Here is a 57277-nt window from a genome sequence, read left to right as displayed (position 1 = left end):
ACGGATAGCTTCTTCCATGGAATCGTCAGTTGTAGGTGGGTAAGAAGGGCCTGTGCAATGCCTTTTCGGAAATGATCTGGGTGTACGACCAATCGGCAAATCTCTATCAGTCCATTTTCACTTTTATAGGAAATGGCCCCGGCAACCGTATCGTCAACAAAAAAACCGATAAATGTTTCTTTGCAGCGTAAGAATTGATTAAACGTTTCTACCAATGGGGGTATTTCGTCAAATCTAACTAATTCCGCTTCCACTGCATAGGCTTTTTTTTGAAGGGAAAACAGTTGTTGTCCATGGATGGAGCGTAATTCTGGAATATTCATCATCATGCGTAAATCATCTCCTTAAAATCCATTATAATAGAAGTAGGTAAACAGAATGATGGTTTCTTGTGTTATAATCGACAAACAAGATGAACTAATGAAATGAGGAAGAAATTTGTTAACATTTGAAGAAAAATTAAGTATCATTGAAACTTTCCCGGAATTAGAACGGAAAGATGTTTCACTAGGACGCGTCAATTTCCATTTTCCCGGCAGTGTTCAGGAGAAGAAAATTGTCGTACAGCACCTGCATCCGAATGGCAATGGCTTCGTATACGCAGGGCATTTGAAAAAGAAGGAAACAGACCGCAAAGGATTCATCAATATACGTGACTATTCCGAAGAGGAATTAAAAGCATTGATCAAAACTGCCCTATCCTATTTATCCGAACCTCCTGTTATGCAAGAAGAGGAGGCGGACGATGAGTTCGCTAGGTTGGAGGGAACTTGGATTGGCCGTGAAAAGCAGGAGCTTTCGCTTGTTAGAGAAGATCAGCTTTGGAACGTATACTCAGGACCGAACTTAGAGGAGTGTTTCGAAAGTCCAATCGAAGCGGAGCGCTACTTATTGGATGAAGGATTCCGTCAAAGCAAAAAAAGAAAAATGTAGAATTTTAGGATAATTTGTCGGCAAAATTACTCCCATTAATATTGTTTTCAGTTAATTACCCATGATATAATATGGGTAATTATTTTTGTTCGGAATAAGTTGTTTGATAGAAGGATTTACCGTTTTAGGGTTCCTCTTGAGACATTATCCAGAACCAAAAATAGTATAAAAATGGATTTTTTCCAAACACAGGAGGAACTAACATGGTACAAGGTAAAGTAAAATGGTTCAACGCAGAAAAAGGTTTCGGTTTCATCGAAGTTGAAGGACAAGACGACGTATTCGTACATTTCTCAGCTATTCAAGGTGAAGGTTTCAAAACACTTGAAGAAGGCCAAGAAGTTTCTTTCGAAATCGAGCAAGGCGCTCGTGGACCACAAGCTGCTAACGTTCAAAAATAATTGAATGTTAATAAAGACCCCAATTTGGGGTCTTTTTATTTTGTATTTACAAGCTTGGGAGTTTGTTAGTTTGTAAATAGAGAGGCGAACTTTTTTATCCTGGGTAGGTCCACTTCTTGATACATTTGTTCGATTTTCAATGTAGCGACCAATTGGCTCTTGGCAAATAGCATGTCCCGAAATTGGTCGACGGCTCCGCAAAAATGATTGTAATTGGTTTCACCCGTTCCGAAGACTCCTGTTTTCAGGTGGGAAATCGGCATTTGCTCTAGCTCCGAATAGAAGGCGGACATTCTGGCAGGAAGCTCGCCATTTCCCCAAGTATAAGTACCGACAATCAACGAATCATACTCATGCACTGTACGTATATCAAATTCAAGAACCCGAAATAGCTCTGCTTCGGGCAAAAGGGATGCAAGGACTTCAGCAAGCGCCTTTGTATTGCCGCCTGCCGAATGATAGACGATGGCGGCTTTAAAGCTCATCGAACCCGTTGCTTGCATTTACTTGGCTATAGGTCCTTGATTTTTGCTCGAAGAAGTCGGTCTTCGTCAGCCCGATGGATTCATCGTCGAACGTTTTGATCCAGGGCATCGGGTTCTCGCTATACTCTTGATACAAGTTTTCAAGTCCAAGCATGCGTAATCGTTTGTTGGCGATATATTCAATATACTCGTTGAACTCGTCCAAATCGAGATCTGCTTTTGTTTGGATATCCTCAAGCATATATTCGGACCATTCTTTTTCAAGCTCGACGGCCTTTTCAATCGTCGTATAGATGAACTTCGTATTGTCTTCATTATTCAGTTCCGGATATTCATACATTAAAATTTGTACAAGCATGCCAATGAAATCGAAGTGGACCATTTCATCGCGATGAATATAGGAAATCATCGTTGCCGAACCGGTCATCAGATTTTGCCGGCCCAGATTGTAGTAGAAGGCGAAAGCCAGGTAAAAATAGATCCCTTCAAGGTTCGTGGAATGGATGAGCGCCTCGAATAAGTGCTGAGGGCTAGGGTCGTCCACAAATGTTTGGTAGGCATCCACGATCGGATGGTTCCGCTTGATTACTTCCGGGTGTTCTTTGATCCGGTCAAAAAGCTGTTTTTGCTTGCCGACAGGAATCAAGGAAGCAAGGATGTAAGAATACGATTCATTATGAATGGATTCCTGCTGGGCCATGTTGGCGAGGATCGCCTTTGCTGCCGGATCCTTGATGTATCGAAGGATCTCCACTAATGTTGGTGTTTGCAGGCTGTCCATCCCGGCAATCATCGTGAGGATGTCGAGGAAAGCGTCCTGGATATCCTCATCCAATTCACCCCACTGCTTTTTATCCTGGATCATGTTCACGCTCGATGGCTTCCAAAAATTGTTGATGAGCTGTGTATAGGTATCATAGAATTTTTCATACTGAATGTCGTTCCAAAGGAGAAAGCCTGATGCTTCTCCTTTGAAAACGCCGGTTGCCTTGGTAGGATGGGTTGGTTCGAGCATCCTGATTTTCTTGATATGGTTTGTCATCTGTAAAATCTCCTTCAATAAAGTAAATTCCATTCCCACTCGTTAACTGGAGCAGCTCTCACAGGCATTGTCGTATTCGGATGAAGTGGAACGAAGATAATAAGTCGATTTCAATCCGCTTTCCCATGCTGTTAGGTGTATGTCCAATAACACTTTAGCCTTGATCGTGTTTTGTACATACAGGTTGAAGCTGATGGCTTGGTCGATATGACGTTGACGTGCTGCATTTTGCTTGATGCTTTCCTTTTGGTCCAAATGGAAGCGCGTTTTTTTATAGTATTCATACGTAGTGGGCGTCAATCCAGGCGCTGTCACTTTAAATTTGAAGTTTTTCTTTTCTTCATAAAACTCGATTTCATATAACGGGTCGATGCCATCCGTGGAATGACCGATTTTGGCAGTCGATGAATTGGGGGCGATTGCCATTAAATAGCCGTTTCGTGTACCATACTGCTGCACTTCTTCTTTTAATTCCAACCATTTTGGATCTCTATAGTCACGAAGGTCGAAATACTCCCCCGTTTGCCAATCGGACCCTTCGAAGTATGGGTAGGTTCCTTTTTCCTTGGCCAATTCATTGGATGTTTTAATGGTTAAATAAGCGATTTTCTCATATAAGGTATCGGCGTACTGAACGGCTTCATCGGACTCCCAGTAGATATTTTGCTTCGCCAGTAAATGATGCCACCCGAAAGTTCCTAAGCCGATTGAGCGGTAGCGCTTATTCGAAATGGAAGCTTGCTTGACCGGTAAGGTATTCACGTCAATGACGTTATCGAGCATGCGGATCTGAATCGGGATCAGTCTCTCCAATACATCGCTGTTCACCGCGCGAGGCAGGTTGATGGAAGAAAGGTTGCAGACAACGAAATCCCCGCTTTTGCGAACTACGACGACATCGCCATCTTCCGTTTCATATTCGTCGGTGATCGTTGAAGGGCTTAAGTTCTGGGCGATTTCCGTACAAAGGTTAGAACAATAGATCATCCCTTTATGCTTGTTCGGGTTCTTTCTGTTCACTTCGTCCCGGTAGAACATATAGGGTACGCCTTCTTCTAATTGTGAAATCATGATGCCTTTCATAATGTCCATCGCTTTGATTTTCTCGAAACTATAGCCTGGAAGTATGCCATTCTCCGCCGCCTCTACAGCAAGGGCGTAATGGTCCCTGAAACTGCCATCCCCTTTTTTCTCGTCATAAAAATCCTCGAGGGAGAACCCAAGGGTTTGCTTCACGGTATGCGGGTCGAAGAGATACCAATCTTTCCGGTCACGCACGGCTTCCATGAATAAATCGGGGATGCAGACGCCCGTGAAGATGTCATGCGCCTTTAAGCGGTCGTCGCCGTTTTGCGTCTTCAAGTCAAGGAAGCTCATGATGTCCTTATGCCACGCATCCAGATAGATGGCGATTGCGCCTTTACGTTGCCCCAATTGATCGACACTGACGGCCGTTTGGTTAAAGAGGCGAATCCAGGGAGTCGTGCCTGAACTGTTACCGGAAAAACCGCGGATATCAGAACCAAGCGAACGGATTTTCCCGACATATAGACCAACGCCGCCCCCGAACTTGGAAACTTTTGCGGCATCATAGTTTGATTGATAAATTCCGTCGATGGAATCCTCGATTGCATCGATGAAGCATGAGCTCAATTGCCCGTGTGTCTTTCCGGCATTTGAGAGGGTAGGGGTCGCTACCGTCATATATAGGTTCGACATTGCCCAGTAGGCTTCTTTAACAAGCTGCAGGCGGTGTTCCGTTTTTTCCAGTCTCATGATTTCCATGGCAATGATCATGAAACGCTCCTGGGGAAGTTCATAGACCTTGTCTTTTTTTGGCCGGGCCAAGTAGCGATCATTCAAAAGATAGATTCCGATATATGAAAATAGTTTATCTTTTTCCGGATCGATGACCGAACCCAATTCTTCGATTTCCGTTTTTGTGTAGGAGTCGAGAAGCTCTGCTTTATAAACAGGGTAACGTTGGCCTTCATGCTGCTGAGAGAGTTCTTGAATCAATTCATAGAAAGGTCCATAGTTCCGGCCTTCATAGCCCCGGTTCTTTTGGGCATTACGATACATGGTATTCAATAGTTCCCTTGCGGCGACGAATGTCCAGTCTGGGGCATCGATATCGACACTTTCAAGTGCAAGCTGGATCAACTTTTTCGATGTTTGTTCTTCTGAAGCATCACCTTTGCGATCGAGCCATTTAGTAAAACGCTTTTTGAACTTTTCCATATCAAGACTGCCTTCGAAATCCTTGGATAACATGTCCAGCTGGATTGAATTTGTTTCTGTGTCATTTTTTATGGTAGGGTTATATGTTTGAGTCATAAATGTTCCTCCTCTTAAATGTACGCGAATAAAAAAAAACCGCCCAATAAATTGAGCGGATCAAACGATAGGATAAAAGAGCCATGAAAAAATAGCCGTTACACTATCGTTTCATCATCTCAATCCCCGAAGAATAAGAAACTTGAAAAAACCAGGCAGGTCTCCTGACTCATGATCATCCTACTTTGAGTCCTTCCCGTATAGAGAGCTATACAGTGGTTTTCTCATTTCGTCACATTTACAGTTGCGGGGACAGTTCCGGGTTCACACCGGATTCCCTTTTCAGCCATCTCTGGCACCTTGGTTAATAATTCTATATATAGTTATTTATGTTGTTGGAAAAGTCAATATCTAGTATGTATGCTTATATTATCGTAAGCCATCCATGCTGATAATTCAACATATATATTTGTGAAAACTGATTCATATCTATTGACAAGGTCGGATAAAGGAAGAGGATGATGAAAGAATATAGGGAGGAATACAAAATTCCATCGCGGAATGTCAGGGTTTTTGTGTTAAAATAAATTGCATAGCAAAACTAGGGATTCTGGTTATGAAAAGAAAAATCCCTGCCAAATCATTTAGGAAAAAGGAGAAAAAATCGTGGAAAAAATATTAGTTTTTGGACATAAGAATCCGGATACCGACACTATCTGTTCAGCAATCGCTTATGCTGACCTAAAAAAGCAGCTGGGCATCCAAGCTGAACCTGTTCGTCTTGGTGAAGTGAATGGTGAAACACAATATGCGTTGGACCAATTTAAATTCGAAGCACCCCGCCTTGTTGAAAAAGTGGCTGGGGAAGCGGATGGCGTGATTTTAGTCGATCACAACGAACGTCAGCAGAGTGCCGAAGACATTGACCAGGTACGCGTATTGGAAGTCATCGACCATCATCGTATCGCTAATTTCGAAACAAGTGATCCTTTATATTACCGCGCAGAACCAGTTGGCTGCACGGCTACTATTTTAAATAAGATTTATAAAGAAAACGGAATTGAAGTGCCTAAAGCCATTGCAGGACTTATGCTTTCAGCCATCATTTCCGACTCTTTATTATTCAAATCGCCTACTTGCACGGAGCAAGACGTCGCAGCTGCTATGGAATTAGCGGAAATTGCTGGCGTGAATGCTGAAACATATGGCTTGGAGATGCTAAAAGCGGGTGCTGACCTGAGTGACAAAACCATCGATCAGCTCATCACACTTGATGCAAAAGAATTTTCAATGGGAACGGCAAAAGTTGAGATTGCTCAAGTGAATGCTGTTGACCCGAATGAAGTGCTTGCAAAGCAATCAGAAATTGAAGCAGCGATTCATGCAGTTATTGCCGCGAAAGAATTGGATTTATTCTTATTCGTCGTAACGGATATCTTAACGAATGATTCCGTTGCCTTGGCTCTAGGAGCATCAGCGGATGCAGTGGAGAAAGCGTATAACGTAACATTGAATAAGAACATTGCTGTATTGGAAGGCGTCGTGTCACGTAAAAAACAAATTGTACCAGTTTTAACCGACATCTTCGCTAAGTAATAAAAAAAGGACTCGAAGCCACTTTGAAAGTGGCTTCGAGTCCTTTTTTCAATTCAACGCTTCTTTCTCTTTTTCATACGCAATCACGATAAGTTCTTTGTTTGATTCCTCACGTATTTTTCCTTCAAAGAGTTTTAACTCATTGAGAAGGTCAGGTGATAAATCTGCTGCAGTATAATCCTGTTCGGATGACATGATTTTCCCTCCAATCCAGAGTATCATTCACTCTAGTTTGGCGGTTCATCAAGAATTTATGCAGGGGAGCCATGCATCCTTTTACTTTTCATATGAGGCGAGGTTCTTTAGTAGCTGAGAACTTTCCTGATCAAGGCCAAGCACTTGAACCGTTTTCCCCTGTACTCTGTATTTTAAGATGACTCTCTCGACGGCTCCTACAGCCGAGGCATCCCATATTTTCGAATTGGAAAAATCAATGATGATGGACTCTGCTTTTTCCTTCGTATCAAACTTCGAAATGAAGTCTTGGACCGATGCAAAAAACACCTGGCCTTTTATTCGATAAGTGATTTGCCGATCCTGGTTGTCCGCTGTTTTCTCGACAGACACTTTTGAAATTTTAGCCGAGAAGAAAATCATACTCAAGAGTACCCCGGCGAATACGCCTTTGGATAAATCATGCGTATAAAGAACAACGATAACCGTTACGATCATGACTATCGCCTCGGTTTTAGGAGTGATCCGAAGCCTCTTCAAGGAGGACCAATCAAACGTCCCGATGGAAACCATGATCATGACCGCAACAAGGGCGGCCATCGGAATTTTAATGAGGACATCATTCAATAACACGATCAAGATTAACAAAAAGGCCCCGGCGACGAAAGTGGACAGCCGACCTCGTCCCCCGGATTTGATATTGATACCGGATTGTCCAATCATTGCACATCCGGCCATCCCGCCGAAGAAACCGGCCACGATGTTCGCTATTCCCTGACCTTTGGCCTCCCGGTTTTTATTGCTATCCGTATCGGTCATTTCGTCAACGATTTGAGCCGTTAGTAAGGATTCAAGCAATCCGACAAACGCTAGGGCAATGGAATAAGGAAAAATGATGGCCAATGTCTCGAATGACAAAGGGATATCCGGAATCAAGAACATGGGAAGAGCCTCGCTCAATTGCCCCATGTCGCCTACGGTCCGTACAGTAGCCCCTGTTGCAACGGCCACGATGGTCATGAAGATGATTGCGACCAGCGGGGAAGGAACGACCTTGGTTATCCGTGGGAATAGGTAGATGATGGCGAGTGAACCAGCTGTCATGACATACATGACCCACGTTTCCCCTTTGAAATGAGTGAGCTGAGCCATGAAAATCATAATGGCCAAAGAATTCACAAAGCCAGTCATAACCGGCTTCGGTATAAACTTCATGAGCTTCCCAATTTTAAAGACGCCCAGTAGAATTTGAAGGATCCCAGTTAATATAGTTGCGGCAAGTAAATAGTTCAAGCCATGATCCTTTACAAGGTCAACCATCACGAGTGCCATCGCCCCGGTCGCCGCTGAAATCATGCCTGGTCTTCCACCAACAAAGGAGATGACGATGGCGATGCAGAAGGAAGCATACAATCCCACCATCGGGTCGACCCCGGCAATGATGGAGAAAGCTATTGCCTCAGGAATTAAGGCCAGGGCAACGACGATTCCGGAAAGTACGTCTCCGCGAACGTTGCAAAACCACTCCTGTTTTAATGTAGATATATTCAAAACGACACTTCCTTTTTCTCTATATAAGTATGGATTGGCTATTGTAACGTACTAGATTATAGCATGACTTCATTATTCTATCTATGGATTCATAATTGAATGGAAATTTCCTTATTTATATCAATTAGGCCAAATAGAAAGATCCAAGTGGGCCACCTTCAACAAAAAAAGACCCGAGATGGTCTTTTTTTGTTGAACTTACGAGTCATAAGTAAATTCCGGTTCCTTACACTGTGGGATGAATGAAATAATACTAAGAAAGGGGTGGACTTGATTGCATGAGTATGTAGAAGCATTAGAGAGAGGAGGGGGATATGTCCTGCTTATTCTTCTTTATGTATAATGCTAGATTTACATGCTGTACAGGTTACTTCTTTGTAATGCTTGAAGATGATCTTTCTAAGGTCTCTTCTGGTTAACATAGCGAATACGTTGTATCTCGTACCACATACACAGGTATGTTTGTCTTTTACGATGTGTCTTTCATCCGTTTTGATAGTAGGAAAAAGCATTTTAACCCTCTTTTAAACTAATTTTAGGCGAAAAAAACCAAGAAAAAAGTAAATCTTGGAAATCTACCCACCACGACAAAAGCTTGATATGTCTGGTTTGTGGATTTTCACCTTAAATAATCTTAACATAAAAAAGAATCAAATCTATAAATATACAGAAAAACACGATAATGTTTAAAAAAACAGAAGGAGGAAGACGAGGAAATGAATAGATATCCCTAGGACTTAGGTTTTTCGTTTAAGAACTTTTCCCGACAAGATCTGCAGGTGATATCGGAAACCGATTTAAACTTAACCTTCTTCAGGTCTTTTTTCTCGAATATTCCCCGGTAGTTATGAATAATTCCACATTCACAATAACGCTGATCCTTGATGATGTGAACTTTTGCATAATATGTGAAGGTCGGATACATGTTGACACCCCTTAATAGGTATATATTACTAGGTATATAATACTATTTTATCGTGAATATGTAAAAAAATAAATCTTTAGAAATCAGGCGAAGAAGAGTTCTGTTACAGAGAGGGTTCAACCATCTTGTTGGGTAAGTTTGAATGAAAAAGAAGACACCCGTTAGAAGGATCATCTAACGGGTGTCTTCTTTTTACTAAAGGTCTTCTAATCAATGTGAATGCCGGGCCAACTCCGGGTTGCGATGCAACGCCAAATACAGGATCAGTCCTGCTATCAGCAGCAGGAAGCTGGTCGTTATAAAAACGGCTGAAAATCCATAAAATCCTGCAACCATCCCTCCCATTGCCGGGCCGATGATATTGCCTAAAAAACGGAGACTAGTATTATATCCAAGCACTTCCCCCTGCATGGCAACGGGAGCCTCTTGGCGGATATAGGCAATCCTTACAGGGATAATTCCTCCTATGACTATACCTAATGCAAACCGTACAAATACAAGTTGCCAAAAGTGATTGATGAAAGCTCCAGGCAAATATACGAGTGCTGTGAGGAAAAGAAGGAGCACCAGAATCTTTATATGCCCATGGTGGTCGCCTATCCTGCCCCAGTACCTGGCCATCAATAAGTTTCCGAGACCAGCTGCGGAAAAGGCGATGCCTGAGTAAAAGGCCAGATTAGTAGTTCCGTGCAGTTCCCCGACATATAAAGATAGAATGGGTTGGATGCTGAAATGAGCCACCTGGACAATCGTTGATATGAGCATGACATTCACTAGAATGGGGTTCCGTAAAATGTGCGAGAGGACCTCCCGGCTCGAATAACTGGCTTTTGTTCCTTTTTGTCGCTGAACTTGATATTCCTTGGTTGCGAATACAAGAAGTCCAGAGACGAAAATTGTGATGGAAGTGAACTTAAACGCTGTTGAGTAGCCGAGAGTATCCGCAAGTACGCCGCCAATCAATGGTCCGAAAAGGGAGCCGGTTATATTCCCCGTTTGAAGAGTACCCAAGACCCTTCCGGCAATCTCTTTAGGTGTCTGTGTGGAAATGAAAGCTTGTGACATGGAGATGAATCCAGTGAATATGCCCATGAACATTCTTAATAAGAACAACTGCAGGACATTTTCTACAAATCCCATCAAGAAAATCGATAGGCCCATACCGAAGGCGCAGGCAATCAGGATTTTCTTTCTACCATAACGGTCCCCGATTCGTCCCCAAATGGGGGAAAATAAAAAGGCGGTCACAAAGGTAATTCCGAATGTCCACCCCGACCAATGCTGGACATATTGTGCCGAATAATTGCCAAATGTACCGATGTATAACGAGATGAAGGGAAGAACCATCGTCATGCTACCACCGATGAAGAAGTTGGCAAACCACATGATGAAAAGATTCCTTTTGGCCAATTTATGAACATCCATATACATGTAACACTTCTTTCTACCTGATATTTACTATTCAGTATACAGATTTACCAATTTCTATTAAATGTATTTGATTCAGACATGCTTCAGGGCAAGAAAAAAATCTAGTTTGAAAAAGTTGTTTTTTAATGAAATACCCAGTGTTATACTAACTAAATACTAATTTTTCAGAAAATATAAAATATTTGATGAAAGTTAATATTTCAAATAGTAAGGGGAGAGTCTACATGTTATCGATTCTTGGATTTTGCATGATTTTCACATTTCTTATTTTGGTCATTTCAAAGCGACTTTCTGTAGTGGTTGCCTTCATTTTCACTGCCATCCTTTTTGCATTGATCGGTGGGTTTGCGTCGGAAATGGGAGAAATGATGATGGCAGGGATTATAAAGGTAACGCCAACGGCCGTTATGATTGTATTTGCTATTTTATATTTTGGTTTGATGCTAGACGTTGGTTTATTTGAACCTATGATTGCCAAGATACTAAGCCTTGTGAAGGGGGACCCACTAAAGGTTGTGATGGCCACTGCCATCATCACGATGCTAGTAGGGTTAGATGGTGACGGGTCTTCCACCTTTATGATCACCGTAACAGCCATGTTGCCGCTCTATATAAGGTTAGGGATGAATAGGCTTATATTGGCGTGTGTGGTTGCTTTAGCTGCAGGCGTCATGAATATCATCCCTTGGGGCGGCCCGTTGGTAAGAGCAGCAGCCAGTCTACAAGTGGAAGTATCAGACTTATTCATTCCGCTCGTTCCGGTCATGATTGCAGGGCTGATATGGACGCTGTTTTCCGCCTATATCCTTGGGAAGAAGGAAAGAGCCAGATTGGGCATCACTACATTGCAGACACCAATGCCTTCAGGGTTAGGTGAACAGGCCGCTGCGGTTGAAGCTACTAATGGTACAACCATGAAGTTTTGGTTTAATTGGTTATTGACGATCGCGTTAATGGTATTTTTGGTAATGGAAGTGTTGCCTCTGCAAATCTTATTCGCTTCTGCTTTTGCCATAGCATTATTCGTTAACTTTCCAAATCCAAAAGAACAGCAGGAAAGGATATTAAGCCATGCCAATAGTTTTGTTATGATCTGTACACTTATCTTTGCAGCGGGTATTTTCACGGGCGTCTTCACGGAAACGAAGATGATGGATTCGATGGCCTCTTCCATCGTGACCGTTATTCCAGATTGGCTTGGTGCACATCTACCTGTTGTTGTGGCACTTACTAGCATTCCGATGGGCTTCATTTTTTCACCTGACGCATATTACTTTGGAATTATTCCCATCATTAGCGAGGCTGCGGCGAACTTTGGAATTGCCCCAGTTGAAATCGGGAGGGCCGCTTTATTAGGTCACTCCACAACAGGTTTTCCCTTATCACCCTTGGTTCCTGCCACATTCATTCTGATTGGGCTGGTTGGTGTGGACTTTGGTGATCATCAAAAGTTTCTATTTAAATGGGCTTGTGGGACAACGATTGTTATGACGATCGTGGCTATCATTCTTGGGGTGATTCCATTATAAGAGGTGAGTCTAATAAACTAGTATGGAAAATCTTTTACTGTGAGATTAGTTAGATTTTTTATCATGCTCATAGAATCTATTTTCCCATTTATCCCTCTCTCTGTTTATCCTTTCAAAATAGTGGAAATGATTAAGAAGACTATACATAAATGAAAGAGAGAGAGAGGGTACTGATGATGAACTATAAGCAAAAGCTGCTGTTGCCAGCATGTGCCGCCTTTTTGTTGTATGGATGCAATTCAGAGGATAACTCAACGAATGCAGACAAAACCGTGGAAGATTCAAAACCGGTACAGGGAACCCAAACGGAAGTGGACCCACAAGCACAGGCGGAAGTTAAGGATACTGCGGGTAAAACTTTAGGTACTGTCAATTTTTCCGCGGAAGAGAATTCCGTCTTGATCGAAGCGGCACTGGAAGGGTTAGAACCCGGTTATCATGGGTTTCATATTCATGAAAATGCAGCATGTGAAGCGGATGCAAAGGAAGGGCCTTTTACTACAGCCGGGGGGCACTTCAATCCAACAGATGAAAAGCATTCCAATCATGCTGGGGATATGCTTCCTCTTTTTGCTAAAGAAGATGGAACGGCCAAATATACAGCCACGTTGGATAACATGACAGTGGAACAACTGAAGCAAGAAGAGCTTTCGGTCATCGTTCATGCAAATCCGGACAACTTTGCCAATATTCCTGACCATTATGAAGCGGATGGAGAAAAGGGCCCGAATGAGGACACGTTAAAAACAGGTGATGCCGGTGACAGGCAAGCATGCGGGATTGTAGTAAGCACAGATAAGTAAGGGCATGAGCGATTCTTCTATGGAGGAATCGCTTTTTACATACTATTTGTAGCTTAGCTTGGCCTAAATCAACCACGAACGGCGATAATTCGACCGCAATCCGAATTATTTCAACCATACCAAGCAATATTTCAACCACGCAACATATTAATTCAACCATAGACAAAAAAGCTGAAAAAAAAGGATTTTTCTATCGTGATATAGAAGTAAGAGAAAAGCATGAAAAAAAACCGAATCAGGACAAGGAGTCGATTGATTCGGGTTTCATGGCTTATTCTGCTGTAGCCGTTTCTTTAATAAGTTGTAGTCGTTCTGCGACTTCTTCTTCAGACAAGTTATGCTCTACTACATAGCGATTACGTGGGTGCACCCGACATTCGTGGGAACAGCTGCGTAAGTGTTTGTGCTCGTTTTCTTCACTGCAAAGGATTTTCTTGTTGCATTCCGGGTTCGCGCAGTTCACATAACGCTCACATGGTTCTCCGGAGAAGATATCCCTGCCGACGATGACATGTTCCTTTTGATTGATCGGAACGGCAATTCTTTGATCGAATACATACATTTGACCATCCCAAAGATCGCCTTGCACTTCAGGGTCTTTTCCGTACGTTGCGATGCCTCCGTGAAGCTGGCTGACATCTTCAAAGCCTTCTTTGACAAGCCATCCGGAGAATTTCTCGCAACGGATTCCGCCTGTGCAATACGTAAGGATTTTTTTACCTTCAAACATCTCTTTATTCTCACGTACCCATTCCGGAAGTTCACGGAAATTCGTGATATCTGGCTTGATTGCGCCGCGGAAGTGACCCAAATCAAATTCATAGTCATTTCTCGCATCAAGTACGACTGTATTTTCATCTTGCATTTGCTCGTAAAATTCTTTTGGGCTTAAGTAATTCCCTGTCGTCTGGTTTGGATCGACGTCATCTTCCAATCGAAGCGTAACCAGTTCATTTTTTGGACGGACATGCATTTTTTTGAAGGCATGGCCATCGGCTTCATCGATTTTATAGACCATATCAGCAAAGCGGGGATCGCTTTTCATCATGTCCATGTATTTTTCGGTTTGTTCGATTGTACCGGATACCGTACCGTTGATCCCTTCCTGGGCAACTAAAATCCGGCCTTTCAATTCAAGTTCTTTACATGCCGCAAGATGTTCGGCAGCGAACTCTACGTGATTCTCGATTGGTGTATACAAGTAATACAATAAAACTCTATATGGTTTTGTTTCCATTTTTTAATTACCACCTATGATTTATATTTGCAAGATATAAAGGGTGATCAGTTAAGACACTTTTCTCTTACAGACAATCATTATACCAAGAAAACATAACTTTGATAAGTGAATCATGAAAAATGGAAAGGGGCCTGTTATAAATGCTTCAAGATTTAATGAAATATCCCATCATTCAAGCCCCAATGGCTGGAGGCGCATCCACACCGAAACTGGCCGCAACGGTTTCTGCTGCAGGAGGATTGGGGTTTCTCGCAGCTGGATATAAAACTGCAGAGGAAATGAGAAACGAAATGGAAGAGGTGCGCCGATTGACTGGGCGGCCTTTTGGCGTGAATGTGTTCGTGCCAAGTAAAGAGGTTGTGGATGAATCCAGACTCACCGCCTACCGGGAAAAAATACAAAAAGAGGCGGAAAGTGTAGGGGCTTCAATAGGGGAACCCATGAGCGACGATGATGACTGGGTCAATAAAATAGCCGTGTTAAAAGAACTCCGGGTCGCCGTTGTGAGTTTCACATTTGGGTGTCCAGAATCCGGTATCATCAAGGAACTCCAACATGCCGGTACGCTTGTTACGGTATCGGTGACGAACCCTACAGAGGCACAAATTGCAGTTACGGCGGGAGCGGATATCCTTTGTGTACAAGGGATTGAGGCAGGCGGCCATCGTGCCAGTTTTGATAACGAGTCAGAAAGTGACCAAGCGCTTTTGGAATTGATCAAGATCGTAAAAAAAGAAACGAACGTGCCGATAATTGCCGCAGGCGGATTGATGGATGGAAAAGACATTGCCGGTGTTCTTGCAGCAGGGGCAGTAGCGGCACAGTTGGGAACCGCTTTTCTATGTTGCCCGGAAAGTGGCGCAAGCCCAGCTCATAAGGCAGCGCTCCATAATCCACGGTTTACCGAAACGGCGATCACCCGGGCATTTAGCGGCCGCCGTGCTCGGGGGTTGGTGAATTGCTTCTTAATGGAATATGACAGGGTCGCCCCGGCAGCCTATCCTTATGTTCATCACATGACGAAACAGATGCGAAAGGTGGCGGGACAAAAAGGCGAACCTGAATTGATGGCTCTATGGGCAGGAGAAGGATACAAACGGAGTCGAACGCTTCCCGCCTCGGTATTGATGGGAGAGTTGGTTGAAGAAATGAATATAGAATCTAGGAGAGTATGTCATGAAAATTAGACCCTTGAATCCAGGCGAGGCACCACCGATGGAGTTACTGTTGCTTGCTGATCCTTCAAAAGAATTGGTTGAGACCTATTTGGAGAGGGGCACGTGTTTTGTCGCTGAATCGGATGGGCTGATAACCGGCGTGTATGTCTTGAAGGAATTGTCCGATGACACGATAGAAATCGTCAACGTTGCTGTAGCGGAACAATACCAAGGTGAAGGCCAGGGGAAAAGACTGGTCAATCATGCGGTTCATCATGCGAAGTCACTGGGGTATCACTCCATCGAAATCGGCACGGGTAATTCAGGGATGGGGCAGCTGGCCCTTTATCAAAAATGTGGATTTAGAATAACCGAAATCGATCGCGATTTTTTCACGAGGAATTATCCAGAGCCCATTTATGAAAATGGGATACAGTGCAGGGACATGATTCGTTTATCTCAAACCATCGGGAGCACCTAATGCCGTTAGGGAAATCAATCCAATGTAGGCATCCCATCTTACTGGATAGAGCATAGGAGGAAAAATCATGCTTTTCGGCGATTCCATTTATCTATTGTTTGCGTTGCTCATGCCACTTTTTTTCGCTATTGTCGTATTCATATTCATTCGTTCTATTAAAAAGCAGAATGAATCTTTACAGCAAAAGGAGAAGGAAAGTACAGCTCATAAACAATCATCCGAAAATTAATCCATGGTCAAGAGAGTGTCCAAATGAATGGGCACTCTCTTGATTCATTTCCCCAAAAACCCTTCCAACTTCTGCTTCACATTCGGCCACTCTTCTTTGAGGATGCTGAACACCATGGTGTTTCTGACTCTCCCATCTTTCAGTACTTTTTCTTTTCGTAACATCCCCTCTTCAACAGCTCCAAGCCTAGCAATGGCCGCACGTGAAGCTCTGTTCAGCTCATCTGTCCTGAATTCTACACGATTCATGTGCCACGTTTCAAAGGCATGCTGTAAAAGTAAATATTTGCATTCGGTGTTGACGGCTGTCCTCCACTTTGAAGGGTGATACCAGGTCGAGCCGATTTCCACTGTTTGATTATCGAATCGTATATCCCTTAGGCTTGTGCTGCCGATAACCGATTGAGTCGAAGAATCGATTACCGCAAAGGGATGGTGCTGATTCTTTTCCCTTGATAAGATGCCTTGCTGTACAAATTCCACAGCGTCTTGATGAGACAAAATCTTCGTCGCACTCCACACCCAGATTTCTTTGGGGAGGGAGGCTGTGTAAATCGGTTCGATATGATTTTCCATCAGGGGTACCAGTGAAACGTATTTCCCGGTTAATTCAAACGGCTTCATGTTCATTCCTCCAATCAAGTAATATCCTGATTATAAAAAAAATCTGGTACTATAATAAGAACCAGAACTGTTATAATTTATGGAACCAGTAAAGGGGTGGGCGCCATGTACGAAATCACTTTTCAACTCGAAAAAACAAAGGATCGACCATTATATGTTCAACTGTATCACTATTTGAAAAGGGAAATTCAGAATGGGCAAATAAAGGCTGGAATGAAGTTACCCTCAAAACGAAAGCTAGCCGTTCATTTAGGTATTGGCTTGAATACGGTGGATTCAGCTTATCAGCAGCTAATCGCGGAAGGGTATGTGGAGAGCCGGGTGAGAAAAGGATATTTCGCAGCGGAAATCGATCGGATTTCTTCCATTATGGAGCAAGTAACCACGACTAGTAATCCAGAGACCATTTTGCCAATTGTAACCAACATGATAGATTTTCATTATGGCCATGTGGATATCGACTCCTTCCCACATACCGTGTGGAAAAAGTGCATGAATAATACGCTGTACCTTCAGGAAAGGGACATGTTCATCAGCGGGGACCCTCAAGGGGAGCATGGTCTTAGGAACGAAATTGCGGACTACCTTTTTCAGTCAAGAGGGGTGCGGTGTGTCCCTAATCAAATCATCATCGGAGCGGGTACACAGTATTTCATTCATCTTTTGCGGCTTCTTCTTGGCAAGGAGAGAGTATTTGGGTTGGAAGACCCCGGGTTTCATCGGGTGAGAGAAGTATTGAAAGTGGAGGGAGCTGAGATGAGGTTCATTCCTTGTGATGAAAGCGGGTTGTGTGTGGAATCATTAAAGGAAAGCCAAGCTGATATCGCCTATGTTACCCCTTCTCACCAATTCCCGTTAGGAATGATCATGCCCATATCACGAAGGGTGGAATTATTGAAATGGGCAGGTAGAAAGAATGGCTATATTATTGAAGATGACTATGATGGAGAATTCCGACATACAGGCAAACCTATACCGTCTCTGCAAGGTCTGGATACAGGTGGAAGGGTAATCTATTTAGGCACGTTTTCTAAATCATTGATTCCCACGATTAGAGCGGGATATATGGTACTACCTCCTGAGTTAGCCGATCTTTACCAAAGAAAATTACAAGGATACAAACAGACCATTTCCAAAATGATCCAAGAAACGGTCTGTCTTTTTATAAAAGATGGCCATTGGGAACGGCATCTGAATAGAATGAGAATCTTGTATCGAAAAAAGAATCAAGTGTTGCTTGCTGAACTAGAAGAAACCTTCCATGATCAAATAACGGTAATAGGAGAGAAGTCCGGACTACATATTCTAGTGCAAGTCCATAGTGATAAATCCGAAGCCGAGCTTATTCAAACCGCTGAAAGAAAGGGAGTGAAGGTGTACCCCACTTCAGTTTATCATTCAAAGAAAGACAACCATCCAACCATTTTGATGGGATATGGCGGTTTATCTGAATCAGATATCAAAGAAGGGATTCGCCTGTTAAAAAAGGCGTGGCTCTAGCTTTTGAATCGCTTATATAAAAGGGATTTAAAAGAATGATGGCAATTAATCTCTAATATTATTTAGAATTTTAAGCAGTGTTTGGAAAAATAAGTCCTGCTCCTCTTCGGAAATGCCATCTAAGGCTTTTCCTTCGATCTTATCCGCAATCTTCATGCATTTCATATGTACTTCTTTTCCTCTGGGCGTGAGTTCAATTCGCTTTTCCTCTTCATCCTTCCCAGGGACTTGTTTGATCATATGGTTCTCTTCCATGCTATTCACGGAACGGGTAATGATCACGCTATCAACGTCTAGATAATTGGATATGTCATTGATGGTAGAATAACCACAGTTCTTTAAATAATTCAAGATTGTCCATTGGTTATGATAAATATTCAGGCTTGTGATCTGTTCGTTCATATTTTTTACGATAGTTCTGGATAATTGTAAATGTTGATGGAATAGCTGATTTTGTTTGTTTTTCATATAATTCTCCTTCATAATGAGCGGCCACTTCATTATAATTTATAAATTGAAAAAGTCTAAGATAAAGAAAGATTCATATGATTCATTTTACTCATAACCGATTTTATCTTCAAGACATGTAAGGGGTATCATTTGTCGTACTTTGTGAGTAGTTGAACATAAACAAGTGCCAAAAAGAGAATGACCCTTTGTATTATACGACAAACATACAGAAATTTTAAGTAGCGTCTTGAAAATCATGGGGAACTATCTTTTTCCAATTTGCCCCTTACAAAAATATCAACTAAAAAAACCAGCATGGAAGCTGGTTTTTTGTCGTTAAATTCTTTCGCTTGCGGAGCGGTGTTTGGTTTCTTCTTTATTTCGTTCTTCTTCTTTTTCGTATTTAATGTCTTCTAGTGGCAAATCGTCGATGGGCATGACAAGCTGATCACGTTCTAGTTGTTTCTCTTGATTTTCTTTGAAAGCCTTGGATTTATCATTACGTTCCTGCAGAGTTTTATCTTTTTTTAAGTTATCCATAATCGATCCCTCCATCTCTTTCCTTATCTTTTCCCTTGAAATGAGAAAATAAAACGTATAACCGAAATATATGGGAGATTCTTTCATAAATATAGGAGAAATAGGAAAGGGCAAGGGGGTGTAGTAATTGAATTTCGCTATGTTTTTTCGCTGGTTTTGGAAGGCGGCTATCCTTTTAGGGATTATATTCTTGATTCCTTACTCGTGGGCGCTGATTTTTGCTCTAGTAACCGCCATCATATTGGATGGATTAGTGAACTTTATAAGCAAAATGTTAAACGTACATCGCCTCTGGGGCGTGTTGGTTTCCTTCATTATCTATGTAGGTGGCTTTATCGGCTTGATTTATTTCTCGCTTTCCGTTCTAATCAAACGGATTATCGTCCATTCTGAAAAGCTACCGATTTTAATTCGAGAAATTTATCTCACGGCAATTTTGCCGGTCATCAGGCAATGGGAGCAATATTCCCAAACGTTGCCGCCTAATCTCATTCAGTCAATCGAACTTACGATGGAAAAAGGGGTCATGGCTCTTGAGGGGTTTACGAAGGACTTTGTCCAGGACATGGTTCAGCTTGTTACGCTCGTACCCGCCTTTTTTATAGATTTCTTAATCTATTTAATTGCTTTATTCTTAATCAGTCTTGAGCTTCCGATGTTGAAGAGAAAGCTAGTTTCTTTTTTAAGGGAGTCAACCTACCAAAAAATCACCATGGTTTATCAAGATCTTAGTATGGCGGCTGTCGGGTTCTTTAGGGCGCAGATTGTATTGAGTTTATTCACGTTCTTGATGGCCTATGCGGGACTATGGATCCTAGATGTGAAATACACCTTGATCTTGGCTCTTTTAATCGTCATCGTCGATATTCTCCCGATATTGGGAACAGGGTCAGTGCTCGTTCCTTGGGCTGTCATTGTATGGACGCAAGGAAATCATCACCTTGGCATTGGTCTAATCATCTTGTTCCTGGTCATAACCGTTGTCAGGAGGACCATTGAGCCAAAAATCTATTCAGCAAATATGGGTTTAACCCCGCTAGCGTCGCTTGTCAGTCTTTATTTAGGATTTAAAGTGCTGGGGGTAATCGGACTTTTCCTAGGGCCGGCTATTCTCATCGTTTATAATACATTGAAGAGGGCTGGTGTCATCAAGCTTCATCATTTTAAAATATGAGCCATTGTTAGAAATTCTTAATGGAGTTTACTGAATTGGACATATCTTTAACCGTTTTACCTTTTCCTTTACAATGATTGCAGTTCCGTGAAAAGAACTGTAGATAGCGAGTTTTGCCTTTCCCTTTGCATTGCTGGCAAATGGTTATAACTTTCATCAGTCTTCACTCCTTAATTATGATGATGTTTCTTTAACAGTATGAAACAAGAAAGGTAGAACTATACCTCAATCACTATAAATAGAGGGGGATTTCTTACTATAATATGAAAGTTTTTTGTCTCATGTACCATAATGAAAGTGAAATCATGGAAGATGCCATGATGTAGGGTAGAAAAAACCCCGTCCTAATAAACTAGGGCGGGGTTTTCCATTAAGAAACGATTTCAGTCTGCGACATTAAAGGAAATTCCTTTACTTCGCTAACTGCTTTTGCAGGTTTATAAATCTCGATATAGCTGATATGGTGGTCTTCCATTTCTTTTATTTTAAAATGGTAAGGTCCATAATTCAGAATATCGCCTTGTTTGGCTTCGTAGTTCTCGGTAAGAATCCAGCCACCCATCGTATCGATATCTTCATCGTTGATATCGATGCCAAGTAAATCATTTATTTCACTGACCAATACCTTTGCATCGATAATATAATGATTTTCTTTCACTTTACGAACGTCAGGGACTTCATCTAAGTCGAACTCATCCCGAATATCACCGACAATCTCTTCCAGGATATCTTCAACGGTCACTAATCCCGATGTGCCGCCATATTCATCCATGAGGATTGCCATGTGTACACGTTCTTTTTGCATCTTTAAAAGTAAATCGTGGATGGGGATGCTATCGATGACACGAATGATCGGACGAACATAACGATTGATCGTAGATGTTGCCTGATTTTTCTTGTCTATCATTTCCGTGAAAAGTTCCTTGATATTGACCAGTCCGATGATATGGTCTTTATCACCATCGATAACTGGGTATCGAGTGAAGTTTTCTTCAGCCATGATGGAAAAAAACTGCTGTATGGTATCATCTTTGGAAATCGTGGCGATTTCGGTACGAGGAACCATGATTTCCTTTGCTATGCGATCATCGAATTCAAAAATTTTATTCACATATTTAAACTCAGATTGGTTAATTTCGCCGCTTTTATAGCTTTCTGAAACAATGATGCGAAGCTCTTCTTCCGTATGAGCCAAGTCATGCTCAGAAACTGCTTTTAATCCAAACATTTTTGTTAGCACTCTTGCAGAGCCATTAAGTACCCAGATGAAAGGATACATGACTTTGTTAAATCCAATTAGCGGTTTGGCAATGAATAATGTTACTTGCTCTGCTTTTTGAATGGCCATCGTCTTTGGTGCCAGTTCTCCCACCACCACATGAATGAAGGTGATCAAAGAAAAGGCAATCGCGATTGAAAGGATATGTGAAGCAGATTCAGGGATATTTAATTGAGTGAGAAGCGGGCCCAAAATACTTTCAACTGTCGGTTCTCCCAGCCACCCAAGTCCTAATGCCGTAACTGTAATTCCCAGTTGGCATGTTGACAGGTATTCGTCGAGATTGGATGTGACCTTCTTTGCTGCTAGGGCATTCGGCTTACCTTCTTCAATTAATTGATCGATCTTCGTGCTCCTCACTTTAACAATCGCAAACTCCGAAGCTACAAAAAATGCTGTTAAAGCAATTAAAATGGCAATAAGTACCAAGTTTATTATGTCCAAAAAGTCTCCCTTACATCGCCTATGAGACGAATAAGGAGTCCACCTCCTACATTTTTAAAATATACAAGTATATTTTTTTTGTCGTGCTAAATAGCTAAAACGTACTGGAGTCGTGCATGAAGGCTGCAAGTTTACACTCCGTTTTTAAATGAATAGAGTACTAGTATATGTGTATTAGCGATACGTAGACGGGAAATAGAAGAATTTTGCAAGGAAAATGCAAGCAAGATTATTTAATACCGTGCACTTTTTCGCCAGGCAAAGCAGCGTCCGTCCGTCACAACGAACGTTCTTTAATGTCCCATCCAATCACCTCAGTTTAATTGATTTAAATACTTTCATTATAGAAAGAGTTAGTCATCCAGTCAAATTGCCTAATACTCGCAAAATGGTGGAAATGGCTTGTAAAAGGTTCATTTGTTTCACTATTTGACGGTTTTTGACCAATTCCTTTCCTATAACCATTATATAATGGAATATTCAGAAAACTAAAGGTCTATGCCTATAAAAAATAAAAAAGGCCTTTTATTAATTTTTAGCTTCTCTGTACATAGGATATAGGATTGGGACAAGGTTATCCATTATAAAGGATGTGGGAGTCATGATGATCATCGAAAAGATGGCAGCCATACTGGCCGGAAGTTTGCTTGTGGGTGTAGGAATTAATTTTTTTCTCATTCCTTATCACTTGTTGGATGGTGGCATGATTGGGATTGGTTTAATCATTCATTATTTTCTAGGGCTTCCAACTGGGTTAGGCGTTATTCTGAGCAGTATTCCCCTATATATATATGCTTGGTATTACGAAAAAAAACTATTCCTCAACAGTTTGCATGGCCTACTTTTCTCTTCGTTATGTATCGATATTTTTTCCGAGGCTGTCATCGATTGGAAACTTCCCATCTATATAAGTGCCATAATCGGAGGGGGACTAATCGGGCTGGGAATCGGGCTCATGCTCCGGTATGGAACATCAACAGGCGGGACCGACATGCTTGCACAGATCATTTCCAGGAAAAGCGGGCTTAATGCCGGCATGTTAATATTCTTCATAGATGGATGTGTCCTCATTGTGGGCCTGAGCGTGGTGGACCTGACTGTGTTTTTCTATTCATTTTTGACCATCATCGCGGTGGCGATGCTGACTTCGGTAACCGTGATGCGGACCGCAACTTAATAGAATGTATATATTTCAGTTATCTGGGAAGGATGGTGTATAAAACGACCGTCTTATCGGTTAATTATGAAAAAGAAGGAAGTTTTCGATGAAGAAATTTTATTTGTCAGCCATATTATTGTTTGCGTTAGCAGGATGTCAGGAAACCGAAAAGCCAGAAGATAAAGAAGTGAGCAATGCCATACCTGAAACCATGGAGGCCACTATATCCGTTAAAGGGACATTAGTCTCCGGAAAAGAGGTCATCCTTGAAACCACAGTGAAGGAAGGAAGCCAACTTGTAAATGAAGCTGGTGAGGTTCTTTTTGAAGTGAGGAAATCCGGACAGGATAAACGGGAAATGTTAGATGCAAAGAATACGGGAAGCGGGACATATCAAGTGATGCACACCTTCAAGGAACAAGGGAAGTATCATGTAATTGCCCATGTAACAGCTAAAAATCAACATGTGATGCCGGAAAAAGAAGTGGTCATTACTGATAATGAAAGTGAAAACACCTCGGTACACCCAAGGTCGAATGTCTTGATCGAGTTTCATAACAATCCTGTGACGGCGGGGAACAGTTCCACCTTTGAAGCCAATGTGCATTTGGATGGGAAGCCTTTGACTGATGCAGATGTAAATTTTGAGGTGTGGAAAGAAGGCAGTGAAGAAAGTTCTTTCACCAAGGCGAAAGAAGAGGGAAAAGGGACTTATCTAAATAAAGTGTCCTTTGACGAGGCGGGAACTTATAAGATTCAGGTGCATGTGGAAAAAGAAGAAGTGCATGAACATCAGTTACAAACGATACAGGTTAATTGATGAGAATATCTACCCTTTTTGGCGAGTATTTATCCAGATAGGTTTTAGCCTTACTTTTAATGGGAACGTAAAGGATAACGAATACAGCAGGAAGGGAGGGTAAGCATGAAAAATGAAATAATCAACAAGTACAAAAATCTCGGGGTCCATATTCAAAAAACGAAATCACGTCAGGAGATTTTCACGAATATTTCTCACACTGATTCATCCTTACTCACCTTAGAGTTCGCAACTGCTTTTTCAAACGATGTACAAAAACAGGAAATAAAAGAATATTAATCACAAGGAGACCGGGAAAGACAAGCTGGTCTTTTTTTTTGTTATCTAAAATCATATCCCAATCTGACTGTTCCTTTTTTCAGGAAAATGAATAGAACGGATTTTTCCGCAATAGGATAGAAGGACAACCAAGTCAAAATTAGCGGTAAAGGGAGTCATTACATGATATCAGAGCTTATTATGAAGATACTGAATTGGTTTGCGGAGATGGGATATATCGGTATTTTATTGGGGTTGATGGTGGAAATCATCCCCAGTGAGCTCGTACTTGGATACGGTGGCTATTTGATCGGAATGGGTAAGATGAACTTTTTGGGTGCCGTTATCGCAGGGGTGGTGGGAGGTACGATTGCCCAATTATTCCTTTATTGGGCTGGTTATTATGGAGGACGGACATTCCTTTTAAAGTATGGAAAATATATATTCATTAAAGAAGCTCATATGATAATGGCCGAAGAATGGTTCCAACGGTATGGGGTGGGGGTGGTGTTCACAGCCCGCTTCATTCCTGTCGTACGACATGCCATTTCCATACCAGCTGGAATTGCCCGGATGTCCGCCTGGACATTCACTTTTTATACAGTGGCAGCCGTCATCCCTTGGACGATATTGTTCTTGTCATTGGGTCGGATTTTGGGGGAGAATTGGCAACAAATTAGAGAAATCACTGCACCTTATTTGATTCCTGTAGCAGGTTTTTCATTCGTCTTGATCATGTTGTATATCATTTGGAAGAAAAAGAGCCCGCCGCCAATCGTGACGGTCAAAAAGGTTGGGTCTGATAAAAGAATATAAAAAAATGGCCCCGGTAAGAATACTAGGGCCATTTTTCTTATTCTTAATCTTGTGGAAGGTTCTCCTCAAGTGTCAGCTGTTCTACTTTTTTTGTCACTTCAATAAAACGGATGGCGTGTTCATCCATCTCAATGACTTTGAAACAGAAACCATCTTTTTCCATGATGTCGCCAACTAGTACATCATAATTTTCCGTTAAGATCCAGCCACCGATTGTATCTACATCCTCTTCATCCAGGTGAATGCCAAGTAAGTCATTCACGTCTTTTACTAGAAGTTTGGAATCCAAGATATAGTGTCCATCCTTGATCTTACGAATGGAAGGAACTTCATCGATATCGAATTCATCACGAATTTCCCCGACGATTTCCTCAAGGATATCTTCAACGGTGACGAGACCGGAAGTACCACCATATTCATCCATCAAGATGGCCATGTGAATCCGCTCTTTTTGCATTTTTAGCAGTAATGTGTGAATGGGTATATTCTCCATGACCCGAATGATCGGGCGGGTATATTGTTCAATGGTTTTGGACTGGATATCCCGGTCCTTAATTAGGTCAGAAAAAACTTCTTTCAGATTGACCAAGCCAATCACATGATCCTTATCACCTTCGACAACGGGGTAACGCGTGTATTTTTCCGTTTTGGCAACATCGACGAAACCTTGTACGGTTTCATCTTTGGAAATGGTAAGGATTTCTGTTCTTGGAACCATGATTTCCTTGGCTACCCGGTCATCAAAATCAAATATATTGCTTACATATTTGAATTCGGATTGATTGATTTCCCCGCTTTTATAGCTGTCCGAAAGGATGAAACGTAATTCTTCCTCCGTATGAGCAAGCTCGCTTTCCGAAGCGGATTTGAAGCCGAATAATCCAACGACAAACCGAGAGGAATGATTCAATAACCAGATGAACGGAAACGCGATCTTATGGAAAAGGATCAGAGGTTTGGCGATGGCCAAGGCAACCTCTTCCGCTTTTTGTATGGCAACCGTTTTAGGTGCGAGTTCACCTACGACGACATTCAAGAAGGTCATTAGGGAAAATGCAATGATAAAGGACAAAATACCTGCCACTTTGTTCGGAATATGTAATAGCTCGAATAAAGGTTCTATCAATTTATAGATTGTCGGTTGCCCAAGCCACCCAAGTCCAAGGGCGGTCACGGTAATGCCGAGCTGTGTTGCAGATAGGTATTCATCGAGATCGGATGTCACCTTTTTTGCAGCTAAGGCTTTCCTGTTTCCTTCTTCTATCAATTGGTCGATTCGCGAGCTTCGTACCCTAATGATTGAAAACTCGGAAGCAACAAAAAAGGCGGTTAAAGCGATTAAGATAATGACTAAGGCTAAACTAAATATGTCCAATAGTGAGGGATGTAATTGAACCGTTTACTTTTACCAAACGGGTTAATTATCCCAGTCACCTCCCAAAAACAAAAATGAATAAAATGTATAATGACTGTAAAAAAAGTAGATGGAATGATCTTGAAATGAATGTCTTCGAGCTTTTATTTACCAATCTTTAGATTTATTCATCACGATTATACAAGTCACCTAATTATAGTATAAGGAACTATCAGGGAATCAGTCAAAAATTACACACTACTTCCCCTTGATTTGGTGACTTTTACTTATGATTTTGTTTTTACGCGTATGGAGAATGTAGTTAAGAAGTCTGTTGAATGACAAGTCAAGGTGCCTTGATGCTTCAGGATGATTTCCTTGCAAACGAATAGTCCCAACCCTGTGCCCCTTTTTTTCGTTGTGATGAAGGGTTCAAAGATGCTAGGAAGCACCTCGGAAGGTATCTTTGGACCGTTATTAGAAATATTCAAGGTTAAGAAACCTGATGCGACCGAACCGGAAATGTCTATGGATGGATTTGGCGTTTCCGTAACCACATCCAGGGCATTCAATATGATATTGAGTAACACTTGCCTGAATTCCTCCTTGGAGCCGGCCAACTGGGCTTCGCCCTCAATATTACAGGAGACGGAAGCATTTACTTCCAAGATGCTAGGGTATAGGAATTCAATCACTTCATCTACCAGGGGGGCGATTGGAAATATTTCAATTTGTGTAGTATCCGTTTCCCTCTTTGAAAGGTTAAGAAATTGTGTAATCCGATAATTAAGCTGATCCAATTCCTTTGAAATGATGTCCAGATACTTAATCTCTGGCTGTTCGGCTTGTAATAATTGAATGAAACCCATGATGGAAGTAAGGGGATTCCGGAACTCATGGACAAAACTTGATGTCATCTGGCCTAAAAGGGTCAAACGGTCTTTATGATTTGGATTGATCAGCTGATATTGCTCCGCAACCTGCTTCGTCTTTAAATCGGTATAACTGGATAAAGCGAAATAAATGAGTTTATCGAAGTACGCATTTATTTGGTGGATAACCGCAGATAGTTCTCCTTTGATGGCTTCGTAAGCGAGAAATTGATCAATGATGATCGATCTTCCGGTAGAGGTTATGGAAAAGAACATATCCATATTCAAATGCTGTTTAACCCGGCCGGCTGAAATCTTTTCCCCTAAATCCTTCAGCATATCATCTATGTTAGTATCTGTATTTTTCAGTTGTTTCATCAGTGAATTTAGAATTTTTTCTATTTCTTCTTCAAAATATTCTATATAGCCATCTGATAAATGCTTTAATCGCTCTTTCCATTCGGTAAGGATAGTAGTTTTATGAGAAGATAGGAAGTGAAGAGTCATTTCTCGATTCAATACCATTTTGCCCTCCATGTGTAGGAAAATGAATTTATCTTACTTAATTATGAATGAATTAGAATATAATTCCAAAATGTAATATATGGTTTTAATAATAACAGATTGAAAGCGTTCTTTAAATACTCATTCATGCGGTAAATGATCGGTAAAAGGGGAAAGGCTTTGTTTATATTAGGTAAACATTGTATTAATAGGGGGTTTACACATATAAAAAAGGCACCGTTCATTATTGACGGGTACCTTTTTTTTGAAATGTATAGGGTTCGATATGGACAATGACATGTTTGATGTCATGTTCCTTTAATAAGTTTTCTTCAACCTTCACTGTAATGTCATGACTTTGGATGACGGTCAAGAGCGGATTGACATGCACGGTTGTTTCAACCAGAATTTCATTCCCATGCATCCGAGCTTTAATTTCACTCATGTCTTTCACCCCATCCGTCAACAGGATGGTTTGACCTATTTGTTGGAGATGCTGTTCATCGAAACCGTCGGTCAAGGAAAGTGAAGCGTCGTGGAAAATATCCCAAGCCGTTTTGCAGATCATCAGACCTACCACTAAAGCCGCAACCGCATCCAACCAGTCTATGCCGATTGTGGTACCGATAATACCTATAAAAGCACCGATACTGACAAGAGCATCAGAACGGTTGTCCTGTGCGACAGCATGGATGGAGGCGCTGTTTATTTTTTTGCTTAAAGCCAAGTTGTAACGATATACCCCGTACATGAAGATGGCGGAGAATAAAGCGACATAAGCTGTGAACATATTTGGTACAACTGTCGCGTCCTGCGAAAAGAATGATTCGATGGCGCTGTATATGACCTGTAATCCGACGGTGATCATAATGAAGGCGGCAACCAAAGAAGCTACGGTTTCAGCTCTCAGATGACCGTATGAATGATTATTATCAGGTGGTCGCCTTGATATTTTTAAGCCTATTAATACAGCGACAGAGGCAATGATATCGGTCGTGTTGTTTAAACCATCTGCCCAAAGTCCTTTCGAGTCTCCAAAGTAACCAAACGTTAATTTGAGGGCCGACAAGAATATGTATGCGGCTATACTGATATAGGCGCCCTTTTCAGCAGAAATTGAATGTTTATCCATGTCTTTTCCCCCTCGTGCAAAATAACCTTTATAAAGATATCAAATTGAACCCTAGTGAGTCTATAGAAAAATTGTCGTCTTTATCCATCTAACTTGGCATATGGCATGTGTATTGAGGCCATGTAAAGAAGTTGGCTGGATGAAAAAATATAACCAGTAATAGGGAAAAATGCTCGTGGATATAATCGTGTTATTTACTTGTCAATTAGAGAAACTAGTAGTATATTCTAACCGAGGAACAAAAATTAAATACTTCCACAAGGGGAGCCAAGATGGCTGAGAGTGAACGGTTGAGTTCAGACCCTATGAACCTGTTAGTTAGTACTAGCGTAGGGATGTGGTTTTGGATAGCAATACTGGGCATCCATTACCGCCCTGGTGTTGCTTTTTTGCATGCCGAAAAAGCGACACGGGACTCATGGGCACTTTTGCACGTGGAGAAGGGTGAGAGATGATGAAACATAAAACATTATTCATGACAGAGGTCGCGATTTTTTCTGCATTGGCATTACTGCTGGATATAGTCTCCGGTTTTGTCTTTGCAAGGATATGGCCACAGGGGGGATCGATTTCCATTGCCATGGTACCGATATTCTTAATGGCCTATCGTTGGGGAATCAAGGGCGGAATGGCCACCGGTTTACTATTGGGGCTTTTGCAGATTGCCACTGGTTTGGCATTTCTGGCAACGCCGCTTCAAGGATTTATCGAATATTTCCTTGCTTTTACCGCCGTGGGATTATCCGGGTTGTTCATGAATAAATTTGTGAATAACCGTAAAGGGGGAAAACGGTTAAGAGGGGATATATATGCGGTTTGTGGCATGTTTGTGGGGAGCTTCCTGAGGTTTCTTTGCCATTTTACAGCAGGTATCGTTTTCTTTGGGGAATATGCGCCAGACGGGCAACCAGTCGTCCTCTATTCCTTGATTTACAATGGGACATATATGCTGTTTAGTTTTATTTTATCAGCAATCGTGGTAATGGTGCTCTATTCGGCTGCTTCGAATGTCTTGTTGAAGAAAGCCATCTAAAGACAGACCTTTTAAAAGGGCCGGCTCGATTATGAGCCGGCCCTTTTCTCCATTATTTTGCAATAAATACCGAGCATGGTGCCTGCTTGGCTATGGAACTGCTGGTGCTTCCGAGGAAGAACTTTTCCAGGCCGCTTTTTGCACTGTTGCCGACGATGATTAAATCGGTGTTCGTCCGCTTTGCATAGTCACATATGCTATCCGTGGCATTTCCCTCTAAAATCTCGATATTTCCATTAACCTGGCATTCACTGAGCAACCTCATCATATTGCTTTCAGCCATCCTCACATTGTTTTCATGAACGGTGGGAGTATCGTTCATGTGCATTTGACTTTGTTGTTCTACTTCTGTTACGGGATGCGTTTGTGAAGGGTCGACATAAAATCCTGCTGCCGGTACGAACCCAGGAGCGGATGCACTCTCGATGATGCGGCTTTCACCTTTTGGATTCAGAACTTGAACAATGGTCAATTCAGCTTCCGGAAAGGCCTTTACTAATGAAGCTCCATATTCCACTGCGCGGTTGCTCTCTTCATTTCCATCATAAGCGGCGACGATACGTTTTAATTGTTTCATCTAAGATTATCTCTCCCCATAATTTGTCATTATAGGTTATATACCCGTTTTTATTGGTTTCATGCCTTTTTCAGGTGTATATTGATTTATAAATGTGGGTAAAGGGTATGGAAAAAGAAAAGACTAGGCATGAAAGGGAGAAATATTGTAGGCACTTTGTATGGAAAAGGATAAGGGGAAAAATGTTGTGGAATTTGTTTTCCCTTTTAGCCATTGCAAGAGTTTTCTTTCATAAAAAGGGCAAAATGTTTTTAATGGAGCATGTCGCATCTGGGAAAATGGGGGTACAAATGAGAGCGTTATTGAAAATAGGTCTTATAATTATATCAATCATTGTTGTAGTGGGAGCCGGTTTGTTCATATATTTTAAACAAACTGTGGATATAAGCAATCTCCAGGATCAACTTCAGCAACCGACCAAGATTTATGACGAGGATGGGAACTTAGCCAGTACCGTCACGGCTAATAAATCGGAAGGCGTCGCGATAGAGGAGATCCCGGAACATCTCATTCAAGCGGTCGTATCCATTGAGGATCACCGTTTTTATGAACATCATGGCATAGATTATCAAGCGATCATGCGTGCGATGGTGAAAAATGTCAAGGCGAAAAGCGTTGTTGAAGGCGGGAGTACACTTACCCAACAACTTGTAAAAATCACCATGCTTGAATCAGATCGGACCTTGAAAAGAAAGATAGAAGAGTTTTTCATCGCTCAAGAATTGGAACGTACGTATACAAAGGATGAAATTTTGGAAATGTATGTGAATCAAGTTTATTTTGGACATGGAGCATGGGGACTCAAAAAGGCAGCGAACATATATTTTTCAAAAGATGTTTCTGAGTTAACCGTCGCCGAAGGGGCTTTGCTTGCTGGGGTCATTAACTTGCCTTCCAAGCTTGATCCGTACAAAAATCCAGAAGGGGCGGTTAAACGACGGGATTTGGTACTGTCTAGAATGACCGAACACGGATATTTGACCGAAGAGGAAGCGGCTTCTGCCAAAAAGGATGAAGTATCACTACAGTTAGGTGAAGATACAGATCCTTTAAAAGGGAAGTATCCTTATTATATAGACCATGTCCTATCTGAAGCCTCCACCATGTATGGATTGGAGCTCCAGCAATTACTCACTAGGGGCTATAGAATATATACCACATTAGATCAACCGATGCAGCAGGCTGCCGAATCAGTCTATAGCCAGGATGCCAATTTCCCTTCTGGGACAAGCAATGACATATTGGTGCAAAGTGGGACGGTCCTTCTTCATCCTAAAACAGGCGGCATTAAGGCACTTGTTGGGGGGAGGGGCGAGCATCAATTCATGGGATATAATCGGGCGACGCAACTGAAAAGATCTCCTGGTTCGTCGATTAAACCGCTCGCTGTTTATACACCGGCAATTGAAGAAGGATATGAAATGACCGACTCTTTAAAAGACGAGAAGATGGAGTTCGGGAATTATGAACCATCGAATTTGAGCGGCACTTATAAAGGGGAGGTCCCAATGTATGAAGCCGTGATGAATTCCTTGAATGTGCCAACCGTTTGGCTCCTGAATGAAATTGGAATCGACAAGGGGCTGGATGCGCTCAAACGGTTTGGGATTCCTTATGACAAAAAAAATGACCGAAATCTATCGATAGCCTTAGGCGGGATGGATAAAGGGGTGTCCCCACTCCAAATGGCAGGAGCTTATGCGGCGTTTGCAAATGAAGGAAAGCGAAACGAAGCGCATGCCATTATAAAAATAGAAGACACGGATGGGAAAGAAATAGCAGCCTGGAAGGAAAAGAAGACAAAGGTGGCTTCGAAGGATGTCGTTGATAAGATGAATGCGATGCTTCTTGGGACAGTTAACTATGGAACGGCTAAAAATGCCGCGGTCTCTGGCTATGAAATCGCAGGAAAGACAGGATCCACACAGGTCCCAATCGAAGGCATATCAGGTGTGAAGGATCAATGGTTCGTGGGTTACACCCCTTCTTTAGTAGGAGCTGTATGGGCTGGCTACGATAAAACGGATAAAGAACATTATTTAACCACTAACAGCAGCCAGGGAAGTACACTCATCTTTCAAAAGATCATGGCTCAGGCCTTACAGAACGAAACGGCTGAATCATTTCATGCAGAAGACATCGGACCATTGATAGCGGAACAGCAGGAAAAGGATGAAGAAGAGGAAAGGAAGCAATATTGGATTGATAAGGGGAATGAAATCAAGGAGGGCCTTGGTAAGTGGAAAACATGGGATTTTCCTTGGTGATGATTGGGGATATATCCATATTCCCAGTAAATAGAAAAAAAGCTGTCATGATTGACAGCTTTTTTTTCCCTCATTAAAAGATGAAATTTACAACTAAACCGATTACGACGATAGCCCCGATAATCATTAAAATGGTTCTCATATCTATACACCTCATTTATATGTAATTTTTTTTCGTATATTAAATCCCAACGGTTTGGTTGGAGTGAAATCCTATTTTTTCATCATTTTCTTTACAAATGGCCTGAACCTTTTCCAGCATTGCATGTACATTTTGTCCTTCTAGGATCACTTTCATATCCACACACTCTTGTAGAATGAGAACGAATGATACAAATGTTGAAAGTTTTGTGGCATCGACCATTTTATGATTGCAGATAAAGTAGATGTTTCCTTTGAATTCTTTTGTCACTTGGTATAAGTTCATGATTTGACGCATGGATAATCGTGTATTTGTTTTAATATCAGCAGAAATTACTTTGTTCATGGTTGTTTACTCCTTTAATTTTTATATAATTAAATGTTTGTGCCGTAATACTTATAAGATAGAAAAACTAAGTTAAGTTCTTTTGAATTCATGTAATTGGGTTATGGTGTATATTTACCCGCGTATATCGTTTTGAAACCTATTAGAATATTTAAACTTGGAGGGAGTTTGGCCCTATGCTGACACTGATAAAGAATGGTGAGGTTTATACGCCGGAATACATAGGTAAGAAAGACGTTTTGTTGGTCGGAAAACAAATTGGCTTCATTGAGGATAAAATCGACGTCCCTGCCAATTTCGTTGAAATGCAAGTGATTGACGCGAACGGTCGAATCATTGTACCAGGTTTTATCGATGCACATGTTCATATCATCGGTGGCGGCGGTGAAGGGGGATTCAAAACAAGAACGCCCGAAATTCAGTTGACCGATGCGACGCTAGCCGGTATCACGACATTAGTCGGGGTCATTGGCACGGATGGAACGACAAGGACGATGCCGGACTTGCTTGCTAAAGCGAGGGCCCTAGAAGAAGAAGGGATTAGTTGCTTCGTTCAAACAGGTTCGTACCAAGTCCCGGTGAAGACCCTAATGGACAAAATTGAAGATGATTTAATCTTAGTGGATAAAATCATTGGAGTTGGTGAAATTGCCATTGCCGATCACCGTTCTTCACAGCCAACCGTGGCAGAGCTTGCAAAACTTGCGTCGCAGGCCAGGAATGGAGGACTTTTGTCCGGGAAAGCCGGTATCGTTAATATACATGTCGGGGATAGCCTGGATCATGTACAGGTAATCGAGGAAGTCGTCAGGACGACGGAAATACCGATTACACAGTTCTACCCTACACATATGAACCGGAACCCGCATTTGTTTGAGGCCGGGATACAATTTGCCAAAAAAGGCGGGTACATCGATTTCACGACAAGTACCATTCAAAAATTCTTGGATGAAGGGGAAGTAAAAGCAAGCACGGCAATAAGGAGAGCCCTCGACGAAGGTGTTGATATCCGCAACATCACGCTTACATCAGATGGACAGGCTAGCCTTCCGGAATTTGATGGCAACGGAAATATATCCGGACTGAGTATGGGGACCTGCATGTCGCTGTATGAATCGGTTGTCGATGCGATTATCGATGATGGAGTTTCGATAGAGGATTCCATCCGTGTGGTCACGGAAAATCCCGCGAATATTTTGAAGCTAACTAATAAAGGACGGGTGGAAACGGAAAGGGACGCAGATATACTGATTTTGAAAAAAGAGACCTTTGAAATAGATACCGTCATCGCAATGGGTCAGATTATGGTCAGTGAGGGCAAAGCGATGGTGAAAGGCACATTTGAAAAATAATTCATTGATTTCTCTTTCTTGAATTGGAATTTTTGGGTAAAATTAACCAGAAAGTCGGATGAAGGGGGATAGAAAGAGATCATAAAACTTTTTAACAATCAAAATTATACGAAATTATTTTTAGCGAACGTAACATCACAAATGGGCGGGACCATCGGCATGACTGCATTTATGTTTTATTTACTGGACCGCTTCACCAATCAGCCGATTTATGCGACGGTTACGGAATTAATGTATTCTTTGCCTACCCTTGCTGTTTTCTTACTGGTGGGGGTTTTTGCTGATAGATTGGACAGGCAAAAGATTGCTTTGTATTGTGATTGGATTTGCGCAGGGTTGTCTGTTTTATTCTTGCTTTCGTTAGAGCTACATCTTCTCATGGTATCGTTTGCCGTCATTTTTCTGAGAAGTGCCGTCAGGAATTTCTTTGTGCCAGCGGAGTCAGCGTTGATTCAAGGCATTTTGCCTAAAGAGGATTATACGATGGCGGCTGGTTTAAATCAGATGGTATCGAGTCTGTTCATGCTTTTCGGAAACGGAATCGGCATTTTTATCTATTGGTCAGTCGGCATTGAGGGAGCCATTATCTTCGATGTGATCGGATTTATAATCAGTGGTTTCTTGATCCGTTCCTGTCGGATTTCAAAAGAAGTCAGACAGCCGAATGGAGTTTACAATTTGAAGGAACTGAGTGTAACAGGCGTTTGGGCAGATTTTAAAATTGGCTGGCAATATATATGGCAGTATAAGCTATTGTTCACGTTAATCAGCGGTTTTCTAGTATTTGGGATTGTGAATGGTGGATTTTCCGTGATGCAGGTTTTTATCTTGAAGTACAAACTTGAACCTGTTGATTATGAAAAGTATGCAGTCATCTTTGGTGTCATTTTCGGGACTGGAGTATTGCTGGGAAGCATCTTAGCTTCGGTACTGGCCAAAAAAATGAAGCTTCATCATATGATGGTCGTAGGCTTGCTGATATCGGGAGTGGGCACGGTGGCCAGTGGCCTTGTCGAAACAACCCTGCAATATATGATTGGATTAGCCATCGTGGCTCTATCGCTTCCCATACTTAATGTGTCCCTTGGCGGGTGGCTGCCAAGCCTCGTTGCTCCCGAAATGATGGGGAGGGTCCAAGGATGGATCAACCCCTTGGTGATGTTATCGCAATCAATCACGTTATTCTTGATAGCCGTTGGATTCCCCACCTACATAGCAGTAGAAACGTTATATTGGGTAGTGGGAGGGTGTCTGATCTTCGTAGGCTTCCTATATATGGCCATTATACCGAAGTTCATCCATGAAAAGGCGCCAGAAGCTACAAGGATTAAGCGAAGTAATTAAGCAAGTAAGGAATGGAACAAGGAACTTCTTGTTCCATTTACCTTTTCTAAACGGTACAGGTTCAGCCTCAATCTGAGAAAATGTCTTGCTAACAATCAGGGTTTATATAAAGAGCGCAAGGTTATGGGGGGGAGACCATGAAATCGAAGCTAATCATCATACGAGGGAACTCTGGCAGTGGAAAAACAACGATAGCAAAGAGCCTTCAAAATCAGTTAGGAATAGGTACCCTATTGGTTTCTCAGGATACAGTTCGCCGGGACATGTTGAATGTTCGTGATAGAGAAGGCAACCTTTCAATTGATTTGATCCGACAAATTACGGAATACGGAAAAGGAAAATGTGAATATGTCATTTTGGAAGGAATCTTACATAAAGATCTTTATGGTGATATGCTACATCACTTAATACGGTTCTATAACGAAAAGGTTTTAATTTGTTATTTTGATTTATCCTTTGAAGAAACCGTCAAACGTCACAACTCTCGTTCAAAAAAGATGGAGTTTGGAGAAGAGTCTTTACGTGCTTGGTGGAAGCCGAATGATTATCTAGGTATCAAAAATGAAATGATATGGACTAACGAAACGTCACAGGATGATGTATTGAATCAGGTTTTTGATCATTTAGAAGATTGATTGATATAACGAGAATGAGTATAAAAGCAGAGTGAATTCAATCTGCTTTAATGTTTGTATAGAGAAGCGGTGTTTACCTTCTTACACTATATTCATCACATGTACGAATCCACTGCAAGTCCTAGAAATTGTAACTGAATGCAGACGTTATTTTAGTCCCATCATGGCCCCGAAGTATTGTTGTGCAGTGGAAAAACAAATGAAGGCTATTAATTCTGATATTTCTTCGTCGCTGAATACTTCCTTTAATACTACAAAAAAACGTTCTTCTGTTTTCTCGCGTTGCACTAAAAATACCTCTGCAAAGGCGATTGCGTAGCTTTCTTTTATATCGGCCGGTTCCATTGGAATGCCTTTGGCCTGACAGTACGCACAGCCATTTCCATAGGCTAGAATTCTTCTGACATTTTCCTTCAATTGCTTTGTAAGCACTCCATCAGCAGAAATGGTTTCTGAGAGGTCATTCCAATTATGCGCAATTCCTTCGTTATGAAACAATTGCTGAAATGGACTTGTTCCAAATTGTGAACTTTTAATTCTTGGCATCGATATCTCCCCTTTGAGATAATCATAATCTAGAAGAAATGAAAAATTAATCGCACATGAAAAGTGATAGGGACAAAAAAATACTAGATGAATGGAAAATAAGGAGAATAGTATTCATATGAAATTAGACGATAAAGACCGCAGCATTTTAGCCGTACTGAAGAATGATAGCAGGGTTTCCATGAGAGAATTGGCAAAGAAAGTGGAGATGTCAGCACCCGCCGTTACAGAACGTGTCCGGCAAATGGAGTCTTTTGGTATCATCAAGGGTTATGGAGCCGAGATTGATTATAAAAAAATGGGCTTTCCGATAGAATGCATGATTGAAGCGACGGTGAAAAATGGGGAATATGACCGATTCAGAAAGTTTATCTTGGGTCAAGAAAATGTGGAATTTTGCTATCGAATCGCGGGAAAGGCTTGTTTCATGCTCAAAATTCGCTGTGAAAGCCTTCAAAGAGTGGAAGAATTCATTAATCTCGCCATTCCTTTTGCATCGACGGTGACGCATGTAATTCTTTCTGAAGTAGAGAGACTTTCTGAATGAAAAATTTTTTTACAAGTCAGTGAACGAATTCATTTCCTTAACCGTCATATAAGTAACAAGCTAAGGATCAGGGAGCAGGTGATGATAGATGGAAGAACGGGAGCTGATTAAAGCGGCGAAAAAGGGGGATGATCAGGCGTTAGCCTCACTATTTCAAAACACGTATCCTTTTCTGCTAAAATACTTGCTTAAATTGACTTATGATTTACAAACTTCAGAAGATGTAGCTCAGGAAACCTTTTCTAAGGCCATCGAGAATCTTTCAAGGTACAAAGGGACTTCCAAGTTTTCCACATGGCTGATTTCCATTGCGACTCGGGTTTACTTGGATCAGAAGCGGAAGGAGAAGCGGGAAGAGTCCTGGTTAAGGCAAGAACAATCGGTCAGAAAGCTCAAATGGGAGACGCAGGCCAACAATCAAGCATGGGATGATGTAATGGAAGCATTGGGGAATGTAGAGGATGATCTGCGAATTCCAATCATCTTGAAGCATTATTACGGATTTTCTTACGAAGAGATTGCGAAAATCATCAAGATACCAGAAGGTACCGTGAAGTCACGTGTCCATATTGGATTAAAGAAGATTAGAAAGGAGTTGGTCAGTAACGATGAAAAAGAACCATCCGGTTTATCAAAACCACTCAGACAAGAGTGATCAAGAGACGGTTAGTCAAATCAAGAAAAGCTTGGAGGAATTTGACGATACGATTTCCATCGATGTCCCACAAGTATCTTTTTTTGAGCAAACCATTAAACGAAAGCGTCAAAAAGCCAGAAGGGAATGGCGGAAAGAAGTGCTTATGTTTCTAGTGACGGCTGCTCTCATTCTCTGCTTCTTGTTTCTATCTTTATTTCATCAACCTGAAGTATTTCTCACATTACAAGTGTTGAGCGTGATTTTCATCGGCATATATACGTTTTATGTAAAAAGGAAGGTGGAAAGCAGTCATGGATAGAATGCAGATGTATGTATTGATTATGTGTGGGCTTATCTTGTTGGCCCAAAGCATATATTTATTCACCGATGCAAAGAAGAATGGTTTCAATCATTGGTTATGGGGCATTCTTGGTTTGATTCAAGCACCGGTTCCGCTAATTTTTTATTTAATCGTAAAAAAAATAAGAAAACGGGAAGAGGATGAGCTCAATGATTATCGTGACTACTAATGAAGTGCCGGGTAAAGAAATAAAGGAACTGAAGGGACTCGTTAAAGGGAACTCGGTCCAATCAAAGCATATCGGGAAAGATATTATGGCGGGTTTGCGGACCATTGTCGGTGGGGAAATTTCTGAGTATACGGAAATGATGAAGGAAGCTAGGCAAAAGGCCATTGGCAGAATGGTGGATGACGCTAAGGAAAAAGGTGCGAATGCCATCGTTGCGATGCGTCTTGAAACATCCGCTATCATGCAGAATGCTTGTGAAATCATTGCCTATGGAACTGCCGTATATGTTGAATGAAGATTTTTATGAGCAATTAGTCATAGGTATTTAAGCTTATTTCTTTTGTTCCTTCTATTCCTATCGTATAATTCTAGATAGAAATATAAGGGGGAATGAAGAGTGGGGATTTATGAATTTTCTGCAGAGCGAATCAATGGACAGGAAGTTTCTTTAGAGAAGTATAAAGGTGAGGTCCTTATCGTCGTCAATACGGCAAGTAAATGTGGGTTTACCCCGCAATACGAGGATTTACAAAAGCTTTATGACCGATATAAAGATAAAGGATTGAACATTCTTGGTTTTCCTTGTAACCAGTTTGGAGAACAGGAACCAGGCCAAAACCAAGAAGTGGAAACATTTTGTCAGTTGAATTACGGCGTGAATTTCCCACTATTCAGTAAAGTGGATGTCAGGGGAAGTCAGGCACATCCATTATTTCACTATTTAACAATGAATGCGCCATTTACCGGTCTTGTCGACAAGCCAGGCGGAAGAATGCTGCATGCAAAATTGCAAGCGGAGCATCCAGAGTTTTTGATAGATGATTCAATTAAGTGGAACTTCACGAAGTTCCTTATCGACCGCGAAGGAAATGTCGTGAAGCGTTTTGAATCGGTAGAAGCCCCATTTGATATGGAACAGGATATTGAAGCCCTTTTATAAAACCCTTATGGAAAAACGGCAGCGCTTGGATTCTTTCAGGCGTTTTTGTCGTTTTCACGTTAAAAATATCTGCATATGGAAATAAAGAGAAGGACGATGTGTTATCCTGCGTTTTATATGGAATAGACAATCGAGATTGAGGGTACTGGTAAAAGATAACTTTAGCGGAAAGAAGGGTGATGAACGTGGAAAATGAAAAGGCAAAACCCGAATTAGCTAATCAGGCGGTGGATGCCATTGAAAAAGTCGTGGGTACGTTTCCGGGGAATCGTCGAGCTCATGCGAGGGGGAATTACTATGAGGGCGTGTTTACCCCAAATGGTCAAGCCGCATTGTTAACTGACGCACCACATCTTCAGAATCAGGCAGTTAAGGCCACCATCCGATTCTCCAATAGTTCCCCGAACCCCAATCATACGGATGCCCATTCTCCCGTAAAAGGGATGGCTGTCAAGTTCCATTTGCCTGATGGGGAGGAAACAGATCTTATTGCCGTGACGATTCCTTTGTTCTTCGCGAAAAAACCAGAAGCGTTTGTTGAGATTCTTGAGTTTGTCAAATCGGCCAAAGATGGTTTCCCGAATTTGAAAGAACTCGCAACGATTGCGATGAAATACCCTGAAAGCAAAGCGGGTCTACAGATGATTAAAGAAATGCGTTCCCCTGCCAGTTATACAATGGCACGATACTTTTCCATACACGCCTATTATTTCGTGAATGAAAATGGGAAGCGCCAGGCCATCAAATATCAGTGGGAGCCGGATGCCGGGTTAAGTATGCTGGAAAAGGATGAATTGGCCAAGCTTCCACCAGATTTCTTGACTGGAGACATGGAGGAAAGGCTGAAACGAGGACCAGCCAGCTTTAATTTAAACATACAAATCGGTAAGGAAAATGCCCCGACTGATGATCCTACCGTCGTGTGGCCGGAAGATAGTCAAATCATTACGGTTGGGAAGTTATCCATCACAGGTAAATTGGACTCGCAGAATGAGGCAATCCGGTTCGATCCAACGAATGTGACGGATGGGATTGAGTGTTCGGAAGATCCCATCTTGAATTTCCGTCATAGCGCCTATGCCGTTTCTTATGACCGACGCACACATAACCAGTGATTGGGCAGGCGAATTTGTGAATGTCCATGAAAAAAAGAGAAAATGCCAAGAAGGAATTTTCTCTTTTTTCATGATGAAACTACATTCTCCCCGATCTAAAGATGGTATAGATCATCAATAAGAACATGAGGGTTGCGACGACAAACCCGATTTCGATGGCCGGTATATTCCAAAGGATGTTTGCTTGGCCGGCAATGGCAGAGCCGACGATTAGACCGACCATGATGATGCTAAAGGCCAACAGGATTATACTGAAGGACAGCCGATTCGAGATTTGATCAAGTTTATGTAAGAAAACCTGGAGTTCGGGGATGTTGATGTCCAACCGTAACTTTCCTTTTTTGATGATATCTGAAACGTCCCTTATATCCTTAGGAAGCTCGGAAATTGCTTCTGCGGATTCAATAAATTGATTCCATGTTTTCTTTGCCAGGTTCTTAGGATGGAAACGCTCTTTCAATAGCCTTTCACCAAAAGGTTCTGCGGCTTTCATGATACTGAAGTTCGGGTCCAATTCTTCGACGATGGCTTCCATGGTGAGCAAAGCCTTACCAAGCATCGTGAATTCGGGTGGAATCATGACCTTGTGTTCATTGGCCACGGAAAACAGATCATTGACTGCACCACCCAAGCTTATCTGGCTCAAGGGGATGTCATAATATTTATTCCGCAATTCATCAATATCATATCGTAACGAAGACATATCCGTTTCGTCCGTGAGAAGTCCCATATTGGAAAGGGTATTGATCAATCCAGTGGTGCTTCCTCGCTTTAGATTTATGACAAGGGAAGCAAACTGATACTTCATCTCTTCCTCAAGACGGCCGACCATACCGAAATCCATCAGAGACACTACATTCCCAGGTAAGATGACGATATTCCCTGGATGAGGGTCACCGTGATAAAAACCATCAATCAAAATCTGCTGAAGAATGGAATTGGCTAATCTATCCGCGATTATCCTGCGATCATATCCTTCTTCATCAAGCTGTTTGTAATGATTGATCTTGATGCCTTTGATGAAGTCCATCGTCAGGACCTTTTTGGTTGAATAATCCCAGTGGATCTTCGGTATCTTGATACCTTGATTGTCGATGAATTGCTTGGCTATCCTTTCTCCGTTCCGCCCTTCTGAATTATAATCGAGTTCAGCTCGCAGGGACTTAGCGAACTCATCAATCATTTTTCTGATTTGATATCGCCTTGCCCAAGGTATCCGGGCTTCCATAAGCCTGGTCAAATCATCGAGGATCTCCAAATCCGTTTCCACGTTTGGCAAAATGTCGGGTCGTTGGACCTTGATGGCGACCACTTCCTGTGAGTGAAGCCGAGCAACGTGGACCTGACCGATTGAAGCGGTCGCAAGAGGGGTTTCTTGAAATTCAAGAAAAAGGCTTTCCAACGAATCCCCCAATTCAGCTTCAATAATCTGGCGTGCTTTTTCAAAAGGGAAAGGTGTGACCTGATCCTGGAGCTTCTCTAGCTCGCGGACAATTTCTTCCGGTACAATGTCACGTCTGGTACTGGCAATCTGACCAAGCTTGATGAAAGTCGGGCCTAAACTTTGTAATATCTTATGTAGCCGTTCCCCGATCGACCGCAGGTTCAGGTTTTCTTCGGGTGCGACTTTCGATGTGGATTTTCCATCAGATAATCCCAATCGATAGATGAAATAACCCATGCCGTTTTTTAAAAAGGCATTCGTGATTTCCTGATACCGATGTGCATGTTTCAATCGCTTGCCAAACATTCATTTTCCTCCAGATCAAGGTTGTATGGATTGGTTTTTTTGTTCTAAAGCAGCTATCCGGCGCTCTAATGCCTGAACTTCTTCTCTTGTGGCCAAATTGAGGCCATTCAAAGCCTGGTTGACTTTCACTTTGACTGAATCATCGATTTGCTTTTGGGCCTGTTCTCCTTTTTCTACCCACTGTTTAATAAGGTCCTTTGATTCTTCTTTACTGATATCGCCTTTTTTTACCAGGGTATCCACCGTTTTCTCAATCTGCTCTTTCGTTGCTGCAGCAGCACCTATGCCTAAGGAAAATATGTTTTTTATTAAGTCCATGTTTACATTCCTCCAATATAAAGTTTTTTACACCTTAAACTCCAAGAGTAAACCATGCTTTTCTTCTATCATACATGAATCATGAACACTACTAAAATATTATGGGTCAGAGTATTCGAAATGATGGGAAGAATGTGTCTACAAGGTGAAAGGTGAACATGCACTAAAGATTTGTTAGAAACCGACTTGATACGGAGAACCATTCAATATGAAAGCCACTGACAAGATAAGTAGAATGAATGTCATTTTTTACGGTAGAGGTATTGCCATTCGGTTCCGAGCTCCCGGTTAAGCAGTCGTTCCATTTGTTCGAGTTCGTTTCTGCCAACAGGCTCATCGGCAGGTGTCCACTGAATGGTGTAAACAAAATAGTACTCTCTTATTTTTCTGAAGATGACGGGGGAGTTGGGGTATTGGTCAAAAATCGCTTTGATATTGTATCGTCTCATGTAGGACCATTTAACAAGCTGCATGTCGATTCCACCCTTTTCTGCTAGATGATATCTGTGGCCGAAAAGCCTGCCGGCCACAGACTGCATCAATTATTTATCGTTGAATAAGCCGAACAAGCCTTTTGCTATGCTTCCTTCATCGGATGACCCGCCATTTTGTGGCATCGCAGCAAACACACGGCTGGCCAGGCGGCTGAACGGAAGGGATTGAATCCAGACGGTTCCAGGACCCTTCAATGTCGCAAAGAAAAGACCTTCTCCGCCGAATAGCGCAGTTTTTACACCTTTGACGAATTCGATGTTATAATCCACCCCGCTGGTCATGGCGACTAGACAGCCGGTATCCACACGGAGTACCTCACCTGGGGCCAATTCCTTTTGGTGGATCGTACCCCCTGCATGGACAAAAGTCATTCCGTCTCCTTCGAGTTTTTGCATGATGAACCCTTCACCACCGAAAAAGCCTGTCCCAATTTTCCTCTGAAATTCGATTCCAACCGATACACCTTTCGCTGCCGCTAAAAAAGCATCTTTTTGACAAATGATTTTTCCGCCGAGCTCACTCAAGTCCATAGGGATGATCTTACCTGGATAAGGGGAGGCGAAAGAAACATGCCTTTTTTCATGACTTTCATTGGTAAAGGTGGTCATGAATAAGCTCTCGCCCGTAAGCAGCCTTTTACCGGCACCAAAAAGTTTTCCCATCATCCCTCCATCACTGCTCGATGACCCATCGCCAAAGATCGTTTCCATTTTGATTTGATCTTCCATCATCATTAAACTGCCTGCTTCGGCAATCACCGTTTCTTTGGGATCCAATTCGACCTCGACAAACTGCATGTCATCCCCGTGTAATTTGTAATCTATTTCATGATTATTCATTGTTTATCCTCCATTCTTATCTTATTTTCATTGTAAAAGAAATTCATCCAATCTTCCAATATTATTCAATGATTTGTTTTACGGAAAAAGAGGGGGCTGATTGTCCAATAAGAGGGTGGGGCAGATGAAAGTAGAAAAATTGACAAAGAATGCACAAGTACCAATGTTTTTTAATGGTATGATTAAATGGAAAGTAAGTGAAAATATAGATATTGGATATGGAACATCAACTTAATAAAAGGGGTGGTTGGATGTTAGTCAAGGATTATATGATCAAAGAGGTATATGTGGCTCGCCCGAATTTTACATTAAAGGAAATCATGGGGCTCTTTATAGAAAATAAGGTTGGTGGGGTTCCTGTGGTCGATGATCAGGATAAGCTTCTAGGGATGGTATCGGATGGAGATATTTTACGTTACCTGGCACCCGCGGAAGAATCCGTCAAGGGATATTACACGTACATCACGATTTTGCCTGGCGAAAACCTGGACGAAAAGGTCGCCTCTAAAATGAATGATAAAGTCTCGCAAATTATTAAGAATAAGAAAATCACGAAGTTATCCCCGGAAGATCCATTGTCTGATTTGATAAAGGTCATATCAAAACACCACTTCAAGAAAATCCCGGTGGTGGATGAACATAATAAGGTTGTCGGGATAATTAGCAGGGGAGATGCGCTACGGGCCCTTTATAAAGAGTTCGTCCAAAAGCTATAGTATTAAGTATGAAAATGAAATGGGGCTGTCCCAAAAGGGATAATTACACCGAAATTGAATAAATGGTAAAAGGCAGAAACGTTGATTTAACAACATTTCTGCCTCTTTATTTTTGTCAAATTCCCTGGAATAAAGACTTATTAGACAGCCCCATTTTTGTCGATTCACCCGATTTGGATCACTCGGGATTTGAATCAACCGCCTTGTCTTTCTCTGTTTCTCCTTTTAATCTTTTTTCCTTTAATTTGAAATAAGCATCCATCGCCCTTTCACCAATCCGCTTGTTGATATCATCTGCGGCGGAACCTTGGTAAACCCATGGTGCTACGACGGAAAACGCCACTTCTGGTTTATTGTGTGGGGCGTAGCCTACAAGCGTTAGATTGATAGTTGGTTCGGGTTCGCTATATTCATTTCTTCGAGGCCCGTCATAAAAGGCCTGGGCCGTCCCTGTTTTCGCAGCCGGGCGGTATGACTTGCCGGCAAAAGCACTATATGCCGTTCCACCAGGTTCCTGTGCAACCTGTCTAAAGCCTTCTTGGACACGTTGAATCCAAATTTCTTCCCCGCCCAGATCGTTTAAAACTTTCGGACTCACCGATTGAAATACAGATCCCAATTCCCCATGCTTATCGGAAGGGTTCCTGATTTCCTTAACAACATGAGGCTCAAGTCTTTGTCCACCATTAGCAATCGTCGATACGTACTGTGCCAATTGCATCGGTGTATAGGTATCATACTGTCCAATGGATAAATCGAGTAGCAATCCATCTGTCGAAGTATCGACCCCTTTAAATCCCGCCGATTCATTGGGAAGGTCGATGCCCGTACGAACGCCTAAACCAAATTGGGCATAATGGTTTCTTAGTGTGGTAAAGGACCCACTCTTAAGACCTAACTTTTGATGTGGACTATAATGACCCCCGCCAATCTTGATTGCCGTTAGGAACATATAGACGTTCGATGATTTTTTTAATGCAGTTACATCTGATAGATACCCCAAGTTGCTATATGACTTTTTGGGTTTAGCCCCAGCCAGATAAAGTGGCTGGTCATACAAGGTTGTCCCGGGAGAGATGACCCCTGTTTGAAAACCTGTGTAAACCGTCGCCCCTTTTACAGAGGAACCCATCGTATAAGATGTGGTAATTGTTCCAAGGGCAAAATCGTTAATCTCGGTCGCACCGGTTTTAGCGTTGTGCCCGTATTGTTTCCCGGACATTGCCAGGACTTCGCCAGTATTAGGATCCATTAAAACGACGAAGGCACGATCTAACAAATATGTATTACCCTTTGCTTTCGTTCTTCTTAACTCCGTTTCAATGATTTCGTCTACTATTTGCTGCAGCTCCATATCGATGGTCAGGACCAGGTCCTTTCCACTTTCTCCGTCAGTCACGGGAATCGTGTCAACCACTTCGCCTTTACTTAAGATGTTTTCCACTTTCGCCTTTTTCCCACGGAGGACATCTTCATATTGTTTCTCAATATAACTTTTTCCGACTCGATCATTCCGGGTATAGTCACGGGCTAGATAATAGTCTAGATTTTCGCTAGGAAGCCCTTCTTCGGAAGAGGACACTTTTCCGAGTACCGACCGCAACGTTTCATCATATTTATAGGTCCTATCCCAATCCGTCGTAACATCGACACCAGGAAGGTCGGATAAATGCTCACTGACCCTGGCGAATTCTTTTTTGGTCACGCCTTTATTCTTAACGATGGATGGGGTAAGTGCGTATCCACTATTAAACTCTCGAAAAATTGCGAGAACTTCCAATTCATCCTTGGTGAATTCTTTGATGTTTTCTTCGGTTATTCGCTCTAATTGAAGTTCATATAACTTTTTTTCTTTCCACTTATTTTCTTCGACTTTCTTCCGTTCCGCTTTTGTAATCAAAGCCTCCGCTTTTTTAGGATTTTTTAAGATCCAGAAATCCTTCCTATCCCGCTCCGTAATTTTTTTCGTATCCTTTTTTATCAAGGTAGCGAGGATTTCGGCCGTTTCTAGCATTTCTGCTGTCTTTGTATTTGGATATTTCGTATAGGTGATCGCATTAAGAGGATCATTATCGACGACTGGGTTCAAGTACCGGTCGTACATTTTACCACGGGGAACGGGGCTGTTGACCACATCATTTTCGGTTCGATCCACCTCGCGTAAATAATTATCTCCATAAACAATTTGAACGATACCCAGCCTTATAACCAGGGCGGAAAATAATATGAATATGAAAAAGAACATAAAGTTCAGTCGGAAAGGAATTGGATTCTTTTTTTTCTTTTCTTTCTTCATTTAGGTCATTCCCTTCTTAATCAAAAGTAAAAAATTCCTAAATCTAATGATATATAAAAACAGCCTATATATCTATGGTTATTCCATAAAATTATTTAATTAGAAAAAATAGGTTAGAAGAATAAGAGAATAACCAGGAGAATTCGGGAGGACGAGAAGAAAGAAGCAGAGGATGAGGGGGAGTATGTGCCCTTTTAGATGGGGGCTGGAACGCCGCCAAATTAACTGCGAATTTCCCTTCTTAAGGAATTATAAGGAATATACGGAATGCGAGCAATGCCTAATTGGCTTCTTTTCCCTTTGGTGTTAGCGAATAACTCATACGGTCGGATACGCTGATTACTTCATTGAAATATCCGCAAAGTTCAAGCCACTTTTCAGGATAAATCGTGATAAAACGTTCCATTGTTTCGATTGAATGCAGGACAAGGCAATCAATTTGCTTTACTTGTTTATTCTGCAGGTTAAAGAGAAGTACATGAGGGATGGTGTAATACGGATAGAGCTGATATGGGTTCAGTATGACCGGAGAAATATTCTTTTCTTCTATATACTTGTCCGTCATGATTTTTTGGATTGCAAAACTCTCACTCGGATGTAAGTCTCCTATGGCGTGATTCGGATTCATCAGTACAATGCCTCTCATTTGGTTTCTCCCCTTCTTTTTGGTACTCATTGTTTCCAAATGATGGGGGTTGTATTCGTAATGAGAGGCATGGATTCAAATGAAAGATTTCAGTTCATTGATGGTCTTTAAGTGTTGGACATTTTCTAACACCTTGCTTGTCAGGTCCACCTTTTGAACAAACGGCAAGTCTTGTAAATCATAAATGAAGGCTTCTTTCGTAAACCAATCAGTCCGGGGCAAAGGGAAAACCGGACGATCACTCCAGGCGGTGGGGAGGGTTGGGCTGTATACCTTCGATTCCACGCTGGAAATGGATGTAGAGGTATACACATCATCCCAATAGTCTGCCCGGGAAGCGGTGTGAGGATGATTGGTTGCGAATTGCTCGACACCTTGTAGGATCATGGGGTGTTGAAAGAGAAGCTGGTATAGGGTCTTGCCGGTCTTGATTCGTTGAAGGGGATCAGCAAATCGCGAAACGGTCAGGCCGGTTAATGAATAGCGCTTTTTCTGGTATGCATAAGGAAAGAGCACCGTCGTAAAGCCTAAAAGTTCCTGTAGCCGGAAATCGAGCCTCCGGAGGATTTCACCATGACGGGAGCGTTTCAATACGCGTTCTTCCAGCATCCTTTGTTCATTGATAATGAGGGCGTTTGTTAAAAGTGGAGAATGGGGCTCATGGATAAAGGACTCCCATATGGGGGCCATGAAGTTGGAGATATGGAAGATCCGCAAATATTTCCTTAAGGGAATATTTTTTTGCTTGGCCTTTTCATATAAAAGGAGCTGTGGAAAGGCATCGGCAAAAATGGCCGAATTTGCCCGTTCTAGGAAAAGGAAGAATTTTTGCCGATCCTCGCTGTTGAGAAGATGGGTCATGGAAGAACTGGCCAAGTCCGTCATATGATAGCCACCGTTCCTAGAAACCATATGAGCTAAAAAAGACCAATGCACCTCGGGGTTTCGCTTGTAATAGGAAAGGTAAGCTTGAGTCCTGGTCACGTTATTCCGGTTCTGGGCCGCAGTCTCAGCCCGGATGTTTTTTATAAGGGAGGATTCTTCAGGAAAGAAAATGATGGATTCTTCCGTAGGCTGCTTAAGCTCGAGTTCCAATCTGGATTTCAATGCATCGAAATTCCCGGCATCCAAGACGGGATGAATCTTTTGTGGAGCTCCACCTAACAGCTTCTGCACATATTGCGAGAACATACAATCACCACGAATGTTTTTCGGTTAGTATATGCAGAGCAGTCAAGAAAGGGGCGTTGCTCCTGTAGAGCCATCGTACTAGATCAACGGTTCTTTTTCTTCTTATTCAAATACATGATGATATAGTAGACGACCCAGAAAAGCCCAACTGGAATGAAAGCTAACGGACTGTATTTTTCGGGAACGACAAATGCAATGAAAATGGATAGTAATAAAAATGGAACAGCCAGTAGTATATAGCTTCTCCAATTCATAGAATGAACCTCCTTTAGGGTTACGTTATCCCTATAGGATAAATGATTATTCAACAATAATCTAGAAAAGTCACAATTGACAAAAATATACACCCGTAGTAATCTTTAAAAACAAGTTAATTATTTCCAATGTATCTTTGAAAGGAGGAGGACGTCATGACGAAATTCGATAAGCAAAAAGAAGCAATGATCGTATATTTTCATACGTCAGCCTGGCCCGAAACATTGTCTATATAAGTAATAGACTTATATGTTTCTTTGGATAGCATGTGCGCAGGTTGTGGATATTCGCGGCCTGCTTTTTGATGCGTTTTCTTACGCATATTGAAAGCTTCTGCTAAATGATGCGGGAGCTTTTCCTGTTTAGAGAGCATTGTGGGCAGGCCAGTATCCTTTCCGTATACATGTGTAAGAGGAGGAAGGTCAAGGGGGGCAAAGCTTTGGGATATCTGCTTCGAGCGGGAGAGCCAAATAGTGGCCAATCAACCTTGGTGGTGACTACATAAGGAGGAGGAATTCATGTTTGCGATATTCAAGAAGCTGAGCTGGTTCTTTAAAGAGCAGTGGCGGCGGTATACCTTGGCTATTATCTTTTTATGTTTGGTAAATGTAATGGAAGTCATCCCCCCACGGCTCATTGGGAATGCCATCGATGATATGAACAATGGCAATATGACCCAAGATGCCTTGGTGCGGTATGTTACTTATTTGCTTGTTCTTATGTGTGTCAGCTATTTATTTGGATACTTATGGAGTTACCTTTTATTTGGTGGCGGGAATTTGGTCGAAAGGAAGATCAGGTCAGGATTCATGGGGCATTTATTGAAGATGACACCGACCTTTTACGAGAAAAACCGTACTGGTGATCTGATGGCAAGGGCGACCAATGATTTAAAAGCCATCTCGCAAACGGCTGGTTTCGGAATATTGACACTGGTCGACTCGGTCGTCTTCACATTCATGGTCGTCATCATGATGGGCGTGACCGTCAGTTGGCAGCTAACGATCGCGGCTATACTGCCCCTACCCATCATGGCCCTCATGATGCAGATTTATGTGAAGAAAATTTATAAGCGATTTACGGATGCACAATCAGCATTCGGTGAGCTGAATGACAAAGTGTTGGAGTCCATTTCCGGCGTGCGTGTCATACGTGCATACGTCCAGGAAAGGGAAGATGAAAAGAGATTCGATGAGATGACGGAGAATGTTTATCGCAAAAACCTGGCAGTGGCAAAGATCGATGCCCTTTTCGATCCGACGATCACCATCATCATCGGCATTAGTTACTTAATCGGCCTTGGATACGGAGCGTACCTTGTTTTTCAACAAGCCATCACGCTTGGAGGCCTTGTATCATTCAATGTATACCTAGGCATGTTGATTTGGCCAATGATTGCCGTAGGCGAATTAATCAATGTCATGCAAAGGGGGAATGCATCTTTAGACCGTGTTCAAGAAACCCTTTCCTATGAAGCCGATGTGAAAAATCCATTGAAGCCCGGGCAATCTTTGAACGGGGATGATATCGCGTTTCATCAAGTGAGTTTTACCTACCCTTCTTCAAAAGTGGTGAATCTGTCTGATATATCGGTTCAACTGGAACAAGGTCGCACTTTAGGGATTGTCGGTAAAACAGGAAGCGGGAAAACGACGTTCGTGAAGCAATTGCTGAGGGAATACCCACTGGGAAGCGGGGAAGTCGTATTTGCGGGAATGCCGATTGAACAGCTTGAACTCGGGGATGTCCGCGGCAAAATCGGGTATGTCCCACAGGATCACTTTTTATTTTCAAGGTCCGTGAAAGATAATATCCTCTTCGGAAAACTGGACGCCTCGGAAGAAGAGCTTGCAGAAGCAATCCGACTTGCAGATTTCGAGAAGGATGTAACGATGCTACCTAACCGGCTTGAAACGCTCGTCGGTGAAAAGGGGGTCGCTCTATCAGGAGGACAGAAACAGCGGATATCGATAGCAAGAGCCTTGATTAAAAATCCGGAAATCCTGATCCTGGATGATTCCCTTTCAGCCGTGGATGCTAAAACGGAAACGACGATCATCAAAAATATCCAAAATGAACGGGCGGGGAAAACGACAATCATCACGACCCACCGCTTATCGGCCGTTCAACATGCGGACCATATCATCGTCCTCGACAATGGGACGATTATCGAAGAGGGTACACATGCAAGTTTACTCAAGCAAGAAGGCTGGTATAAGGAGCAATATGAGCGGCAACAAGTTAATGAAGGAACGGAGGTCGGGGCATGAAGGTTGTAAAAAAACTCGTTCAATATGCTTCCCTTTACAAAAAGATAATCATCGGAGCACTGATCATGCTGGCCCTTTCCGTTGCCGCCGATTTAAGCGGTCCATTCGTCGCTAAAAAAATCATCGATTCTCATATAATGGGAATCGAATCATCTTGGCATGAAACGGAAAAAGGGCAAGATGCCGTGGAATACGAAAATCACTGGTACAAAAGGGATGCCTATTTTTCAAAAGGGGAAGAGAAAGGGAAAGAGGTCCGGGTGCTACAGGTCGGTAGCCAATTCGTCTTCGTCGATAAAGCGGTCCCGGTGGATGGGCGCCGCAGTTTAGATGGTAATACATTAGTCATTGAAAAAGGCGGAAAAGAAACGAGGACGGCATTTGAACCCTTATCAACCCAGGAATTGATGGGGTTTTATCAACCGGAAATTCCAAGGATATTGGGACTGGTCGCTTTTTATTTCGGTCTAGTCCTCATTTCCTCCGTCTTTCAATACGGACAGAGCTTTTATTTACAGAAAGCCGCCAACCGGATTATCCAGCGGATGAGAAATGATATTTTCACCCACATTTCCCGTTTGCCAATCCGCTATTTTGACAATATGCCTGCTGGTAAGGTCGTTGCCAGGGTCACAAATGATACAGAGGCCATCCGCGAATTATATGTAACCGTCCTGGCCAATTTCTTTTCGAGTACGATCAACATTATCGGTGTACTTATTGCCTTATACATTTTGGATGCACGTGCGGGTCTCATGGGTCTCCTACTTGTTCCCATCATTATTATCTGGACGAAGGTATATCGTAAATTCGCCTCGAAATATAATCATATCATTCGGGAACGAGTCAGTGATATCAATGGGATGATCAATGAATCGATTTCAGGAATGAATATCATTCAAGCATTCGGACGTGAAAAGGAAACGAAACAGTCATTTGAAACCTTGAACCGAGATCATTACTTTTATCAAAACAAGATGCTTCATTTGAATTCCTTGACGGGGGGAAACTTGATTGGAGTCATCAAGGTTATCGCACTCATCGCATTTGTATGGTATTTTGGCGGGATGTCGCTTACAGCGACCTCAGCCGTTTCACTCGGGATGATGTATGCCATCGTCGACTTGATCAGCCGACTGCTTCATCCGTTACATGGAATCGTCAATCAGTTCGCGAACCTGGAACAGGCATTGGTTGCGGGGGAGAGGGCTTTCAGTCTGTTGGATGAGCCGGGCATTCAGGTCAGCGATCGAAACATTCCCAGATATAAAGGCAATGTGGCATTCGAACATGTATCGTTTGGCTATAAGGAAAATGAATATGTCTTAAAGGACATATCCTTTTCAGCTAGTCAGGGAGAAACGGTCGCATTGGTGGGCCATACTGGTTCAGGGAAAAGTTCCATCATGAATTTACTGTTCCGTTTTTATGACAGCAATGAGGGGACCATTAAGATTGATGGAAAGGATATTTTGGATATCCCCCATCAAACCTTAAGGGAACATATGGGGATCGTCCTTCAGGATCCTTACTTATTCACGGGAACGATTGCTTCCAATATCAGTCTAGGCCAGGAAAGGATCACAAGGGCCACCATAGAAAAAGCGTTAAAGGATGTTGGTGGAGATAAAGTGTTGCGGCATTTGCCATTAGGGCTTGATGAACCGGTGATTGAAAAAGGTGGGACATTGTCCTCGGGACAACGACAGCTGATTTCCTTTGCTCGCGCCCTGGCCTTCGATCCGGCGATTTTGATCTTGGACGAAGCAACGGCGAGCATCGATACGGAAACAGAGGCCATCATCCAAGAAGGCATGGAAGTGTTGAAAAAAGGAAGAACGACTTTCATCATCGCGCATCGATTATCCACGATCAAGAATGCCGACCAGATTCTCGTATTGGATAAAGGGCGGATAGTGGAACAGGGGACACACGAAGGGTTGATGGAACAAAAGGGGAAATACTATCAAATGTATGAACTGCAGGCTGGACCTAATAAGGGGATGGCTGGATAGATTCATAATATGTAGGATGAAAAAGAAGAGGGGCATTTGCTCCTCTTCTTTCTCATTTGCTCATATAGATTACATTTCCTTGTAAACAAATTCTCGGTATTTTACAAACTCATTCTTCTTATAAAAGTTCCTTGCAATTTCGTTATCGAACCAATAATCCAGTTCAATCCTGTTAATGCCGTTTTCTTTTGCAAAATCAGTAATTCTATCCATTAACGTAGTAGCATATCCTTTTCTTCTTTGACTATCCACTATACTTATTTGATGAACATATACAGATTTATACGCTTTTTTAAATGCATTTTCGGGAAGGTTTCTTAACTCAATCCAAGCATATCCCAAAGGTTTTCCTTCATCCTCCAACTTCAGGAAAGTGAATTCGTCTCGATGGATGATTCCTTGGAAAAAAGCTTTAACTTCTTGGAAGTTATATGGCTTAAAATAATCAGGATATAAATTCGCATGTATATCGTGCACGTATTTATTCAATCTAGCAAGTAATTCATAATCGTCTGTTCGATCGATTTTCAAATCCTTTTCTCCTTTGAAATATCCTGAATTAAAATCCTAACATTACTTGTTCCTTTTATCCTTCTCATCCGTTTATTTAGTAGAAACGGCCTGTCTTTCTGTACTTTTCTTAAGGGCTAAATCAAAGTCCCTGATCAAATCATCAGGATTTTCCAAACCGACGGACAAGCGAAGCAAGCTGTTCGTGATGCCGCGTTTTTCCCTTTCTTCTGCAGGCATGGCCGCATGGGACATTTTAGCCGGGTAAGATAGAATCGATTCGACGGCCCCGAGGCTTACAGCAAACACGGGTAACTCGACATGGTTTACGAACGAGCGGAAAATTTCTTCGCTTTCCAATTCGAATGATAGAACAGCTCCCGCTCCCCTGGCTTGATTTTCCTGGATGCCGTGTTGTGGGTGGTCGGAAAGACCAGGGTAATACACGTTTTTCACTAACGGTTGCTGTTTTAAATATTCCGCAATTCTCTCAGCACCTTTTTGAGAGTGCTCCATCCGGACGGATAGGGTTTTCAGACCTCTCATCACAAGCCAGGCATCCTGAACACCGAGCACCGCTCCAAAAGAGTTTTGGAGGGAACCAAGTCTATCGGCAAGGTCCGGGTCTTTTACGACGGCAAGGCCTGCTACGACATCACTATGTCCAGACAAAAATTTTGTTGCACTGTGCAGGACAATATCGGCCCCGAGGTTTAACGGTCTTTGCAGGGCAGGTGTCAGGAATGTATTGTCTACAAAGCTTAATGCGCCAATGCTTTTGGCGATATCACATACCGCTTTAATATCGGTTACTTTAAGCAAGGGATTGGAAGGCGTTTCAATATAGATTGCTCGCGTATTTGGCTGGATGGCCGCTTTTACACTTTCAAGATCCGTCATATCCACGAAGGTATGTTCGATGTTAAAACGGGTCAGCACGGTTGTTACCATTCGGAATGTGCCTCCGTATACATCTTCAGAGATGACGATATGGTCACCGGCAGAAAGCAGGAGGAAAGCCGTTGAAATGGCAGCCATCCCGGATGAAAAAGCGAATCCGCGCGTGCCTTCTTCCAGTTCCGCAATGATATCTTCCAGTGCTTCTCGCGTCGGATTCCCGCTCCGGCTGTAATCGTATTTGCCAAATTGATCAATGTCGGTTTGATGGAAGGTGGAAGCATGCTGAATCGGAACACTCACCCCACCTGTTGTTGGATCGAATTTATGTTGGTTGTGTAGTAATTTGGTTTCAAAACTGAATTCTTGGTTTGTCATCGTATTGCCTCCTTTTTAACTTGAGCAAATGCCTGCTGCAGGTCTTCGATTAAATCTCCGCTGTCCTCGATGCCGACAGAGAATCGAAGGAGTCGATTGCAAACTCCATTTGCCGTTCTAACTTCAAGAGGCATATCGGCATGTGTCTGTGTCGCCGGATACGTGATGAAGCTTTCGACGCCACCAAGGCTTTCGGCAAATGAAATCAATGAAAGGGACTGTAGAAATGGGTTGACCACCGCTTCATCATTGACCCGGAATGAAATCATGCCGCCACGACCTGGATAGAGAACATCCGTTACACTTTCATGTTCCGTCAAATAATCAACGATAACCTTGGCGTTCTTTTCATGACGTTCCATTCTCAGTGCCAAGGTTTTCATCCCGCGCATCAACAGCCACGAATCAAATGGGCTCAAGACCGCACCCATACCATTATGGTGGAAAGCAAGGGACTCACATAACTCGGCGCCTTTTGCCACAATCAAGCCGGCCAACACGTCATTATGGCCACCTAGATATTTCGTTGCACTGTGAATCACGATGTCAGCACCAAGTAAGAGGGGCTGTTGGATGATCGGCGTGTAAAAAGTATTGTCAACAATCAATAGTAAATTGTATTGTTTGGCAAGAGCGGCGACGGCTGGAATGTCCGTTTGCTGCATAAGAGGGTTTGTGGGAGTTTCAATAAAGATGGCCTTTGTTTGAGGGGTGATTGCTTTTTCAATATCCTCCAGGCAACATGTATTGACATATTCGCATTGTAGCCCCCATTTTTTAAAGCCATGCTCTAATAAACGATATGTACCGCCATATAAATCTTCGCTACTGATCCATGCATCCCCTGATTTGAATAAGGAAAGGATGGTGGCAATGGCAGCCATTCCCGAACTGCATGCATATCCTTGATCGCCATGTTCTAGTTTGGCGATCGATTGCTCCAATAGCTGGCGTGTAGGGTTTCCTGTTCGTGTATAGTCGAATCCTGTTGATTGACCAATTCCTTCGTGACGGAAAGCCGTCGAGAAGTAAACGGGCGGATTGACCGTTCCTGTCGCCGTTTCACTGCGGTTTCCAAGCTGAGCAAGATAGGTTTCTGTTTTGTACATAATTTTTCACTGCTCCTTTTAGTTAAATAAAATAAAAAAAGTCTTCTTTAAGAAGAAGACTTGAATAAGTAGGATAGAGTCATTCTTCTTATCTTCCAAGTTACACAAACTTGTGGAATTAGCACCTTTTCATTGGTTTGAAACAAATGAAGGTTGCTGAGGTGTCATAGGGCCATTCCCTCTACCTCTCTCGATAAGAGTTTTGATTATTCAATTTCTTTTGAATTTACTATAAATATAGGATTCTGTCAAGGACATTCCTAATAGACGGTTATTTGGGACTAGCTATTATGGAACATGTATCATGTTTCAGACTGTAGACAAACTCGATGAAAATCGACTTTGCCTACAGTCTTTTTTATTTTAAAATAAAAGTATTAAAACTTGAGGTGATAAAGATGCT

General features: G+C 42.2%; 58 protein-coding genes and 3 riboswitches (1 of these 61 cut by a window edge). Of the genes, 29 read left to right on the top strand and 29 right to left on the bottom strand.

Going from position 1 to position 57277, the window contains the following annotated elements:
- Positions 1-329: the 5' portion of a GNAT family N-acetyltransferase gene (locus tag ACQKL6_RS12235; protein ID WP_402867608.1), read on the bottom strand. Its footprint begins 115 nt before the window's first position; only the first 329 of its 444 coding nucleotides appear in the window; the start codon lies at positions 327-329; its stop codon lies beyond the left edge, outside the window.
- Between the two features lie 109 nt (positions 330-438).
- Between ACQKL6_RS12235 and ACQKL6_RS12230 the strand changes: the two genes are divergently transcribed.
- Entirely contained in the window at positions 439-933 is a 495-nt protein-coding gene (locus tag ACQKL6_RS12230) for a hypothetical protein (RefSeq protein WP_402867609.1), read from the top strand.
- 203 nt (positions 934-1136) lie between these two features.
- Positions 1137-1334: a cold-shock protein gene (locus ACQKL6_RS12225; protein ID WP_028393295.1), complete on the top strand. Its 198-nt coding sequence runs from the start codon at positions 1137-1139 to the stop codon at positions 1332-1334.
- A 65-nt stretch (positions 1335-1399) separates the two neighbouring features.
- Here the strand turns inward: ACQKL6_RS12225 and ACQKL6_RS12220 are convergent, their stop codons facing one another.
- The 3 genes from ACQKL6_RS12220 to ACQKL6_RS12210 are packed head-to-tail and all read right to left on the bottom strand — an operon-like array spanning position 1400 to position 5198.
- A complete protein-coding gene (locus ACQKL6_RS12220) occupies positions 1400-1819 on the bottom strand; it encodes a flavodoxin domain-containing protein (RefSeq protein WP_402990299.1) in 420 nt (139 codons plus the stop codon).
- Positions 1809-2861 (bottom strand): ribonucleotide-diphosphate reductase subunit beta, encoded by a 1053-nt coding sequence (locus ACQKL6_RS12215; protein ID WP_402867611.1) that lies wholly within the window; start codon positions 2859-2861, stop codon positions 1809-1811. The genes ACQKL6_RS12220 and ACQKL6_RS12215 overlap by 11 nt, the downstream gene beginning before the upstream one ends.
- 42 nt (positions 2862-2903) lie before the next feature.
- On the bottom strand, positions 2904-5198 hold the full coding sequence (locus ACQKL6_RS12210; protein ID WP_427651181.1) for a ribonucleoside-diphosphate reductase subunit alpha: 2295 nt from the start codon (positions 5196-5198) through the stop codon (positions 2904-2906).
- 137 nt (positions 5199-5335) lie between these two features.
- Positions 5336-5517, bottom strand: a riboswitch (cobalamin riboswitch).
- 287 nt (positions 5518-5804) lie between these two features.
- On the opposite strand from ACQKL6_RS12210, the gene ACQKL6_RS12205 reads away from it, so the two are divergent.
- Complete coding sequence (locus ACQKL6_RS12205) at positions 5805-6734, top strand: manganese-dependent inorganic pyrophosphatase (RefSeq protein WP_402867612.1); 930 nt, start codon at positions 5805-5807, stop codon at positions 6732-6734.
- Between the two features lie 48 nt (positions 6735-6782).
- Here the strand turns inward: ACQKL6_RS12205 and ACQKL6_RS12200 are convergent, their stop codons facing one another.
- The 3 genes from ACQKL6_RS12200 to ACQKL6_RS12190 form a co-directional block, all read right to left on the bottom strand.
- Positions 6783-6929 carry a hypothetical protein gene (locus ACQKL6_RS12200; protein ID WP_402867613.1) on the bottom strand — a complete coding sequence of 49 codons (147 nt, stop codon included), beginning with the start codon at positions 6927-6929 and terminating at the stop codon, positions 6783-6785.
- A gap of 81 nt (positions 6930-7010) precedes the next feature.
- Positions 7011-8459 (bottom strand): SulP family inorganic anion transporter, encoded by a 1449-nt coding sequence (locus ACQKL6_RS12195; RefSeq protein WP_427651180.1) that lies wholly within the window; start codon positions 8457-8459, stop codon positions 7011-7013.
- A gap of 1135 nt (positions 8460-9594) precedes the next feature.
- Positions 9595-10809, bottom strand: coding sequence for an MFS transporter (locus ACQKL6_RS12190; RefSeq protein ID WP_427651179.1), 1215 nt, complete (start codon positions 10807-10809; stop codon positions 9595-9597).
- A gap of 230 nt (positions 10810-11039) precedes the next feature.
- On the opposite strand from ACQKL6_RS12190, the gene ACQKL6_RS12185 reads away from it, so the two are divergent.
- Positions 11040-12344, top strand: coding sequence for a CitMHS family transporter (locus ACQKL6_RS12185; RefSeq protein ID WP_402990288.1), 1305 nt, complete (start codon positions 11040-11042; stop codon positions 12342-12344).
- Between the two features lie 176 nt (positions 12345-12520).
- Positions 12521-13147: a superoxide dismutase family protein gene (locus tag ACQKL6_RS12180; protein WP_427651178.1), complete on the top strand. Its 627-nt coding sequence runs from the start codon at positions 12521-12523 to the stop codon at positions 13145-13147.
- A gap of 271 nt (positions 13148-13418) precedes the next feature.
- On the opposite strand, the gene ACQKL6_RS12175 is transcribed toward ACQKL6_RS12180, so the two are convergent.
- Positions 13419-14384 (bottom strand): rhodanese-related sulfurtransferase, encoded by a 966-nt coding sequence (locus ACQKL6_RS12175; protein WP_402867619.1) that lies wholly within the window; start codon positions 14382-14384, stop codon positions 13419-13421.
- 143 nt (positions 14385-14527) lie between these two features.
- On the opposite strand from ACQKL6_RS12175, the gene ACQKL6_RS12170 reads away from it, so the two are divergent.
- The 3 genes from ACQKL6_RS12170 (at position 14528) to ACQKL6_RS12160 (ending at position 16254) form a co-directional block, all read left to right on the top strand.
- Entirely contained in the window at positions 14528-15574 is a 1047-nt protein-coding gene (locus ACQKL6_RS12170) for a nitronate monooxygenase (protein ID WP_427651177.1), read from the top strand.
- Positions 15564-16025 carry a GNAT family N-acetyltransferase gene (locus tag ACQKL6_RS12165; protein ID WP_402990279.1) on the top strand — a complete coding sequence of 154 codons (462 nt, stop codon included), beginning with the start codon at positions 15564-15566 and terminating at the stop codon, positions 16023-16025. Before ACQKL6_RS12170 ends, ACQKL6_RS12165 begins: the two co-directional genes overlap by 11 nt.
- Positions 16026-16092: 67 nt before the next feature.
- Complete coding sequence (locus ACQKL6_RS12160) at positions 16093-16254, top strand: hypothetical protein (protein ID WP_402867622.1); 162 nt, start codon at positions 16093-16095, stop codon at positions 16252-16254.
- Positions 16255-16298: 44 nt separating this feature from the next.
- Here the strand turns inward: ACQKL6_RS12160 and ACQKL6_RS12155 are convergent, their stop codons facing one another.
- Positions 16299-16877 carry a GNAT family N-acetyltransferase gene (locus tag ACQKL6_RS12155; protein ID WP_402990276.1) on the bottom strand — a complete coding sequence of 193 codons (579 nt, stop codon included), beginning with the start codon at positions 16875-16877 and terminating at the stop codon, positions 16299-16301.
- A 105-nt stretch (positions 16878-16982) separates the two neighbouring features.
- On the opposite strand from ACQKL6_RS12155, the gene ACQKL6_RS12150 reads away from it, so the two are divergent.
- Positions 16983-18377 (top strand): PLP-dependent aminotransferase family protein, encoded by a 1395-nt coding sequence (locus ACQKL6_RS12150; RefSeq protein WP_402955535.1) that lies wholly within the window; start codon positions 16983-16985, stop codon positions 18375-18377.
- A 45-nt stretch (positions 18378-18422) separates the two neighbouring features.
- Here ACQKL6_RS12150 and ACQKL6_RS12145 read toward each other — a convergent pair whose 3' ends face one another.
- On the bottom strand, positions 18423-18845 hold the full coding sequence (locus ACQKL6_RS12145; RefSeq protein ID WP_402867625.1) for a MarR family winged helix-turn-helix transcriptional regulator: 423 nt from the start codon (positions 18843-18845) through the stop codon (positions 18423-18425).
- A gap of 318 nt (positions 18846-19163) precedes the next feature.
- Positions 19164-19367, bottom strand: a complete 204-nt coding sequence (locus ACQKL6_RS12140; RefSeq protein WP_402867626.1) for a hypothetical protein — start codon at positions 19365-19367, stop codon at positions 19164-19166.
- Between the two features lie 127 nt (positions 19368-19494).
- Here ACQKL6_RS12140 and ytvI point away from each other — a divergent pair, with 127 nt between their 5' ends.
- Entirely contained in the window at positions 19495-20541 is a 1047-nt protein-coding gene (gene ytvI, locus ACQKL6_RS12135; RefSeq protein ID WP_402990271.1) for a sporulation integral membrane protein YtvI, read from the top strand.
- A 370-nt stretch (positions 20542-20911) separates the two neighbouring features.
- Here the strand turns inward: ytvI and ACQKL6_RS12130 are convergent, their stop codons facing one another.
- Positions 20912-22264: a hemolysin family protein gene (locus tag ACQKL6_RS12130; protein WP_402867628.1), complete on the bottom strand. Its 1353-nt coding sequence runs from the start codon at positions 22262-22264 to the stop codon at positions 20912-20914.
- Positions 22265-22865: 601 nt separating this feature from the next.
- On the opposite strand from ACQKL6_RS12130, the gene ACQKL6_RS12125 reads away from it, so the two are divergent.
- The 4 genes from ACQKL6_RS12125 (at position 22866) to ACQKL6_RS12110 (ending at position 25317) form a co-directional block, all read left to right on the top strand.
- Entirely contained in the window at positions 22866-23441 is a 576-nt protein-coding gene (locus ACQKL6_RS12125) for a YitT family protein (protein WP_427651176.1), read from the top strand.
- 88 nt (positions 23442-23529) lie between these two features.
- Positions 23530-24243, top strand: coding sequence for a FixH family protein (locus tag ACQKL6_RS12120; RefSeq protein ID WP_427651175.1), 714 nt, complete (start codon positions 23530-23532; stop codon positions 24241-24243).
- A gap of 105 nt (positions 24244-24348) precedes the next feature.
- Entirely contained in the window at positions 24349-24522 is a 174-nt protein-coding gene (locus ACQKL6_RS12115; protein WP_402867631.1) for an Lmo0850 family protein, read from the top strand.
- Positions 24523-24687: 165 nt separating this feature from the next.
- Complete coding sequence (locus tag ACQKL6_RS12110) at positions 24688-25317, top strand: DedA family protein (RefSeq protein WP_427651231.1); 630 nt, start codon at positions 24688-24690, stop codon at positions 25315-25317.
- A gap of 43 nt (positions 25318-25360) precedes the next feature.
- Here the strand turns inward: ACQKL6_RS12110 and ACQKL6_RS12105 are convergent, their stop codons facing one another.
- The 3 genes from ACQKL6_RS12105 to ACQKL6_RS12095 form a co-directional block, all read right to left on the bottom strand.
- On the bottom strand, positions 25361-26692 hold the full coding sequence (locus ACQKL6_RS12105; protein ID WP_402955541.1) for a hemolysin family protein: 1332 nt from the start codon (positions 26690-26692) through the stop codon (positions 25361-25363).
- Positions 26693-26958: 266 nt separating this feature from the next.
- On the bottom strand, positions 26959-28068 hold the full coding sequence (locus tag ACQKL6_RS12100; RefSeq protein ID WP_427651174.1) for a histidine kinase N-terminal domain-containing protein: 1110 nt from the start codon (positions 28066-28068) through the stop codon (positions 26959-26961).
- Between the two features lie 223 nt (positions 28069-28291).
- A complete protein-coding gene (locus ACQKL6_RS12095) occupies positions 28292-29179 on the bottom strand; it encodes a cation diffusion facilitator family transporter (RefSeq protein ID WP_427651173.1) in 888 nt (295 codons plus the stop codon).
- A gap of 250 nt (positions 29180-29429) precedes the next feature.
- A riboswitch (TPP riboswitch) is annotated at positions 29430-29532 on the top strand.
- 98 nt (positions 29533-29630) lie between these two features.
- On the opposite strand from ACQKL6_RS12095, the gene thiT reads away from it, so the two are divergent.
- The gene (gene thiT / locus ACQKL6_RS12090) at positions 29631-30212 is read left to right on the top strand and encodes an energy-coupled thiamine transporter ThiT (RefSeq protein WP_402867636.1); all 582 of its coding nucleotides are present in this window, start codon (positions 29631-29633) and stop codon (positions 30210-30212) included.
- A 52-nt stretch (positions 30213-30264) separates the two neighbouring features.
- On the opposite strand, the gene ACQKL6_RS12085 is transcribed toward thiT, so the two are convergent.
- Positions 30265-30789, bottom strand: coding sequence for a universal stress protein (locus ACQKL6_RS12085; protein WP_427651172.1), 525 nt, complete (start codon positions 30787-30789; stop codon positions 30265-30267).
- A 290-nt stretch (positions 30790-31079) separates the two neighbouring features.
- Between ACQKL6_RS12085 and ACQKL6_RS12080 the strand changes: the two genes are divergently transcribed.
- On the top strand, positions 31080-33056 hold the full coding sequence (locus ACQKL6_RS12080) for a transglycosylase domain-containing protein (protein ID WP_427651171.1): 1977 nt from the start codon (positions 31080-31082) through the stop codon (positions 33054-33056).
- Between the two features lie 181 nt (positions 33057-33237).
- Here the strand turns inward: ACQKL6_RS12080 and ACQKL6_RS12075 are convergent, their stop codons facing one another.
- The gene (locus ACQKL6_RS12075; RefSeq protein ID WP_402867639.1) at positions 33238-33543 is read right to left on the bottom strand and encodes a hypothetical protein; all 306 of its coding nucleotides are present in this window, start codon (positions 33541-33543) and stop codon (positions 33238-33240) included.
- A gap of 176 nt (positions 33544-33719) precedes the next feature.
- Between ACQKL6_RS12075 and iadA the strand changes: the two genes are divergently transcribed.
- From iadA to ACQKL6_RS12060, 3 genes are all read left to right on the top strand, one after another.
- Entirely contained in the window at positions 33720-34895 is a 1176-nt protein-coding gene (iadA, locus tag ACQKL6_RS12070; protein WP_402990256.1) for a beta-aspartyl-peptidase, read from the top strand.
- A gap of 78 nt (positions 34896-34973) precedes the next feature.
- Positions 34974-36239, top strand: coding sequence for an MFS transporter (locus tag ACQKL6_RS12065; RefSeq protein ID WP_427651230.1), 1266 nt, complete (start codon positions 34974-34976; stop codon positions 36237-36239).
- A gap of 137 nt (positions 36240-36376) precedes the next feature.
- The gene (locus ACQKL6_RS12060) at positions 36377-36874 is read left to right on the top strand and encodes a kinase (protein WP_402955565.1); all 498 of its coding nucleotides are present in this window, start codon (positions 36377-36379) and stop codon (positions 36872-36874) included.
- Positions 36875-37021: 147 nt separating this feature from the next.
- Here ACQKL6_RS12060 and ACQKL6_RS12055 read toward each other — a convergent pair whose 3' ends face one another.
- Positions 37022-37420 (bottom strand): carboxymuconolactone decarboxylase family protein, encoded by a 399-nt coding sequence (locus ACQKL6_RS12055; RefSeq protein WP_402955568.1) that lies wholly within the window; start codon positions 37418-37420, stop codon positions 37022-37024.
- A 118-nt stretch (positions 37421-37538) separates the two neighbouring features.
- Here ACQKL6_RS12055 and ACQKL6_RS12050 point away from each other — a divergent pair, with 118 nt between their 5' ends.
- The 7 genes from ACQKL6_RS12050 to ACQKL6_RS12020 all read left to right on the top strand — a co-directional run bounded on the left by ACQKL6_RS12050 (position 37539) and on the right by ACQKL6_RS12020 (position 41189).
- Positions 37539-37967 (top strand): Lrp/AsnC family transcriptional regulator, encoded by a 429-nt coding sequence (locus ACQKL6_RS12050; RefSeq protein WP_402955571.1) that lies wholly within the window; start codon positions 37539-37541, stop codon positions 37965-37967.
- Between the two features lie 88 nt (positions 37968-38055).
- Positions 38056-38622 carry an RNA polymerase sigma factor SigY gene (gene sigY / locus ACQKL6_RS12045; protein WP_402867644.1) on the top strand — a complete coding sequence of 189 codons (567 nt, stop codon included), beginning with the start codon at positions 38056-38058 and terminating at the stop codon, positions 38620-38622.
- On the top strand, positions 38576-38923 hold the full coding sequence (locus tag ACQKL6_RS12040) for a YxlC family protein (RefSeq protein WP_402955578.1): 348 nt from the start codon (positions 38576-38578) through the stop codon (positions 38921-38923). The genes sigY and ACQKL6_RS12040 overlap by 47 nt, the downstream gene beginning before the upstream one ends.
- Positions 38916-39134 carry a sigma-Y antisigma factor component gene (locus tag ACQKL6_RS12035; RefSeq protein WP_402955581.1) on the top strand — a complete coding sequence of 73 codons (219 nt, stop codon included), beginning with the start codon at positions 38916-38918 and terminating at the stop codon, positions 39132-39134. Before ACQKL6_RS12040 ends, ACQKL6_RS12035 begins: the two co-directional genes overlap by 8 nt.
- Complete coding sequence (locus ACQKL6_RS12030) at positions 39115-39429, top strand: YbjQ family protein (protein ID WP_427651170.1); 315 nt, start codon at positions 39115-39117, stop codon at positions 39427-39429. Before ACQKL6_RS12035 ends, ACQKL6_RS12030 begins: the two co-directional genes overlap by 20 nt.
- Before the next feature lie 102 nt (positions 39430-39531).
- Positions 39532-40074: a glutathione peroxidase gene (locus ACQKL6_RS12025; RefSeq protein ID WP_402955584.1), complete on the top strand. Its 543-nt coding sequence runs from the start codon at positions 39532-39534 to the stop codon at positions 40072-40074.
- A 185-nt stretch (positions 40075-40259) separates the two neighbouring features.
- Positions 40260-41189, top strand: coding sequence for a catalase family peroxidase (locus ACQKL6_RS12020; RefSeq protein WP_402867649.1), 930 nt, complete (start codon positions 40260-40262; stop codon positions 41187-41189).
- 79 nt (positions 41190-41268) lie between these two features.
- On the opposite strand, the gene ACQKL6_RS12015 is transcribed toward ACQKL6_RS12020, so the two are convergent.
- The 4 genes from ACQKL6_RS12015 to ACQKL6_RS12000 form a co-directional block, all read right to left on the bottom strand.
- Positions 41269-42939 carry an ABC1 kinase family protein gene (locus ACQKL6_RS12015; protein ID WP_402867650.1) on the bottom strand — a complete coding sequence of 557 codons (1671 nt, stop codon included), beginning with the start codon at positions 42937-42939 and terminating at the stop codon, positions 41269-41271.
- 15 nt (positions 42940-42954) lie between these two features.
- Positions 42955-43257 (bottom strand): phasin family protein, encoded by a 303-nt coding sequence (locus ACQKL6_RS12010; RefSeq protein WP_402955593.1) that lies wholly within the window; start codon positions 43255-43257, stop codon positions 42955-42957.
- Between the two features lie 242 nt (positions 43258-43499).
- Positions 43500-43706 carry a hypothetical protein gene (locus tag ACQKL6_RS12005; RefSeq protein ID WP_427651169.1) on the bottom strand — a complete coding sequence of 69 codons (207 nt, stop codon included), beginning with the start codon at positions 43704-43706 and terminating at the stop codon, positions 43500-43502.
- A 93-nt stretch (positions 43707-43799) separates the two neighbouring features.
- Positions 43800-44591, bottom strand: coding sequence for a TIGR00266 family protein (locus tag ACQKL6_RS12000; protein ID WP_402867653.1), 792 nt, complete (start codon positions 44589-44591; stop codon positions 43800-43802).
- A 218-nt stretch (positions 44592-44809) separates the two neighbouring features.
- Between ACQKL6_RS12000 and ACQKL6_RS11995 the strand changes: the two genes are divergently transcribed.
- Entirely contained in the window at positions 44810-45307 is a 498-nt protein-coding gene (locus tag ACQKL6_RS11995; RefSeq protein WP_427651168.1) for a CBS domain-containing protein, read from the top strand.
- 178 nt (positions 45308-45485) lie between these two features.
- Here ACQKL6_RS11995 and ACQKL6_RS11990 read toward each other — a convergent pair whose 3' ends face one another.
- The 4 genes from ACQKL6_RS11990 to ACQKL6_RS11975 all read right to left on the bottom strand — a co-directional run bounded on the left by ACQKL6_RS11990 (position 45486) and on the right by ACQKL6_RS11975 (position 49694).
- Entirely contained in the window at positions 45486-47603 is a 2118-nt protein-coding gene (locus tag ACQKL6_RS11990; RefSeq protein WP_402867655.1) for a peptidoglycan D,D-transpeptidase FtsI family protein, read from the bottom strand.
- 280 nt (positions 47604-47883) lie between these two features.
- Positions 47884-48249, bottom strand: a complete 366-nt coding sequence (locus ACQKL6_RS11985) for a hypothetical protein (RefSeq protein ID WP_402867656.1) — start codon at positions 48247-48249, stop codon at positions 47884-47886.
- Between the two features lie 75 nt (positions 48250-48324).
- Positions 48325-49440, bottom strand: a complete 1116-nt coding sequence (locus ACQKL6_RS11980; RefSeq protein ID WP_427651167.1) for a DUF2515 family protein — start codon at positions 49438-49440, stop codon at positions 48325-48327.
- 83 nt (positions 49441-49523) lie between these two features.
- A complete protein-coding gene (locus ACQKL6_RS11975; protein ID WP_402867658.1) occupies positions 49524-49694 on the bottom strand; it encodes a hypothetical protein in 171 nt (56 codons plus the stop codon).
- 519 nt (positions 49695-50213) lie between these two features.
- Between ACQKL6_RS11975 and ACQKL6_RS11970 the strand changes: the two genes are divergently transcribed.
- Positions 50214-51965, top strand: a complete 1752-nt coding sequence (locus ACQKL6_RS11970; protein WP_407407189.1) for an ABC transporter ATP-binding protein — start codon at positions 50214-50216, stop codon at positions 51963-51965.
- Positions 51962-53980 (top strand): ABC transporter ATP-binding protein, encoded by a 2019-nt coding sequence (locus ACQKL6_RS11965; RefSeq protein ID WP_427651166.1) that lies wholly within the window; start codon positions 51962-51964, stop codon positions 53978-53980. Before ACQKL6_RS11970 ends, ACQKL6_RS11965 begins: the two co-directional genes overlap by 4 nt.
- A 69-nt stretch (positions 53981-54049) precedes the next feature.
- On the opposite strand, the gene ACQKL6_RS11960 is transcribed toward ACQKL6_RS11965, so the two are convergent.
- From ACQKL6_RS11960 to ACQKL6_RS11950, 3 genes are all read right to left on the bottom strand, one after another.
- Entirely contained in the window at positions 54050-54511 is a 462-nt protein-coding gene (locus ACQKL6_RS11960; protein ID WP_403123503.1) for a GNAT family N-acetyltransferase, read from the bottom strand.
- 72 nt (positions 54512-54583) lie between these two features.
- On the bottom strand, positions 54584-55765 hold the full coding sequence (gene metC, locus ACQKL6_RS11955) for a cystathionine beta-lyase (protein WP_427651165.1): 1182 nt from the start codon (positions 55763-55765) through the stop codon (positions 54584-54586).
- On the bottom strand, positions 55762-56874 hold the full coding sequence (locus ACQKL6_RS11950) for a methionine biosynthesis PLP-dependent protein (protein WP_402867662.1): 1113 nt from the start codon (positions 56872-56874) through the stop codon (positions 55762-55764). The genes metC and ACQKL6_RS11950 overlap by 4 nt, the downstream gene beginning before the upstream one ends.
- 85 nt (positions 56875-56959) lie before the next feature.
- Positions 56960-57074: riboswitch (SAM riboswitch) on the bottom strand.
- Positions 57075-57277: the final 203 nt, after the last annotated feature.

The organism is Peribacillus sp. NPDC097197, assembly GCF_050278025.1.
In the GTDB taxonomy this organism is placed as follows: Bacteria; Bacillota; Bacilli; order Bacillales; family DSM-1321; genus Peribacillus.
The sequence above is the reverse complement of the archived record's forward strand: the minus strand, read 5'-3'. Positions and strand labels throughout refer to the sequence as shown.

Bases quoted from the DNA above. Each gene is read 5' to 3' on its own strand.
- iadA (WP_402990256.1), top strand. From the start codon at position 33,720: ATGCTGACACTGATAAAGAATGGTGAGGTTTATACGCCGGAATACATA.
- ACQKL6_RS12180 (WP_427651178.1), top strand. From the start codon at position 12,521: ATGAACTATAAGCAAAAGCTGCTGTTGCCAGCATGTGCCGCCTTTTTG.
- ACQKL6_RS12215 (WP_402867611.1), bottom strand. From the start codon at position 2,861: ATGACAAACCATATCAAGAAAATCAGGATGCTCGAACCAACCCATCCT.
- metC (WP_427651165.1), bottom strand. From the start codon at position 55,765: ATGACAAACCAAGAATTCAGTTTTGAAACCAAATTACTACACAACCAA.
- ACQKL6_RS11990 (WP_402867655.1), bottom strand. From the start codon at position 47,603: ATGAAGAAAGAAAAGAAAAAAAAGAATCCAATTCCTTTCCGACTGAAC.
- ACQKL6_RS12005 (WP_427651169.1), bottom strand. From the start codon at position 43,706: ATGAGACGATACAATATCAAAGCGATTTTTGACCAATACCCCAACTCC.
- ACQKL6_RS11980 (WP_427651167.1), bottom strand. From the start codon at position 49,440: ATGTTCTCGCAATATGTGCAGAAGCTGTTAGGTGGAGCTCCACAAAAG.
- ACQKL6_RS12160 (WP_402867622.1), top strand. From the start codon at position 16,093: ATGCTTTTCGGCGATTCCATTTATCTATTGTTTGCGTTGCTCATGCCA.
- sigY (WP_402867644.1), top strand. From the start codon at position 38,056: ATGGAAGAACGGGAGCTGATTAAAGCGGCGAAAAAGGGGGATGATCAG.
- ACQKL6_RS12120 (WP_427651175.1), top strand. From the start codon at position 23,530: ATGAAGAAATTTTATTTGTCAGCCATATTATTGTTTGCGTTAGCAGGA.
- ACQKL6_RS12100 (WP_427651174.1), bottom strand. From the start codon at position 28,068: ATGGTATTGAATCGAGAAATGACTCTTCACTTCCTATCTTCTCATAAA.
- ACQKL6_RS12050 (WP_402955571.1), top strand. From the start codon at position 37,539: ATGAAATTAGACGATAAAGACCGCAGCATTTTAGCCGTACTGAAGAAT.
- ACQKL6_RS12165 (WP_402990279.1), top strand. From the start codon at position 15,564: ATGAAAATTAGACCCTTGAATCCAGGCGAGGCACCACCGATGGAGTTA.
- ACQKL6_RS12125 (WP_427651176.1), top strand. From the start codon at position 22,866: ATGATGATCATCGAAAAGATGGCAGCCATACTGGCCGGAAGTTTGCTT.
- ACQKL6_RS12040 (WP_402955578.1), top strand. From the start codon at position 38,576: ATGAAAAAGAACCATCCGGTTTATCAAAACCACTCAGACAAGAGTGAT.
- ACQKL6_RS11985 (WP_402867656.1), bottom strand. From the start codon at position 48,249: ATGAGAGGCATTGTACTGATGAATCCGAATCACGCCATAGGAGACTTA.
- ACQKL6_RS12225 (WP_028393295.1), top strand. From the start codon at position 1,137: ATGGTACAAGGTAAAGTAAAATGGTTCAACGCAGAAAAAGGTTTCGGT.
- ACQKL6_RS12150 (WP_402955535.1), top strand. From the start codon at position 16,983: ATGTACGAAATCACTTTTCAACTCGAAAAAACAAAGGATCGACCATTA.
- ACQKL6_RS11975 (WP_402867658.1), bottom strand. From the start codon at position 49,694: ATGAATTGGAGAAGCTATATACTACTGGCTGTTCCATTTTTATTACTA.
- ACQKL6_RS11995 (WP_427651168.1), top strand. From the start codon at position 44,810: ATGGAACATCAACTTAATAAAAGGGGTGGTTGGATGTTAGTCAAGGAT.
- ACQKL6_RS12140 (WP_402867626.1), bottom strand. From the start codon at position 19,367: ATGGATAACTTAAAAAAAGATAAAACTCTGCAGGAACGTAATGATAAA.
- ACQKL6_RS12145 (WP_402867625.1), bottom strand. From the start codon at position 18,845: ATGAAAAACAAACAAAATCAGCTATTCCATCAACATTTACAATTATCC.
- ACQKL6_RS12155 (WP_402990276.1), bottom strand. From the start codon at position 16,877: ATGAAGCCGTTTGAATTAACCGGGAAATACGTTTCACTGGTACCCCTG.
- thiT (WP_402867636.1), top strand. From the start codon at position 29,631: ATGATGAAACATAAAACATTATTCATGACAGAGGTCGCGATTTTTTCT.
- ACQKL6_RS12030 (WP_427651170.1), top strand. From the start codon at position 39,115: ATGATTATCGTGACTACTAATGAAGTGCCGGGTAAAGAAATAAAGGAA.
- ACQKL6_RS11970 (WP_407407189.1), top strand. From the start codon at position 50,214: ATGTTTGCGATATTCAAGAAGCTGAGCTGGTTCTTTAAAGAGCAGTGG.
- ACQKL6_RS12190 (WP_427651179.1), bottom strand. From the start codon at position 10,809: ATGGATGTTCATAAATTGGCCAAAAGGAATCTTTTCATCATGTGGTTT.
- ACQKL6_RS12095 (WP_427651173.1), bottom strand. From the start codon at position 29,179: ATGGATAAACATTCAATTTCTGCTGAAAAGGGCGCCTATATCAGTATA.
- ACQKL6_RS12200 (WP_402867613.1), bottom strand. From the start codon at position 6,929: ATGTCATCCGAACAGGATTATACTGCAGCAGATTTATCACCTGACCTT.
- ACQKL6_RS12115 (WP_402867631.1), top strand. From the start codon at position 24,349: ATGAAAAATGAAATAATCAACAAGTACAAAAATCTCGGGGTCCATATT.
- ACQKL6_RS12060 (WP_402955565.1), top strand. From the start codon at position 36,377: ATGAAATCGAAGCTAATCATCATACGAGGGAACTCTGGCAGTGGAAAA.
- ACQKL6_RS12220 (WP_402990299.1), bottom strand. From the start codon at position 1,819: ATGAGCTTTAAAGCCGCCATCGTCTATCATTCGGCAGGCGGCAATACA.
- ACQKL6_RS12010 (WP_402955593.1), bottom strand. From the start codon at position 43,257: ATGGACTTAATAAAAAACATATTTTCCTTAGGCATAGGTGCTGCTGCA.
- ACQKL6_RS12170 (WP_427651177.1), top strand. From the start codon at position 14,528: ATGCTTCAAGATTTAATGAAATATCCCATCATTCAAGCCCCAATGGCT.
- ACQKL6_RS12210 (WP_427651181.1), bottom strand. From the start codon at position 5,198: ATGACTCAAACATATAACCCTACCATAAAAAATGACACAGAAACAAAT.
- ACQKL6_RS12000 (WP_402867653.1), bottom strand. From the start codon at position 44,591: ATGAATAATCATGAAATAGATTACAAATTACACGGGGATGACATGCAG.
- ACQKL6_RS12185 (WP_402990288.1), top strand. From the start codon at position 11,040: ATGTTATCGATTCTTGGATTTTGCATGATTTTCACATTTCTTATTTTG.
- ACQKL6_RS11950 (WP_402867662.1), bottom strand. From the start codon at position 56,874: ATGTACAAAACAGAAACCTATCTTGCTCAGCTTGGAAACCGCAGTGAA.
- ACQKL6_RS12085 (WP_427651172.1), bottom strand. From the start codon at position 30,789: ATGAAACAATTAAAACGTATCGTCGCCGCTTATGATGGAAATGAAGAG.
- ACQKL6_RS12075 (WP_402867639.1), bottom strand. From the start codon at position 33,543: ATGAACAAAGTAATTTCTGCTGATATTAAAACAAATACACGATTATCC.
- ACQKL6_RS11965 (WP_427651166.1), top strand. From the start codon at position 51,962: ATGAAGGTTGTAAAAAAACTCGTTCAATATGCTTCCCTTTACAAAAAG.
- ACQKL6_RS12080 (WP_427651171.1), top strand. From the start codon at position 31,080: ATGAGAGCGTTATTGAAAATAGGTCTTATAATTATATCAATCATTGTT.
- ACQKL6_RS12175 (WP_402867619.1), bottom strand. From the start codon at position 14,384: ATGGAAACAAAACCATATAGAGTTTTATTGTATTACTTGTATACACCA.
- ACQKL6_RS12055 (WP_402955568.1), bottom strand. From the start codon at position 37,420: ATGCCAAGAATTAAAAGTTCACAATTTGGAACAAGTCCATTTCAGCAA.
- ACQKL6_RS12035 (WP_402955581.1), top strand. From the start codon at position 38,916: ATGGATAGAATGCAGATGTATGTATTGATTATGTGTGGGCTTATCTTG.
- ACQKL6_RS12015 (WP_402867650.1), bottom strand. From the start codon at position 42,939: ATGTTTGGCAAGCGATTGAAACATGCACATCGGTATCAGGAAATCACG.